Origin of the sequence: Sinosporangium album, assembly GCF_900100605.1 — a bacterium.
GTDB classification, from domain to species: Bacteria; Actinomycetota; Actinomycetes; order Streptosporangiales; family Streptosporangiaceae; genus Sinosporangium; species Sinosporangium album.
The window spans coordinates 171,306-227,511 of the sequence record NZ_FNCN01000011.1 but is presented as its reverse complement, the minus strand read 5'-3'; the positions used below and the strand labels follow the sequence as shown (position 1 = coordinate 227,511).

At 71.9% G+C, this 56,206-nt stretch carries 51 protein-coding genes and 1 riboswitch (2 of these 52 only partly in view); of the genes, 15 read left to right on the top strand and 36 right to left on the bottom strand.

Features of this window, described 5'->3' with window-relative positions:
- From BLQ73_RS14220 to BLQ73_RS14200, 5 genes are all read right to left on the bottom strand, one after another.
- On the bottom strand, positions 1-611 hold the 5' portion of the coding sequence (locus tag BLQ73_RS14220) for a hypothetical protein (protein WP_093170901.1). 289 nt of this gene lie to the left of the window's left edge; only the first 611 of its 900 coding nucleotides appear in the window; its start codon is at positions 609-611; its stop codon lies off the left edge, out of view.
- A 44-nt stretch (positions 612-655) separates the two neighbouring features.
- Entirely contained in the window at positions 656-1,753 is a 1,098-nt protein-coding gene (locus tag BLQ73_RS14215; RefSeq protein WP_093170900.1) for a cupin domain-containing protein, read from the bottom strand.
- Positions 1,754-1,910: 157 nt separating this feature from the next.
- On the bottom strand, positions 1,911-2,699 hold the full coding sequence (locus BLQ73_RS14210; protein WP_093170899.1) for an alpha/beta fold hydrolase: 789 nt from the start codon (positions 2,697-2,699) through the stop codon (positions 1,911-1,913).
- Positions 2,696-4,429, bottom strand: coding sequence for an acetate--CoA ligase (locus tag BLQ73_RS14205; protein WP_176955442.1), 1,734 nt, complete (start codon positions 4,427-4,429; stop codon positions 2,696-2,698). Before BLQ73_RS14205 ends, BLQ73_RS14210 begins: the two co-directional genes overlap by 4 nt.
- A gap of 71 nt (positions 4,430-4,500) precedes the next feature.
- Positions 4,501-6,084, bottom strand: coding sequence for a bifunctional 3-(3-hydroxy-phenyl)propionate/3-hydroxycinnamic acid hydroxylase (locus BLQ73_RS14200; protein ID WP_093170897.1), 1,584 nt, complete (start codon positions 6,082-6,084; stop codon positions 4,501-4,503).
- A gap of 1,633 nt (positions 6,085-7,717) precedes the next feature.
- Between BLQ73_RS14200 and BLQ73_RS34620 the strand changes: the two genes are divergently transcribed.
- Complete coding sequence (locus BLQ73_RS34620; RefSeq protein WP_275936288.1) at positions 7,718-9,874, top strand: SulP family inorganic anion transporter; 2,157 nt, start codon at positions 7,718-7,720, stop codon at positions 9,872-9,874.
- 28 nt (positions 9,875-9,902) lie between these two features.
- On the opposite strand, the gene BLQ73_RS14190 is transcribed toward BLQ73_RS34620, so the two are convergent.
- The 3 genes from BLQ73_RS14190 to BLQ73_RS14180 form a co-directional block, all read right to left on the bottom strand.
- Positions 9,903-10,241 (bottom strand): ArsR/SmtB family transcription factor, encoded by a 339-nt coding sequence (locus tag BLQ73_RS14190; protein ID WP_093170896.1) that lies wholly within the window; start codon positions 10,239-10,241, stop codon positions 9,903-9,905.
- On the bottom strand, positions 10,238-10,432 hold the full coding sequence (locus tag BLQ73_RS14185; protein ID WP_143020256.1) for a 50S ribosomal protein L29: 195 nt from the start codon (positions 10,430-10,432) through the stop codon (positions 10,238-10,240). The genes BLQ73_RS14190 and BLQ73_RS14185 overlap by 4 nt, the downstream gene beginning before the upstream one ends.
- A 236-nt stretch (positions 10,433-10,668) precedes the next feature.
- A complete protein-coding gene (locus BLQ73_RS14180; protein WP_245691074.1) occupies positions 10,669-11,559 on the bottom strand; it encodes a DMT family transporter in 891 nt (296 codons plus the stop codon).
- A 57-nt stretch (positions 11,560-11,616) separates the two neighbouring features.
- Between BLQ73_RS14180 and BLQ73_RS14175 the strand changes: the two genes are divergently transcribed.
- On the top strand, positions 11,617-12,465 hold the full coding sequence (locus BLQ73_RS14175; RefSeq protein ID WP_093170894.1) for a MurR/RpiR family transcriptional regulator: 849 nt from the start codon (positions 11,617-11,619) through the stop codon (positions 12,463-12,465).
- A 37-nt stretch (positions 12,466-12,502) separates the two neighbouring features.
- Here BLQ73_RS14175 and BLQ73_RS14170 read toward each other — a convergent pair whose 3' ends face one another.
- From BLQ73_RS14170 to BLQ73_RS14135, 8 genes are all read right to left on the bottom strand, one after another.
- Positions 12,503-13,948, bottom strand: coding sequence for an amidohydrolase family protein (locus BLQ73_RS14170; RefSeq protein WP_218125851.1), 1,446 nt, complete (start codon positions 13,946-13,948; stop codon positions 12,503-12,505).
- 255 nt (positions 13,949-14,203) lie between these two features.
- Positions 14,204-14,998: an ABC transporter ATP-binding protein gene (locus tag BLQ73_RS14165; protein ID WP_245691073.1), complete on the bottom strand. Its 795-nt coding sequence runs from the start codon at positions 14,996-14,998 to the stop codon at positions 14,204-14,206.
- Entirely contained in the window at positions 14,995-16,200 is a 1,206-nt protein-coding gene (locus BLQ73_RS14160) for a FecCD family ABC transporter permease (protein WP_093170893.1), read from the bottom strand. Before BLQ73_RS14160 ends, BLQ73_RS14165 begins: the two co-directional genes overlap by 4 nt.
- Positions 16,201-16,207: 7 nt before the next feature.
- Complete coding sequence (locus BLQ73_RS14155) at positions 16,208-17,185, bottom strand: ABC transporter substrate-binding protein (RefSeq protein WP_218125850.1); 978 nt, start codon at positions 17,183-17,185, stop codon at positions 16,208-16,210.
- Between the two features lie 114 nt (positions 17,186-17,299).
- Positions 17,300-18,691, bottom strand: coding sequence for a YcaO-like family protein (locus tag BLQ73_RS14150; RefSeq protein ID WP_093170892.1), 1,392 nt, complete (start codon positions 18,689-18,691; stop codon positions 17,300-17,302).
- An 8-nt stretch (positions 18,692-18,699) separates the two neighbouring features.
- Positions 18,700-20,103 carry a YcaO-like family protein gene (locus BLQ73_RS14145; RefSeq protein ID WP_218125849.1) on the bottom strand — a complete coding sequence of 468 codons (1,404 nt, stop codon included), beginning with the start codon at positions 20,101-20,103 and terminating at the stop codon, positions 18,700-18,702.
- Entirely contained in the window at positions 20,100-21,494 is a 1,395-nt protein-coding gene (locus tag BLQ73_RS14140) for a CocE/NonD family hydrolase (protein WP_218125848.1), read from the bottom strand. The genes BLQ73_RS14145 and BLQ73_RS14140 overlap by 4 nt, the downstream gene beginning before the upstream one ends.
- Complete coding sequence (locus BLQ73_RS14135; RefSeq protein WP_093170891.1) at positions 21,491-22,303, bottom strand: hypothetical protein; 813 nt, start codon at positions 22,301-22,303, stop codon at positions 21,491-21,493. The genes BLQ73_RS14140 and BLQ73_RS14135 overlap by 4 nt, the downstream gene beginning before the upstream one ends.
- A 488-nt stretch (positions 22,304-22,791) precedes the next feature.
- Here BLQ73_RS14135 and BLQ73_RS14130 point away from each other — a divergent pair, with 488 nt between their 5' ends.
- From BLQ73_RS14130 to BLQ73_RS14120, 3 genes are all read left to right on the top strand, one after another.
- Positions 22,792-24,054 (top strand): MFS transporter, encoded by a 1,263-nt coding sequence (locus BLQ73_RS14130; RefSeq protein ID WP_218125847.1) that lies wholly within the window; start codon positions 22,792-22,794, stop codon positions 24,052-24,054.
- Between the two features lie 93 nt (positions 24,055-24,147).
- Complete coding sequence (locus tag BLQ73_RS14125; protein ID WP_245691072.1) at positions 24,148-25,389, top strand: MFS transporter; 1,242 nt, start codon at positions 24,148-24,150, stop codon at positions 25,387-25,389.
- A gap of 109 nt (positions 25,390-25,498) precedes the next feature.
- The gene (locus BLQ73_RS14120) at positions 25,499-25,744 is read left to right on the top strand and encodes a hypothetical protein (protein WP_093170890.1); all 246 of its coding nucleotides are present in this window, start codon (positions 25,499-25,501) and stop codon (positions 25,742-25,744) included.
- A 109-nt stretch (positions 25,745-25,853) separates the two neighbouring features.
- On the opposite strand, the gene BLQ73_RS14115 is transcribed toward BLQ73_RS14120, so the two are convergent.
- From BLQ73_RS14115 to BLQ73_RS14110, 3 genes are all read right to left on the bottom strand, one after another.
- Positions 25,854-27,437: an ABC transporter substrate-binding protein gene (locus BLQ73_RS14115; RefSeq protein WP_176955441.1), complete on the bottom strand. Its 1,584-nt coding sequence runs from the start codon at positions 27,435-27,437 to the stop codon at positions 25,854-25,856.
- A gap of 203 nt (positions 27,438-27,640) precedes the next feature.
- On the bottom strand, positions 27,641-27,868 hold the full coding sequence (locus tag BLQ73_RS32395; RefSeq protein ID WP_176955440.1) for a hypothetical protein: 228 nt from the start codon (positions 27,866-27,868) through the stop codon (positions 27,641-27,643).
- A complete protein-coding gene (locus BLQ73_RS14110; RefSeq protein ID WP_093170888.1) occupies positions 27,865-28,053 on the bottom strand; it encodes a hypothetical protein in 189 nt (62 codons plus the stop codon). Before BLQ73_RS14110 ends, BLQ73_RS32395 begins: the two co-directional genes overlap by 4 nt.
- A 173-nt stretch (positions 28,054-28,226) precedes the next feature.
- Between BLQ73_RS14110 and BLQ73_RS14105 the strand changes: the two genes are divergently transcribed.
- Positions 28,227-28,817, top strand: a complete 591-nt coding sequence (locus tag BLQ73_RS14105; protein WP_093170887.1) for a pentapeptide repeat-containing protein — start codon at positions 28,227-28,229, stop codon at positions 28,815-28,817.
- Positions 28,818-28,918: 101 nt separating this feature from the next.
- Here BLQ73_RS14105 and BLQ73_RS14100 read toward each other — a convergent pair whose 3' ends face one another.
- Genes BLQ73_RS14100 through BLQ73_RS33425 form a run of 7 tightly spaced genes read right to left on the bottom strand, consistent with a single transcriptional unit; the run spans position 28,919 to position 35,655 of the window.
- A complete protein-coding gene (locus BLQ73_RS14100) occupies positions 28,919-30,760 on the bottom strand; it encodes a serine hydrolase domain-containing protein (RefSeq protein WP_143020255.1) in 1,842 nt (613 codons plus the stop codon).
- A 34-nt stretch (positions 30,761-30,794) separates the two neighbouring features.
- Positions 30,795-31,703 carry a carbon-nitrogen hydrolase family protein gene (locus BLQ73_RS14095; protein WP_093170885.1) on the bottom strand — a complete coding sequence of 303 codons (909 nt, stop codon included), beginning with the start codon at positions 31,701-31,703 and terminating at the stop codon, positions 30,795-30,797.
- On the bottom strand, positions 31,700-32,485 hold the full coding sequence (locus BLQ73_RS14090) for an ATP-binding cassette domain-containing protein (RefSeq protein ID WP_093170884.1): 786 nt from the start codon (positions 32,483-32,485) through the stop codon (positions 31,700-31,702). The genes BLQ73_RS14095 and BLQ73_RS14090 overlap by 4 nt, the downstream gene beginning before the upstream one ends.
- A complete protein-coding gene (locus BLQ73_RS14085) occupies positions 32,482-33,399 on the bottom strand; it encodes an ABC transporter ATP-binding protein (RefSeq protein ID WP_176955439.1) in 918 nt (305 codons plus the stop codon). The genes BLQ73_RS14090 and BLQ73_RS14085 overlap by 4 nt, the downstream gene beginning before the upstream one ends.
- Positions 33,396-34,304, bottom strand: a complete 909-nt coding sequence (locus tag BLQ73_RS14080) for an ABC transporter permease (RefSeq protein ID WP_093170882.1) — start codon at positions 34,302-34,304, stop codon at positions 33,396-33,398. The genes BLQ73_RS14085 and BLQ73_RS14080 overlap by 4 nt, the downstream gene beginning before the upstream one ends.
- Complete coding sequence (locus tag BLQ73_RS14075) at positions 34,301-35,317, bottom strand: ABC transporter permease (RefSeq protein WP_093170881.1); 1,017 nt, start codon at positions 35,315-35,317, stop codon at positions 34,301-34,303. The genes BLQ73_RS14080 and BLQ73_RS14075 overlap by 4 nt, the downstream gene beginning before the upstream one ends.
- Positions 35,314-35,655 carry a hypothetical protein gene (locus BLQ73_RS33425; RefSeq protein ID WP_218125846.1) on the bottom strand — a complete coding sequence of 114 codons (342 nt, stop codon included), beginning with the start codon at positions 35,653-35,655 and terminating at the stop codon, positions 35,314-35,316. Before BLQ73_RS33425 ends, BLQ73_RS14075 begins: the two co-directional genes overlap by 4 nt.
- Before the next feature lie 168 nt (positions 35,656-35,823).
- Between BLQ73_RS33425 and BLQ73_RS14065 the strand changes: the two genes are divergently transcribed.
- The 4 genes from BLQ73_RS14065 (at position 35,824) to BLQ73_RS14050 (ending at position 39,801) form a co-directional block, all read left to right on the top strand.
- Positions 35,824-36,729 carry a LysR family transcriptional regulator gene (locus tag BLQ73_RS14065; RefSeq protein ID WP_093170879.1) on the top strand — a complete coding sequence of 302 codons (906 nt, stop codon included), beginning with the start codon at positions 35,824-35,826 and terminating at the stop codon, positions 36,727-36,729.
- A 135-nt stretch (positions 36,730-36,864) separates the two neighbouring features.
- Positions 36,865-38,001 carry a FecCD family ABC transporter permease gene (locus BLQ73_RS14060; RefSeq protein WP_476712862.1) on the top strand — a complete coding sequence of 379 codons (1,137 nt, stop codon included), beginning with the start codon at positions 36,865-36,867 and terminating at the stop codon, positions 37,999-38,001.
- Between the two features lies 1 nt (position 38,002).
- Positions 38,003-38,797, top strand: a complete 795-nt coding sequence (locus BLQ73_RS14055) for an ABC transporter ATP-binding protein (protein WP_093170877.1) — start codon at positions 38,003-38,005, stop codon at positions 38,795-38,797.
- Positions 38,794-39,801 (top strand): ABC transporter substrate-binding protein, encoded by a 1,008-nt coding sequence (locus BLQ73_RS14050; protein ID WP_245691071.1) that lies wholly within the window; start codon positions 38,794-38,796, stop codon positions 39,799-39,801. Before BLQ73_RS14055 ends, BLQ73_RS14050 begins: the two co-directional genes overlap by 4 nt.
- A gap of 49 nt (positions 39,802-39,850) precedes the next feature.
- Here BLQ73_RS14050 and BLQ73_RS14045 read toward each other — a convergent pair whose 3' ends face one another.
- Positions 39,851-41,107 carry an MFS transporter gene (locus BLQ73_RS14045; RefSeq protein WP_093170939.1) on the bottom strand — a complete coding sequence of 419 codons (1,257 nt, stop codon included), beginning with the start codon at positions 41,105-41,107 and terminating at the stop codon, positions 39,851-39,853.
- Between the two features lie 319 nt (positions 41,108-41,426).
- Positions 41,427-41,615, top strand: a riboswitch (M-box (ykoK) riboswitch).
- Positions 41,616-41,843: 228 nt separating this feature from the next.
- Between BLQ73_RS14045 and BLQ73_RS14035 the strand changes: the two genes are divergently transcribed.
- The gene (locus BLQ73_RS14035) at positions 41,844-43,454 is read left to right on the top strand and encodes an NRAMP family divalent metal transporter (RefSeq protein ID WP_093170874.1); all 1,611 of its coding nucleotides are present in this window, start codon (positions 41,844-41,846) and stop codon (positions 43,452-43,454) included.
- Between the two features lie 67 nt (positions 43,455-43,521).
- On the top strand, positions 43,522-43,710 hold the full coding sequence (locus BLQ73_RS14030) for a hypothetical protein (RefSeq protein ID WP_093170873.1): 189 nt from the start codon (positions 43,522-43,524) through the stop codon (positions 43,708-43,710).
- Between the two features lie 26 nt (positions 43,711-43,736).
- Here the strand turns inward: BLQ73_RS14030 and BLQ73_RS14025 are convergent, their stop codons facing one another.
- On the bottom strand, positions 43,737-44,405 hold the full coding sequence (locus tag BLQ73_RS14025) for a YdcF family protein (protein WP_245691070.1): 669 nt from the start codon (positions 44,403-44,405) through the stop codon (positions 43,737-43,739).
- A gap of 425 nt (positions 44,406-44,830) precedes the next feature.
- On the opposite strand from BLQ73_RS14025, the gene BLQ73_RS14020 reads away from it, so the two are divergent.
- A complete protein-coding gene (locus tag BLQ73_RS14020; RefSeq protein ID WP_093170872.1) occupies positions 44,831-45,256 on the top strand; it encodes a hypothetical protein in 426 nt (141 codons plus the stop codon).
- Between the two features lie 99 nt (positions 45,257-45,355).
- Here BLQ73_RS14020 and BLQ73_RS14015 read toward each other — a convergent pair whose 3' ends face one another.
- Entirely contained in the window at positions 45,356-46,450 is a 1,095-nt protein-coding gene (locus tag BLQ73_RS14015; RefSeq protein ID WP_176955438.1) for an aminoglycoside phosphotransferase family protein, read from the bottom strand.
- A 47-nt stretch (positions 46,451-46,497) separates the two neighbouring features.
- On the opposite strand from BLQ73_RS14015, the gene BLQ73_RS14010 reads away from it, so the two are divergent.
- Together BLQ73_RS14010 and BLQ73_RS14005 are read left to right on the top strand one after the other, a co-directional pair.
- Positions 46,498-47,211: a carboxypeptidase-like regulatory domain-containing protein gene (locus BLQ73_RS14010; RefSeq protein ID WP_176955437.1), complete on the top strand. Its 714-nt coding sequence runs from the start codon at positions 46,498-46,500 to the stop codon at positions 47,209-47,211.
- Between the two features lie 135 nt (positions 47,212-47,346).
- Positions 47,347-48,252, top strand: a complete 906-nt coding sequence (locus tag BLQ73_RS14005) for a DUF2797 domain-containing protein (RefSeq protein WP_176955436.1) — start codon at positions 47,347-47,349, stop codon at positions 48,250-48,252.
- A gap of 3 nt (positions 48,253-48,255) precedes the next feature.
- Here the strand turns inward: BLQ73_RS14005 and BLQ73_RS14000 are convergent, their stop codons facing one another.
- The 7 genes from BLQ73_RS14000 to BLQ73_RS13970 all read right to left on the bottom strand — a co-directional run.
- Positions 48,256-49,017 (bottom strand): class I SAM-dependent methyltransferase, encoded by a 762-nt coding sequence (locus BLQ73_RS14000; protein WP_176955435.1) that lies wholly within the window; start codon positions 49,015-49,017, stop codon positions 48,256-48,258.
- A 41-nt stretch (positions 49,018-49,058) separates the two neighbouring features.
- Complete coding sequence (locus BLQ73_RS13995; RefSeq protein ID WP_093170868.1) at positions 49,059-49,928, bottom strand: siderophore-interacting protein; 870 nt, start codon at positions 49,926-49,928, stop codon at positions 49,059-49,061.
- 9 nt (positions 49,929-49,937) lie between these two features.
- Positions 49,938-51,851: an ABC transporter ATP-binding protein gene (locus tag BLQ73_RS13990; protein ID WP_093170867.1), complete on the bottom strand. Its 1,914-nt coding sequence runs from the start codon at positions 51,849-51,851 to the stop codon at positions 49,938-49,940.
- The gene (locus BLQ73_RS13985) at positions 51,844-53,571 is read right to left on the bottom strand and encodes an ABC transporter ATP-binding protein (protein WP_176955434.1); all 1,728 of its coding nucleotides are present in this window, start codon (positions 53,569-53,571) and stop codon (positions 51,844-51,846) included. The genes BLQ73_RS13990 and BLQ73_RS13985 overlap by 8 nt, the downstream gene beginning before the upstream one ends.
- 5 nt (positions 53,572-53,576) lie before the next feature.
- Entirely contained in the window at positions 53,577-53,786 is a 210-nt protein-coding gene (locus BLQ73_RS13980) for an MbtH family protein (protein WP_093170865.1), read from the bottom strand.
- A 155-nt stretch (positions 53,787-53,941) separates the two neighbouring features.
- The gene (gene entS / locus BLQ73_RS13975) at positions 53,942-55,177 is read right to left on the bottom strand and encodes an enterobactin transporter EntS (RefSeq protein ID WP_093170864.1); all 1,236 of its coding nucleotides are present in this window, start codon (positions 55,175-55,177) and stop codon (positions 53,942-53,944) included.
- Positions 55,174-56,206, bottom strand: partial view of a non-ribosomal peptide synthetase gene (locus tag BLQ73_RS13970; RefSeq protein ID WP_093170863.1) — the 3' end only. The gene runs 14,426 nt beyond the window's last position; 1,033 of the gene's 15,459 nt are visible here — the last part of the coding sequence; its start codon lies beyond the right edge, outside the window — the gene reads right to left on this strand; its stop codon occupies positions 55,174-55,176. Before BLQ73_RS13970 ends, entS begins: the two co-directional genes overlap by 4 nt.

Genomic DNA, 56,206 nt, shown 5'->3' with positions numbered 1-56,206 from the left:
CCCCACACCTGTCCGGCGTGGACACCTACCGCCACGATGTCCGAGGAGTAGTCCTGGTCCTCCGGCAGCGACGTCAAGGCCCGGATCGCCAGAATGCGGCCGGTCTCCGTGGTGCCCATCTCATAGAGCGTGTCGTCGATCTCGACCTCGGTGTCCTGGGGACGGCCCCGCGGCGCCTTGAGCATCAGGGTCGCCGCGTCGACGGCACGCTGGCCGGGGCGCACGCCCAGACTCTGGGCCAGTTCGTTGGCGTGGCTGATGAGCCCCGCGGCGAGTGAGAGGCCGTTGGACACCTCCCCGGTGCGCCCGTCGACGGCGGCGACCGGCATGCCGAAGCGGTCGCCGTACGGCAGAGCCGAGATGCCCGCCTGATCCTTGCCGACGCCGGCGTCATGCGCGATCACGGCTCGGACGCCGTGTCGGAACGCGCGGTCGACCGTGCCGACACCGCAGAAGGAAGACGCGATCACCACGTCGAACTCGCCGATCTCGGGCGTCGCGACGTAAAGCAGGGAGTCCATCGCGAAGACCCGGCCTGTGGAGCCTTCGAAGATCGGCTTGACGACATTGTATCCAAGGGGAACCGGGTCGTCCGGTGCCATGTCGGCCATGATGACTATCTCCTGTCAATCCGGGGGGAGCGTTCCAAGCTGGGTTAGACCGACTTGTTCCGGAGGGCCCACCTGGCCTCGAACTCGGGCGCCAGGGGGATGCCACGCTGAGCGAGCTCCTTGGCGAAGATCTCCAGGACCCGGGGGTCCTCATGCTCCTTCGAGATCTGCAGGCCACCCTCCTTGACGCTCATGTCCACCTCGCTGAAGTGGTCGGCGCGGGCCTGTGTCACCGGGTAGCGGATGCTGCCGAAGGCGAACGCGAGATAGCGCGAGGGGCCGGGGCTGACGTTGAAGTGCTGGTGGAACATCTGGTCGGCCGGCGCGTACAGGCTGCCGTGCGCCCAGTCCATCCGGTTGAAGTCCTTATCGCCCTCGTACCAGAACAGCGAGTAGCCCTCGCCCGACACTGGGAAGATGTGGAAGTCGGGGCCGTGCCGGTGGCCGTTCTTGTAGGAGCCGGGGGGCATCTCCGAGACGTGGGCGTGCACGGTGCCGTCCGCGAGCACGAGGTGGATGTTGGAGCTTCCCACACCGCGCTGCGCCCATTCCTTGAGCTGGAGGGTGCGCAGGGAGGGTGCGTAGTTGGTCGTCCACTGGTGGCGGCCCGGCCGGCGCTCGACGAGTTCGCCGTCGCCGTTGTAGGACTTCTCGCCCCGCACACGGTCGAAGTCGAAGTCGTTTTCAAAAATGAAACGCTCGTCGTGGATGAGGTTAATCATCACCGGAAGGTCGGTGACGGCCGCGAGACGGGCCGGCCGGCTTCCGTCGAGATTGAAGTGGCGGTATTTCGCGTTCATGGGAATGGCGAAAAGGCCGCTCTCTCCCCATTCGAACGAGTGCCGCACCCCGTCGGCGGTCTCGATCTCGGTGCTGCCGTGGCCGGAGAGAACGTAGATGATCTCTTCGTACATGTGGCGCTGCATGTCGGTGTTCCCACCGGCGGGGATTTCGATGACGAAGGCGTTCAGCCAGTCGCCCCGGCCCTCGAGGTGGATCAGCGCACCCGAGATCGTGTCGCCGAACCGCGCCCAGGGACCGAGATCCGTGGTGAGGAGATTGAACCCGAAGCCCTCGTGAACCGGAACCCCTTCGGCAGCGGACCATTCCAGATAACTGTTGACAAGAAAGCGATCGTCCATCGTGGTGTTGCCCCCTCAAGGCATGGTGAAGAAAAGGTTCATCCGGTGATCGGACTGATGATGTCCGCCACTGTCGCCGTGATGCAACACTTGCGGAACACATAATGCAAATTTGTTATGGCGCTCGTCAAGTGCCCGACCCGAACGCCAAGGCAAATCAGGGAAGATTTCGCGCGGCGAAGTCGAGCACGAGCTCGGCCAGGGCCGCCGGCTGGTCCATGGGCACAAGATGCCCCGAGTCGGGCACCATGGCCACGGTGGCGCCCTTCATGCGCCGTGCCGAGGCCTCAGACACCTCCACGGGCACGATCGCGTCGTCGGCGCCGTGGACCAGCAGCGCGGGCTGGTGGACCTCACCGCGCCGCTCCAGCGGGTCGAACCGCGCGAGTTCGGCGCAGGTCTCGATCGCCACCGGCAGCGGCGTGGCCGCGAACATGTCGGCCAGCCAGCGCCTGGCCGGCTCGCTGAGCGGCCGTCCGCAGATCGCCGCCGCGGACCGGTCCGCGAACAGCAGCCAGTCCCGGCGCATCGCCGCGGGCATCTTCGCATAGGCGGCGTGACCGGCGCTCGGCACGCCGATGAGCACGAGTCGTCCAACACCGCCCGGCCCGCGCTCGGCGAGTTCCATGGCGACGGCCGCGCCGAAGGCGAAGCCGACCACGGTGACATCGGTCAGGGACAGCTCGCGCAGGAGGTCGTCGAGGTCGTCGGCGAAGCGGGCCAGCGTGTACGGCCCGGCCAGGTGGTCCGAGCGCCCGAAACCCGCCAGGTCGACGTTGATCACGCGGTGCCGTACGGCGAGGGCCTCCTCAAGGTAGGTCCACATGCGCCCGCTCAGGCACCATCCGTGCACCAGCACGATCGGTGCCCCCGAGCCGCGGTCGCCGTAGACCATGCCCCGGGCGCTGGTCCGCCGGACCGTTCCAAGGCTGATCGACTCACTCATGAATCGCCCTTTCCGGCCCGGTCCCGCACCTGGTCCCGCGCCTGGTCCTGTGCCTGGTCCTGTGCCCGGCCGATCGTCTCGGCCATGTCCAGCAGTCGGCGCGACTGCACCTTTCCGACATGATCTCGTGGCAGCGCCTCGATGAAATGCACGACCCGTGGATACTTGTACGGCGAAAGCCGTTCACGCACGAACCGCTGGAGTTCCACGCGCGTCTCCTGAGCCGCCGGCACGTTCTCCCGCAGCGCGACGAACGCCCCGATCACCTGCTGGCGCACCGGGTCGGGCAGCCCCACCACCGCCACCTCGCGCACGTCTGGATGCGCGCTGAGCACCGTCTCCACCTCCCCGGGGGCGACCTTGTAGCCCGCCGTACTGATCAGGAAGTCGGTCCGGCCGAGATAGTCGGCGTTGCCGTCGGCGTCGAAGCAGATCAGGTCATCGACGAGATTCCAGCCGTCCCGGACGTCGCGCTCCTGGTAGTCGGGCCGGTTCCAGTAGGTCAGGCCGGTCGGGCCGCGCACCGCCATGCGCCCGATCTCGCCCGCGCCGAGCCATGACAGGCCGGACGCCGCCGGGTCGAGCGCCCGCACCTCGTAACCGGGCGCGGGCGCCCCCAGGGAGGCGGGCGAGACCTCCGCCCCCGGCTTCGGCACCAGCACCCAGGTCGCGAACGCCGTGCTGCCGAAGTTGTTGCGCAGCCGTACACCCCGTTCGAGCCACGCGTCCGGCGTGGCGGAGGACGAGGCGGACTGCCACATCGAGTATCCGGCCCTCAGGTGGGGCAGGGTGAGCCGCGGATCGGAGTTCAGGACGTCGTTGAGGCTGGACCACGTGGCCGCGATCGCGGTGAAGACGTCGACCCGGTGCTCGGCGAGGGCGTGAACGAGCCTGTCCGGCTTGGTGAAGTTCTCCACCATGACGACCGTCGCGCCGTGCAGCAGCGTGAAGATCGTGTGGTAGATGAATCCGAGGGCATGGCCGATGGGGGCCGCCGCGGCCCACCGCTGCCCCCGCCTGACCCCGGTCGCGGCGCCGATGGAGTGCCCGCCGAGCAGGAACCTGCGCTGGGTGTGGTAGCACGCCTTCGGGGTGCCGGTCGTGCCGCCGGTGTGCCAGACCAGCCCGGGGAGCTCCCGCGAGGAGGGCCTGGACGGCGGCAGGGCGGAACCCGACGCGAGCACGTCGCCCAGGACGACGGCCTTCGGCGGCACCACTCCGCCGAGTGCGAGCGTCGATCGCACCCCGGTCGCCGCGATCGCGGCCTGGACGTCGTCGGCGTACTCCGCGTCGGTCCAGGAGGCGACGAGCTTGGGCGTCGTGTCGGAGAACAGGAACTCCAGTTCCGCCCGCCTCGCCTGCATGGGGATCGGGACCACGGCGGCGCCGGCCTTCCAGGCGCCGATCGCCGCGATCACCCCCTCCGGCCGGTTGGGGCTGCGCACGGCCACCCGGTCGCCCGGCACCACGCCCAGCGCGATCATGGCGTTGGCGACCCGGTTGGTGAGGTTCGCCAGCTCCGCGTAGGTCAGGGATCGGCCGGTCTCGTGGTGGATGATCGCGACATCGCCGCCCTGGCCGGCCGCGACGTGGAGGTCGGTGAGCGCCGCGCCGAGCTCGGGGCCGGACTCGACCGGGTGCCCGGGCAGGTCGAAATAGTCGGGCTGCAGTTCCGGAGGCACCATCGCGCCGGCCGGGATCGCCGGACAGGTGGGGATCGGATCCCTCATCGTTGCGGCCCCCAATGGCAGGGAATCTATGGTTCTGACCGTTTTCATCGTGCTGTATTCAGGCCCCGTCGTCACGCGCTGGGAACGGCGACATCACCACGGGCCGGCGATATCACCGTGAGCGCACGCCGGGCGACCTCCGTGATCGGAGCCAACCGGTTGCCCGCACCGAGGAGGTAGCGGTCCGGGCGGACGACCATGACGTCGACGCCCAGCCTGTCCATGCTGCTCTCGACGCCTGCCCGGTGCTCACCTATCTCCGCCAGCGTCGTTACAAGAACGCTGCCGCGCGAACGCCACCAGTTAACACTGGAGTCGAAGGCGTTCTCGTCCCGGCCGACGACCAGGAAGCGCGGACCCACCACATCGTCGAGCCGCTCCCCGGACCGCCCCGGCGGCTGGATCGCGAGCGCGCCGCCGCCGCCCGTCACGAGCGGCCCCTCCTTCAGCCGGGGAAGGCCGAACGGCGCACCCGTCTCGCCCGCGAGCATCCTCCGGTCGCGCTCCTCGGCCTCCTCGGGGTCGAGCGTGCAGATGATCTTCCCGAAGTCCACGACGTCTTCGATGATCTTCCGGACGTGCGGCTCGCGCTCGGAGAAGTATGTGTCCAGGATCGCCGCGGGCGCGCGCCCGCGGATGACCTCGTCCAGCTTCCACGCGAGATTCGCCGCGTCCCGCAGGCCCGAACACATCCCCTGCCCGAGGAACGGCGGCATCTGGTGGGCGGCGTCGCCCGCGATGAAGAACCGGCCCCGCCTCCACTCGCGCGCGGAAAGCCCGTGGAACTCGTATACGGCGCTCCGCTCGATCTCCACGGACTCGGCGGAGACCCACGGCTTGATCAGTCGGCGGATCTGGTCGGTGTCCTGCATCTGCTCGGCAGTCTCGCCGGGCAGCAGCATGAGCTCGAAGCGGTATCGCGGCTCGGGCATCGGGATCACGGTGTGAGGTCGCCCCGGGTCGCACACGTGCACCGCGTTAGGCGGCAGCGACGTCTCCGGTGCGGTCAGGCGCACGTCCACGACCAGCCACTGCTCGTCGAAGTCGAGGTCGTCGAGCGAGATGCCCAGCCACTCCCGGACCGGGCTGCGCGCGCCGTCGCATCCCACCACCCAGGGCGCCTCGAAGCGGATGTCGCCGGCGGGGCCCCGGGCGTGGACGACGGCACGCGTGTCGTCCTGCTCGATCGCGACCGCCTCGGTGCCGAGGTGCACCTGCACGTCGGGCAGTTCGTCCGCGAGTCGGCGCAACCTCCGGTCGAAGTGCGGTTGATAGAAGTACATACTCGTCGGAAGACCGGAACGACTCGGGCGGTCCGCCGGCACCCGCATCAAGATGCGGCGGGCCGAGTTCACGAAATCGAGACCCGGGTTCCTCCGCATCCCGGGCAGCAGGTCGTCCAGAAGACCCAACTCCTGCAACGTGCGCAGGCCCTGATGGTCGATGTGGGCGGCGCGTGGCAGCGCGAAGACATCAGGATCCTTGTCGATGGCCGCGACCCTGATCCCGCGTCGCCCCAGCAGGCCGGCGAGGACCGAGCCGACCGGCCCGAGCCCCACCACCACCACATCGACTTGAACAGATGCGTCCGATCCGCCACCCGCTGCGCTACCTACGACGGAGCGCGGGAGCTCCGAACCCTCAACTGTGTCCACGCATTACATTCTCACATTAGGTGATGTGTATATGTCAATAGCCCAGGATGTAATGCCGGTCGCCCTCCGCCGCGGCACCCTGCGGAGCGCCCTGCCGCCGAGTTCTCGCCCACTGGCGAAAACCCGCTGGACGTCGACGAGGCAAGAAGCGCGCGGTCGCGAGAGCGACGCATACCGCGATCACGCGACCGATATGCGTAACACCTCTCGGCCGGGGACACGGAGGTGCATGAAGGCCCCGCGCGCATGCCGCCGACGGCGCGCCGGCCGACCACGGGCTCGGCCCGCGGGCCGCGAGCGCAGCCTCATGGCGCGGCGATCAGACGGACACCCGTCCTGGACGGGCACGGCCTGACGGCTGCTGGGCTCACGCAGGGCCGACCACAGAACGCGGAACAAGGCATCGGCTTCCCCGGCGACATCAAGGGACCGCGCTCACGTCTGCTTTGAGCGGCGGCGGCGCAGAGGTCGCGGACGCGTCCGGGCTGCGGGCATCGCGAGCCCGGAGGCGGCCCACAGGGCCTGCGCCCTGCCACACGGGCCGTCTGGCCGTACGGGCCCTGGCCACACGGGCCGTCTGGCCGTACGGGCCCTGGCCGTACGGGCCGCCTGCGGCAAGGGCACGGCGGCAAGGGCGCCCGAGGGAAGCTCGGGCGACATATCACTTCATGTCGATGACATGCACAGATCGGGGTGCGTAACACCCCGCAAACGAGACGGCGGGCCGTCCCAGGCAGAACGCCCTGCGGTTCGGCCCGCCGCCATCGAAGATCGGCACGGGATCGGTCGGCCGCGGTGCCCGCGTGCCACCGCCTCTGATACCTCGCCACGCTCAGCGGCGGCTCCTCTCTCATGTCCGCTCCGACCCCAGTCCACCCGCACATCATGATGTACTAAATTGCGTAAATTAGCAATTGGTGGCTTAAGCAGCATCTTTACAAGTTCATCGCTCTGTGTGATGGCCTGCCGCGCGGTCCTGCCGCCGGGCCGGGACGACAACGACGCCCCGGCCGCGGCCCTCACGCGGCCTTCACGCCGCCCGCCGCGGCGGCCCGGCGTGGCGACAGCTTCCCTCACCCTTGCGACACGCCGCTGACCAGTGGAAACGCCACCGACGTCCCAGGGGGGCATGAGCACCGCCACTCGCCTTCCGCTACCCTGCTCCTGGGACGACACTCGCCCACCCCTGGTCAGGGAAACACCGCACCCGCGGCCCGTGCGGCCCGTGCCGGAGGAAGCCGGTCCGCCAAGGCGGAGAGAACCGCAGGTCACACCCCCAAAAGCACTCCCCTCGCCCACCTCGGAGAAGGCGGCGGCATGCTCCCGCCGATTTCTAACCCTCCTTAAGCCGTCCGCTCACCCGCCCCTCAAGCGCCGGTCACTACGGTGAGTGAGGATCATCGGACACGGCCGCCCACCCCGGCCCCGCCCCGGCAGCCCGTGTCCACCCGCCGGCCGCCGACCCCGCGCGCCGGCGGAGCGATCCGACGGCGCCACGGCCACGACCCCGCCCGCGCACACCGCTTCCACGCGGTCACCGATCCGGTCCTGGGCTGTCCGGCGGCATGCGATCGGGCATGCGCCGCGACCGGCCGTTCGCCGGATTCCCAACGACTCACTGAGGGGCAGACACATGGTGCAGCCGCGCCGAGCACGTCATGCGAAACCGTCCTCAACGGCGTTACCCGCGCCGGAGCTCTCGTTCAGCGGGGCCCACGTCGGTACCGACGTCCTCGCCTCGCTCGTCGTCTTCCTCGTCGCGCTGCCGCTGTGCATCGGCATCGGTGTGGCCTCGGGGGTCCCCGTCGAACTCGGGATCATCTCCGGCATCATCGGAGGTCTGATCGTCGGCCTGCTGCCGGGCAGCAGCCTGCAGGTCAGCGGGCCCGCGGCGGGCCTCGCCACCCTGGTCATGGAGATGATCCATTCGCACGGCCTGGGGATGCTCGGCCCCGTCGTGCTCGCGACGGGGGCCATCCAGATCACGCTGGGCCTGTTCGGCCTGGGGCGCCTGTTCCAGGCCATCTCCCTGTCCGTCGTGCAGGGCATGCTCGCGGGCATCGGCCTGCCTCTCATCCTCAGCCAGCTCTACGCGGTCGCCGACTCCGAGCAGCACGGGTCGGCCATGAAGAACGCGGCGGGGCTGCCGGAGCTGGTGAGCGAGGTCATGGCGGACCGGCAGGCGTTGATCGCCGTGGGCCTGGGGGCCTTCACCGTGCTGCTGTGCTTCGTGTGGAAGAAGATGCCCGCCCCGCTCTCCAAGGTGCCGGCGGCGCTCGTCGCGGTGCTGGCGGGATCGCTGATCGCGGCCCTGCCCGGTGTGCACGTCGACCACGTCAAGGTCGGCGACCTGTTCGCGGCCGTGCACATCCCCGGCCTGAGCGACTTCGGCAGCCTCGCCGACCCGTCGGTGATCATGCTGGCCATCACCTTCGCCGTGATCGCCTCGGCGGAGAGCCTGTTCAGCGCCGCCGCGGTCGACCGCATGCACGACGGATCCAAGACGAAGTACAACCCCGAGCTGGTGGCCCAGGGCGTCGGGAACTCACTGTGCGGTCTGCTCGGAGCACTGCCCATCACCGCCGTGATCGCCCGCAGCGCCGCCAACGTGCAGGCGGGCGGCAAGACGAAGCTGTCCCGTGTCCTGCACGGCGTGTGGCTACTGGGATTCGGACTGCTGCTGCCTGACCTGCTGGCCTTCGTACCTATCTCGGTGCTGGCCGCTGTCCTCGTCCACGCCGGGTGGAAGCTCTTCGATCCCGGTCAGTTCGCGAAGATGTGGCGCAAGGACCGCAGCGAGGGCGTGGTGATGGTGGTCACTTTCGGCGCCATCATCTTCACCAACCTCCTGGAGGGCGTGCTGGCGGGCCTGGCGATCGCGACGGTGATGGCGGCCCTGCGCATGTCGCGGCTGCGGATCGACCAGAGCGAGGTCGACGGCACCACATACCTGACCATGTCCGGCAACGCGACGTTCCTGCTCCTGCCCAAGCTCACCGACACCTTGGAGGCGCTGAACGGCAGGCCCAGGCTGTACATCGACATGATCGGCGTCTCCCACCTCGACCTGGCGTGCCGCGCCCAGGTCGAGGAATGGGCCGAGCAGCAGCGGAAGTCCGGCGCCGAACGGGTCGTCCTGCTGCTTCCGGGCGACACGCGCCCCAAGACCATCGACGAGGAGGCGCAGGAATGGCTGGCCGACTACAGCAAGGCCGCTGCCGCGGGTCAGCCTCAACCGCCCTATCAGCCGCAGCCCCACTACCAGTCCCAGCCCCATTATCAGTCCCAGCCCAGCCACCAGTCTCAGCCCGGCTATCAGAATGAGGCGGCCATCGACGACTACCTGACGCGGCAGGGCTACGTCGTTCATCCCGGCTCCTCCCCCGGGTACGGCGTGCCGCACGGCCACGGCGTTCCGGGCGCGTACGGCCCGAGCATGCACCAATCGCCCCAACAGCCTCAGCCGTACGGTGACCCCCGGACCTACGGCCCCGCACCCAAGTACGGCCCACAGCAGCCCGGCCCCTACCCCGGAGCGCATCCGGCCCCCCACCGCGGCCATCCCGGCCATCCCGGCCACCCAGGCCACCCAGGCCAACAGGCGGCCCCGCATCCGGGACCGCACCACGGCTCCCCTCCGGGAGGACACCCCGGCCAGTACCCCGGCCAGTACCCCGCCCCGCAGCCCGGACCGCACCACGGACCGCACCACGGACCGCACCACGGGCAGGGCCCCGGGCAGGGCCCCGGATACGGACCCTCCTCCTCCGGCGGCGCACCGGTGAGGTGAGGGCCGAGGCGCCTGAGGGGCCGCGGTGTCAGCGGCCCTTCGCGCGCAGCTCGGCGAGCAGCTCACCCTGGCCGGTGAGCCGCCGGGTCAGCAGCCGCCGGGCGGCGGTCATCATCTCGGCGACCTCCGGGGTCGCCAGCGCGCAGACGACCCCGGAGAGCTCACGCGTGGAGGTCACGATCCCCGCCTTGCGCAGCATCGCGAGGTGCTGCGAGAGGTTGGACGCCTCGGCGCCCGTCTCGGCCAGCAGTTCACGGACGGGCCGGGGCCCCTCGCACAGGAGTTCCAATATGCGGATGCGTATGGGGTGGCCGAGCATGCGAAAGAGCTCCGCCTTGACCTGATAGAGGGGGACCTGGCTGGTCATGGCCGACCTCCCGCACTCGCATCGCCGCCTCCGCGCGCGTCGACTCCGTGCTGATCGGCGATGCGCAGCAGGTTCTCCAGCCGCCCCGACAGCACCTGGACCGCGTGCTCGTCACCCGCGTGCCGCATGCGCGCCAGCTCCTCCTCGGCCTCCTGGATACGTGCCTGCAGCTCCACCGCGAACTCGCTCATGACCTCACCCACCGTATGTCGAAGTCCATCCACGCCCAGAGCCAGGCGCAAGGTTGATAATGCAGCAATTTTCGCGATATCACGAAGTACGTAGCGTCAGAGGCATTCCCAGGCCGCTCCCAGACCACTCCCCGGACCACCCCACAGACCACTCGCCAGGCAGCTCGGCGAACCGCTTTCCCGGCCGCCCGCCGGCGCACCGCACGACCACTCGCCTGCCGGGCCGGGGCCGCCGGTCAGGGACCGGCGAACTCCAGGACGGCGATGCCCAGAAGGACGGTCGCGCTCGCCGTGACACGTCTGCGGCCGAGCCGCTCGCGGAACACGACGGCGCCGATCAGGGCGGCGATGACGATGCCGGTCTCCCGTAGCGCCGCGACGGCGGCGAGGTCGCCGCGGGACTGCGCCCACACCACCAGCCCGTAGGCCAGCAGGGACAGGCACCCGCCGGTCAGGCCCCGCCCCCACATGGGCCGGAGCCGGGCGCCGAAGGACCGCCCCCGCCGAACCCAGGCGATCAGCGGTAGAACCGGCCCGTGGATCAGGAAGAGCCAGGCGATGTAGCCGACGACCGTGTCCGCATGCCGTACGCCGGTGCCGTCGACCACCGTGTAGGCGGCGATCACCACCCCGGTCCCGACGGCCGCGGCCAGCGCGGGCAGGGCGGCCCGGCCCGGAACACCGTCCGCCAGCGCGAGGCCCGCCAGCCCCAGGCTGATGACCGCCACGCCCGCCATGTCGCCGACCGGGAGGGACTGGCCGAGCACCGTCGTCGAGACCACCGCCACCAGCAGGGGCGAGGTGCCGCGGGCGATCGGATACATCTGGCCGAAATCCCCGAGCTGGTAGGCCCGCAGCAGCAGAAGCTGGTACGCGACCTGCAGCACTGCCGACGCGGCGATGTACGGCCAGGCCCCGGCGTCCGGAACCGGGGTGAAGCAGACCAGCACGGCGGCGACCCCGGTGCAGGCGAGGTTGATCCAGGTGAACACGGCGAGTTTGTCCTTCACCCCGTGCGCGAGGCCGTTCCAGACGGCATGCAGTACGGCGGCGGTCAGCACGGCGGCGGACACGGCCCCCGTCACAGCGCCCGCCGGTATGGCCGCAGGTGTGACCGCCGTCGGCAAGGCCCGGCCACCATGGAGACCTCCTCAGGGAATGGAATTCCACAGTAATCTAGACCTATGGAAGAATATTCCGGAGACGGGGGCCGGTTGGCGGCCCGCGTGCGCGTGCGCCTGCCCGAGCTGCGCGACACCGAGGCCCGCGTCGCCCAGGTGATCCTCGACAAGGGCGCGGAGCTCGTCCACCTCAGCGTCAGCGATGTGGCCGCGCTCGCCCAGACCGCGCCGTCGTCCGTCGTCCGCGCGTGTCAGCGCCTGGGGTTCCGCGGCTTCCAGGAGGTCAAGATCGCCGCCGCCCGGGAGGCTCCCCCGCCCGCCCCCTCCCGCGATCCGGACCCCGCCGCCCGCGCGCTGGCCGACACCCTGCGCGCCGCGCGAGAGGCCCTGGACGGCCTGACCGCCACGCTCCCCGCCGACCGTCTGCGTGCCGCGGCCGAGACCCTCGACGCGGCCGGCCGCGTGCTGGTCGTCGGCGCGGGGCTGTCGGGCGCCGTGGCCCTCGACGCGGCCTACCGCCTACGGGCGCTCGGCTTCGCGGTCGACGCCCCGGGCGACCCGATCACCGCCCACCTGTCGGCGGCGGCGCTGCCCGCCTCCGCCGTCTGCCTGGCCGTCAGCCACACCGGCGCGACACGCAGCACCGTGGATGCCGCCCGCCGCGCCCGCGAGGCGGGCGCGGCCGTCGTCACCGTCACAAGCTATGCCCGCTCCCCGCTCAGCGAGCTCAGCACACACACCCTGGTGGCGGGCGGCCAGGACCTCGTCTTCGGCCTCGAAACCGTCGCCAGCCGCCTGGCCCACCTCGCGATGATCGACGCCTTGACGCTGACCGTGCTGGCCCTCCGCGGCGCGGCGGCCGAACGCACCCTGCGCCTGTCGGCGGACGTCACGGCCGACCACTCCTACTGACCGGCGCGCGCCGTACGGCCGCGCCGGACCGGCGGCCTCAGCCGCCGCCCGTGCGCTGGAGCACGGCGCGCATGGAGGCGCGGGCGCGGTCCCGCAGCCGCGGGAGGTCGACGTCGAGGAGGCGTCCGTCCTGTTTGACCAGCCGGCCGCCGACCATCACGGTCTTCACGTCGGACGGCTGGGCGGAGTAGACGACCAGGGCGTACGGCGGGCCGCCGGTGAAGCGGCCGAGGTTCACCTCCCGGGTGTCGATCATGATCAGATCGGCCCGCTTGCCCGGGGTGAGGGTGCCGATGGAGGAGTCCATGCCGATCGCGCGGGCGGCCTCGGCGGTCGCGAGCCGCAGCAGCCGGAGCGGCCTCACCGCGGTCTCGGACCGGCTCGCCCCGGTCTCCGTCAGGGCGAGCAGGCGCATGACGCCGAACATGTCGGCGCTGCCCGCCAGGGCGTTGCCGTCGATGCCGAGGCCCAGCCGACTGACGGGCTCGTACAGCGAGAGCCGCGTCAGCCCGTATCCCACCCGCTGCTCGGTCACCGGTGTGAGCGCGATGCTCGCCCGTGCCTTCTCGATGGCGGCGAGCTGCGCGCCGGTGGCGTCGGTGGCGTGGATGACCTGCACGTCGGAGCCGAGGAGACCACCGCCGACCAGGCCGTCGAGCTGGGTCCGCGAGCGCTGCCCGCTGGCGTGGACGGACAGCGGCAGCCCGAGTCGCCGGGCGGCGTTCGCCTCGTCGCGCGCGACCGACACCGCCGCCGGGCTCCCGCTTCCCGGCCCCCGCCAGCCCAGGCCGAGCGTGATCCGCCCGCCCTCCGACCAGTCGGGCCACGCCTTGGCGAGGGTTTCGAGGTAGTGCAGGTCGACGGTCTTGTTCTCCGGGAGGTCGTCGTGCGCGCCGTACAGGAAGCGGACGCGGATGCCGGATTCCCGGTGGGCGCGGAGCGGCTCTTCGGCGAAGGCGGGGCCGCGGACGTTGTCGTTGAAGTCGACGGTGGTCGTGATCCCGGACGCGAGCGCCTCGTAGTCGCCGAGGAGGGTGCCGATCGCCATGTCGGCGGCCTCGAAGGCGCGGCCGAACCGTTCGCTGGCCCCGAAGTAGGTGGTCTCGGGCGTGTTGGCGTAGTAGCCGCGCGTCTGGGTGAGCCACAGGTGGTTGTGGGTGTCCACGAAGCCGGGCATGGTGATCATGTCCCGCCCGTCGATCTCGGTGGCCGCCGGGGCCGGCACGTTCCGGCCGACACGGCTGATCTCGCCGTCGCGGATCAGGACGTCGCCGCGCTCAAGGTCTCCGAGGGCGGCGTCCATCGTCATCACGTAGGTCTCGCGGATCACCACGTCGCCGCCGCCCGGCCGGCCGTCGCCGAGCGGGCCGGCCGCCGAGGCGGGACCCGCGAACGACGCGAGCGACGCCGTGCCGGCCGCGCCCCCGAGCCCGGCCAGCACCGAGCGCCGCGAGAGCCCGTGACCTGTCCTTTCCTTTGGCATGTCCCCGTCCCCTCCTGCGAAACGCGCTCAATTTTCTTGCGTGCGCACACAACATAACCGCGAGAGGAAGATGCCCCGGCCAGCCCCTTCATGATCGTCGAGTGACCTGGCCCACACGGCCGGTGACACCCAGGCTACCCCGCACGCCCCGGGCGGCGCCCCTGAGCCGCACCGCCACGGGAACAGCGTGATCGGCTTCGACGCCGTGCCACGGGCGCAACGGCGGGGAACAGGGAGCCCGCTGTCATCCCGCTGTCATCCCGCCGCCGTCCTTCTGGCGGGGAGGCGGAGGCCGACCCGGGGCAGGCCGTCGGGACCGGGGCCGACGTCGGCGGCCACACCGTACACCTCGTCCAGCAGGCGCTGGGTGACGACCTCCCGGGGCGGGCCCTCCGCCACCAGGCGTCCATCGTGGAGGACGACCAGGCGGTCGCACGCGGCGGCGGCCAGTTGCAGGTCGTGGAGCGCGGCGATCACCGTGACCCCGAGGTCGCCGATCACCCGGAGGAGTTGCACCTGGTGGCGCAGGTCGAGGTGGTTGGTGGGCTCGTCCAGGACGAGCAGCCCGGGCTCCTGCACGAAGGCCCGGGCGAGCTGGACCCGGCGGCGTTCGCCGCCGGACAGGCTCGCGTAGGCGCGGCGCGCCAGGTGGGCGATGTCGCAGCGCGCCATGGCCGAGCCGATCAGCTCGCGCTCCCGGGCCGTCAGGCGGCCGAGGGCCCCCAGGTAGGGGGTGCGGCCGAGGGCCACGATCTGCTCGACGTGGTTCTCCAGGTCGGCCGGGGACTCCTGGGTGACGGCGGCGACGCGTCGGGCCACCCGCAGGGCGGGCACCGCCCAGACGTCGGCCCCGTCGACACGCACCGTGCCGCGGTCGGGCCGCTGCCGGCGGTAGACGCAGCGCAGCAGGCTGGACTTGCCGCTGCCGTTGGGGCCGAGCAGGCCGACGATCTCGCCCGGCTCGACGGTGAGGCCGACGCCGCGCAGGACGGGCCGGCCCCCCGGCGCCCAGTGCACGTCCTCGATCCGCAGGGCCGCCGGGTCGGTCACAGGGTTCTCCGATCGGAGCGGGAGAGGAGGGCCAGGAAGAACGGCGCACCGAGCACCGCGGTGATGACGCCGATGGGGATCTCGTCGGGCTGGTTGAGCATGCGTGCGCCCACGTCCACCCACACCATGAGCAGCGCCCCGCCGAGGGCGCTCACGGGAAGCACCCAGCGGTTGTCGCCGCCCACGAGCATCCGTACGGCGTGCGGCACCATGAGCGCGACGAAACCGATGCCGCCGCTCACCGACACCACCGCGCCGACGGTGACCGCGCAGACGGCGATGAGCCGCCAACGGACGCGGTTGACCTCGACGCCGAGGCTGGTGGCCCCCTCCTCGCCGAGGACGAGCGCGTTGAGCAGGCCGGCGCGCGTCCAGAACCACGCCGCGGCGCCGAGGACGACCGCGGTGGGCGCCCACAGGTCGCTCCACTGGGTTCCCGACAGCCCGCCGAGGGTCCAGAACAGGGCCGAACGGAGTTGGGCCTCGGGCGAGCTGAGCACGATGAAGCTCGTGACGGCCTCGGCGAGGGCCGCCACCGCCACCCCGGAGAGGATGAGGCGGGTGGTGGCGAGCTGCCCGCCTCGGCGGGCCAGGAGCACGACCAGGGCAAACGTCGCCATCGCCCCGGCGAAGGCGGACAGCGGCAGGGAGAGCGCCCCGAACCAGGAGCCCGCCCAGGAGCCCGCCCCGGCCGCGCCCGACAGCAGGGCGAGGACGGCTCCGAGCGAGGCTCCCGAGCTGGCGCCGATCAGATAGGGGTCGGCGAGGGGGTTGCGTAGCACTCCCTGCATGACCGCGCCGGTGACCGCCAGCCCGGCGCCGACGACGGCGCCCAGCAGCACGCGGGGCAGGCGGATGTCCAGCACGATGGTGGCGAGCGGGCCGGTCGGCGGGCCGGTGGCCGCGCCCGGCCACCACGCGTCGGCGATCATGGACCAGACCTCGGCGAACGGGATGGCCACGGGCCCGAGACCCACCGCCGCGACCAGGGACACGCCGAGGGCCAGGGCGAGCAGGCCGACCGCTCCCGACAGGGAGAGCCGCCACGCCCCGGGGCGCGGCGCCCCCGCCCGCGGCGCTCCCCCGCGCGGTGTCGGCGCCTCCCGCGCCGCGGCGGTCCCGGCGGTCCCTGCGGCGGCGTCTGAGGCACCGGCGGCGGCGTCTTCCGCGGTGACGTCGTTCTTGACGCGGGCGTCCTTCACGCGGGAGTCACCTGGCGAAGCCCTCGGCCAGGGCCTTGAGGGCCCGGCCGCTGCGCAGCCCGGGCTGCAGGTCGTTCACCGGCACCACGACGAACCGGTTCTCCTTGACCGCCGTCACGTTCTTGATCGGCGCGTAGGAGCGCATCCAGGCGATCGACTTCGCGGCGGGCTCGAACACCTGGTCCTCCACGACGATGACCTCGGGGTCGCGGTTGACGACCTCCTCCCAACCGACCTGGCCGAACTCGGTGACCTCGGGGAAGATGTCCACGCCGCCGGCCCGCCTGACCAGGTCGCCGTACATCGCGGTCGACCCGGTCGTCATCGGCTTCTCCTTGCCTCCCGCGTAGTCGAACACCCGCACGGCGGGGCTGCGCGGGACGACCGCGTCGACCTCGGCCTTGAGCGCGGCGGCGAGCTGTTCGGCCCTGGCCTCGACGCCGAAGACCTTGCCAAGCCGGCGCAGGTCGCCGTAGGTGTCCTCGACGGTGGCGGTGTGGCCGGGGCAGCTCGCCGACAGCAGGTAGGTGTTGACGCCGTCCTTCTGGAGCCGCGCCCGGTCCCCCATGGCCTTGGGGCCGTAGTCGTCGGGGTAGCCGCTCACCACCAGGTCGGGGTTCGCCGCGTAGACGACCTCCCGCGACGGGGGCGGGAACGCGGATTCGGCGACGACCCTGACCCCCGCCAGGTCGGGGGCGTACTGCGGGAGGATGTCCTTGGCGGCGACGGTGCCCGCCATCCGGTCCTTCAGCCCCAGCGCGAGCACGACCTCGGTGGCGACCGTGCTGGAGGTGACGATCCGCTCGGGCGGCGCACCGTAGGTATAGGTCGTTCCGCAGTTGTCCACCTGGACCGGCCCGCCGGCGGAGGCCGAGGCGGCCGGTGGCGTCCCGGGCTCGGCGGCGCTCGTGTCCTGTCCCCCTCCGCATCCGGCGAGCAGGACCATGGCGAGCGCCCCTGCGGCGACTGGCATCCGTGCGGTCATCGGGCGTGGTTCTCCTTCGTGCTTCCCGCGCTGCCCGCGGGGGTGTCGATGTGCTCCGCCGCCGCGGCGGCGGCAGGCCTTGGGGCCGGGGCGGTCCAGGTCCCAGGGGGCGGTTCAGGCATGGGGCACCGGCAGTCCGTCGAAGGGGTCGGGCGGGAGGGAGGGCAGGGGGTCTGCGCCGTCGCCGAGGAAGGGGAAGGCGGCGGGCCCGGTGGAGCGCAGCCCGGGCACCACCACCCGGGCGACCGCGAGCCCGACGGCCGCCAGGTCGGGGGTGGTGAGGTCGACGGAGACCGGCCGCAGGCCGCGCCGTGCGAGGGCGCGGCCCGGCTCCCGGTCCCGGAGCCACGCGCTGTCCGGCGCGTGCCACGGAGCCAGGTCCGCGGCGGAGCCGGTGCCGCCTTCCGGGCGGAGGATCCGGGCGCGCACGGCGTCGGCGACACGCGGGTCGGCCAAGAGCTGCAGGGTGCACACCAGGTCGGTCGCGTCGCTGAGGTCGGCGGCGTAGAAGTCGGCGTAGCGGCGGTCCGCGCGGTGCGGCGCGAGAGCGCCGTGCGGCCGCTCCCACTCGGGGATTCCGCCGACGATCTCGTCCACGGCGTCCAGCGACTGCAGTGCCTCGGCCGCCGCTTTGCGGGCCGAGGCCGCGGCGCCCGCGGCCAGCGAGCAGCCGACCCCGAGGAGCCCGTCGGCGCGTTGCGCGAGGCACAGCACCACGGGAGCGCGCAGCATGTTCGGGACCGCGTGCAGGCTCAGCTCCACGTCGCGGGGGCGGGGCAGCGGAGGGTCGGGCAGCCGCGGGAACACGCCGCCGCCGTACCACGCGGTCGCCAGCGCGTGCCGTTCCACCACCTCCGCGAGCGCCGCCTCACGCGCGGCCCGCAGCGACGGGCCCGCCGCGATCCCCGCGGCGACGGGCAGGTGTGCGGGACGGCCGCGCACGGCGGCGTGCTCCCCTGGTGCGAGCCATACCAGCGACGCGGGCACCCAGACGGCCCGCCCGTCCCCGTCGCGCCCGGCGACCCAGTCCACGACGTCCGTACGGCGCAGCCCGGCGAACGGGAACCCCGGACGCTTGTGCTGGGCGGAGCCGTACAGGGCGAGCGCCGCCGGGTCCACGGCGTCGGCTCCGCCGCCGACGAGCCGCTCCCAGCTCGTACGGCGCAGCCGCCCGCCGGCGACGAGGTGCCCGGCGTATCTCTCCGCGGCCTCGCCCAGCGCGCGGGCCCGGGCCCGCGCCGGGTCGCTGAACGAGGCTCCGCCCACGGTGGGGTTGCCCTGCGGGTGCGCGAAGGCTCCCGTGTCGGCGAGTACGGCTGTCGCGGTGTGCAGGACGCCGTGGCTCCGCCGTTCCAGCAGCCGGGTCACGAGCCCGGTGCGTTCGTCGGGGGCGGTGGCGGGCGGCGGCACGGCGGGTGCCGGGAGGACGGACGGCGGCAGGGCCGGAGGCGGCACGGCGGACGGCGGGACGGAGGGCGAGGGGGAGGGCGGGACGGGCGGCGGCATGGCGGCTCTCACGTGTGCGGCAGGGGGACGAAGTTGACGTCGGCTTCGGCGAGGGGCTCGGCGCGCAGGCCGAGCCGTACCGGGTCGTCGTACAGGCGGGTGCCGCCGAGGAGCGGGAAGGCGGCGGGCGCGTTGGAGTAGGCCCCGGGGACGACGACCCGGCTGACGCGCAGGCCGGCGGCGGCGACGTCAGGGGTGGTGAGGTCCACGGCGTGGGCCGCCAACCCTGCGGCGGCCAGGCGGTCGAGGTAGGCGTGGTAGACGTCGCCCGTGACGGCGGGCAGGCGGTCCAGCGCGACGGGCGGCCCCTCGGCGGTGATCGGGGCCAGGTGTCCGCCCATCGCCGGGTCCAGCCAGATCTGGCTGTGGCACGCCAGGTCGACCACGTCGCGGAAGTCGGCGCGGTAGGAGGAGGCGTAGGCGCGGTCGGCGCGGTGGGGGTGGAACAGGCCGGGGTCGAGGTCGCCGTCGGCCACCGCCCGCCAGATGGCGCCGCCGGGTTCGAGCAGCCCGAGGGCGTACACGCGCAGGGTGACCGCCTCGGCGAGGGCCTTGGCGACGGCGGCGGCCGGGTCGGGGCGGGCGGCCACCCCGAACACCGACAGGTCGAGCACGGGGTCGCGCAGCAGGACGCCGATCACCGCCACGTCGAAGACCGTGGGGAGGGCGACGACCCGGTAGCTCAGGTCGTCCCCGCCGCCGACGGCGTGCCCCCACCCCTCCCCGAGGTCGGGCGCGGGGCGCAGCAGGTGGGCCAGCCGCGGGTCGTCGAGTCCGACCGGCGCGGCGGGCAGGCGGTTGGCCCACCAGATCACCGTCGCGTCGCGTTCGATGACCTCCTCCAGCGCGGCGGCCCGGGAGGCCCGCAGGTCGGGCCCTGCGGCGATGCCGGCGAGCATGACGAAGTTGGTGAGCGGTTCGGCCTCGCGCGGCGGCTGGGCGTAGTTGATGTAGGCGAGGGAGGACGGCACCCAGATCTCGGACTCGTCGCGGCCGAGCGTCACGCCGCGGCTCCACAGCACCGGCAGGTCCGGTGTGAACCGGGTGAAGGGGCATCCCGGTTCGGCGTACTGCGCCGCCGAGTAGAGCGCGAGGGAGGCGGGGTCGACGGCCCGTTCCCCCGCCCGGACGAGGTCCGCGTAGGACGAGCGGCGCAGCCCGGCGGGGATGAAGTTGCCGCAGTACCGTTCGACGGCCTCGCCGATCGCCCCGATCCTGGCGCGCTCCGGGTCATTGAACGCGGTTCCGGTGGAGACCCGGTCGGCGGGCCACGGCAGGTGGCGGGAGACCGCCCCCACCGAGGTGGAGTAGACGGCGAGCCCGTCGGGCCACCAGGGCGGCGGCTCGGCCCGGTCGACGCGGGTGATCAGCCCGGTGCGCTCGTCCACCAGCGGACTCACGGCGACGCTCACGGTGACTCCTTCCGCGGTCGCGGCACCAGCAGGGCCGTGCCGGGGTCGAGCTCGACGGTGAGGGTGAGCGCCCGGCCGGGCGCGCGGTGGCGGGGGTGGCGGCCCGCGGTCAGCTCCACGTGCAGCACGTGCCCCTCGGGCAGGTCCACGGCGACGGGCGCCAGGCGCACGGTGGCGTCCTGGGTGCCCGCGGAGATCGGCGCGGTCCCGTCGCAGAGCCGTACGCGCGCGCCGCCGGGCCGCTCGTGGACCACCGTGGCCACCAGCTCCACCGGCGCGTCGGCGGTGACGCGGCAGCGCAGCCGCGCCGCGCCGTACCAGCGGACCGGCGGGTGCGCCGCCAGCCGTACGACGTCGTCGCGTCCGCCGATCACCGACAGGTCGGCCGAGTGCGGCAGCGACGGGTAGGGGTCGGCGGGGTCGTGGCGCAGCGTGCTGCGGGCGGTGGCCGGCCGGAGCGGCGCCGGGTCGAGGGCCGGAGCGGGCGGCGGCAGCGGGCTGGTGTCGTCCCACCGTCCCGCCCCGAGGGTCAGCAGGCGGTCCCCGACGGCCTTTCGCGGGTCCTGCTTGGCGGCGAGGGCGGCCAGGAAGGACAGCGCCAGGTCGCGGGGGTCGTCGCCGTCGGGCACCTCGATGGCGCACTCGGGGCTCAGCCGGTGGGTCAGCGGCGAGGCCCACCCGCCCATGACGACCGTGGCGTCGCGGGCGAGCGCGGCCTGCCGCAGGGTGGTGGTCGCCGAACCGCAGTACCAGCTCCCCAGGTGGAGGCTCGGCACGTGCGCCCCGCGCACCCGGGTCAGGGCACGGCGGGCCTGCGCCTTCCACGTGCTGGGGGTGGGAGGCCAGGGGCCCGGCGCGACCGGCCAGCTCGCGGGATCGGCCAGGACGCCGCGCAGGTCGGGGTCGCGGGCGAGGGCGAGGTCGTAGAGGCCGGGCCGCAGGTGGCGGCCCGTGCCGAGCTCGGTGCGCCACCACAGCTCGTCGTCCATGGCGGGCGGGCCGCCGGGCCACGGCTGCCTGCTCACGACGCCGCGCACGGACGGGTGGTCGGCGGCGCACCATGCGGCGTACGCCTCGTAGGCCGTGCCGTACAGCAGGGCGGTGCCGTCGGACCAGTCCCGGGCCGCGATCCAGTCGAGGGCGGCGCGGCCGTCGCGGCTCTCGTCCGCGCCGGGGACGAACTCGCCCGGGGAGCGGTAGCGGCCGCGCAGGTCCTGCAGGACGACCGCCGCGCCCGCCTCCGCGAGCACCGCGGCCTCCGGCCAGAGGGGCGGCGTGCCGTACGGCGTGCGCACGACGACGACCGGCGCCGGCAGGCGCGCGGGGAGGAACACGTCGGCCGGCAGGGGGCCGCCGTCTGCGGCGGGGATCGGCACGTCGACGCTGATCACGGCGCCGACGCCATCAGCAGGTCGGTCGGGACGGGCAGGACCGGGTGGCGCCGGATCTCCCCGGTCACGGGGTCGGCCCCGATCTGCAGGCCGACGCCGTACGGAGTCTCCCCGTGGAGGTGGGCGCGCAGGTCGGCGGCGATGAACGCGGCGGCCAGGTGGGCGCCGATCGGCGCGGCGGGGTCCGGGTGCGGGACGCCGCCCCGGTCCAGCCAAGCCCAGTGGGCGGCGAGCTCGCGGGGCCACGGCGAGGCGGCGAGCCGCCGCAGCCGCAGGTCCCGGTAGGAGGCGGTGCCGGGCGAGGTGTGGAACGGGCCGGTGTACCAGCGGCGGCCCTCCGCGTATCCCAGGTGCCACGGCAGGCCGCGCGTACGGCAGAGCCCGTCGATCTCCAGCAGGCGCGTGTCGCGCAGGCACGCGGTGACCACCACCAGAGCGGCGACGCCGCTCGGCTCCGCGAGGTCGCCCGCGGAGAGGTCGCGGGCGGAGAGGTCGGTGGAGCGGGCCGGGGCGCGCACCGGCAGGCCGAGGCCGGCGAGCAGGGGCGGGAGCACGTCGAGCAGCGGGCCGTCGCCGTACACGAGCAGGTCGCCCTCGGGAACGGCGGGAGCCGGGGCCGCCAGCACGCCCTCCTCGGTGAGCGCCGCGACCAGCTCGGCGCCGGCCTCCCCCTCGGCGGACAGCAGCGCGTCCAGTGGGCCGGAATGCTCGCGGTCCAGTTCGACGGTGAGGAAGTCTCCCTGCGGGGTGTGCACGAGCCAGCCGTCCGCCGTCGGCACGAACGAGGTCCCGCCGACCAGGGCATCCATCGTGTTTCCATCCTTTCTGCGTTACCGTGCCAGTCCCGGGCGGGGGCGCGATTGGAGCGCGCCCCCACCCGGGCGGTGACCTCAGGTCACCAGCGGTTCAACCCGGCAGGTCGTCCGGCGCTCAGCGCCAGGCGACGGCGGTGCGGGCGACGGTCGCGTGGTTGTGCGAGTGGAGACTCGCGCGGACCTGCGAAACCTTGAGCTTCTTCACCTTCATCGAGATTCACCTCCTTCGGCTGGATGGGCGGTGTCCGTCCGAACCGGACCGGCCGCGAGAAGCGAGAGCGCCGCGGTCAGAGCCACCGGGCCCGGGACCTGGCGCACCGGGCCCAGCGGTCGCCGATGGACGAGCATGCGTCACCCTCCGATCCCGGCCCCGCCGGGGATGGCGGGGCGATCAGTCCCAGAACCTATGAAGAAACGATAATCATTGTCAATAAGAATTTGGGGATGGTTTTCACTTTCGTTTGTGGTTAACGTAAAGCGCCGTGGACGACCTCAAGAGCCGCCCGCCCACCCCCGTGGCCGACGGCCTGCTCGACCTGATGGCCCGCAACCGGGACTTCCGGCTGCTGTGGTGGGGCAACCTCATCAGCGCCTGTGGCGGCTGGTTCACCTCGGTCTCGGTGTTCGCCATGCTCTACGAGCACACCGGCACCGCGCTCGCCGCCGGCGCCTCACTGGCCGTGCGCTACCTGCCCGGCATCGTCTTCGGCACCTGGGGCGGCGTCCTGGCCGACCGGGTCGACCGCCGCGCCGTCATGCTGATCGGCGACGCCGTCATGGCCGTGCTCGCCCTGGCCTTCCTACTCGCCGACAGCCCCGCCGCCATCTGGCTGGTCTACCCCCTGACCTTCGCCTCGGCCGCGGCGGGATTCGTGTTCCAGGCCGCCCGGGGCGCGTGGATGCCCTCGCTGGTCCAACCGCAGGAATACGTGCTCTACTCCGCCGCCGTACAGGTCAACGGACTGCTGTTCCAGGCCGTCGGCGGCCTGGCCGGCGCCGCCGCCGTGGCCCTGATCGGCTGGCGCTGGGCCTTCGCCGTCAACGCGCTGTCGTTCCTGCTCTCGCTGTACTTCACCGCCAAGGTGCGCCGCGGCGCCCGCCGGGGGGACACCTCCCCCGACGCCGCGCGCGGATGGGCGGCCTTCCGCGAGGGCCTCGCCGCCGCGCGCGGCAACCGCGTCGTGAGCGCCCTGCTCCTGCTGGAGGCCGTCTTCTGCCTCGGCCTCGGCGGCTCCATCACCGCCATGACCTACCTCGCCACCCAGGTCCACGGCCTGGGCGAGGGCGGAGTCGGCTGGTTCTACGCCGCCCAGGGCATCACCGGCGCCGCCGTACTCCTCCTGGCCGCGCGCCGCCTCAAACGGCTCTCGTCCCACGCCAAACTGGTCGTCCTCGGCTGGTCGTGCGTCGGGGAAGGCGTCTTCACCGCCGCGCTCGGCCTGCCCTCCGGCGTGGGCGCGGCCCTGGCCCTGTGGGCGTGCGCCGCCGCCGCCGACGTCGTGTACGGCCCGACCTCGATGTCCGCCCTCCTCGACGGCGCCCCCAACGCGGTCCGCGGCCGAGTGGTGTCCCTGTGGAGCGCCGTCGCCACCGCGAGCATGGGCGTGTCCGCCCTCGTCTCCGGCGCCCTCCTCGACACTCTCGGCCCGGCCCTCCTGCTGCCCGCCCTCGGCACCCTCATGGCCCTCCCCGGCGCCCTCTGGCTCCTCGCCCTCCGCCGAGGAACCCTCACTCCCCCGCCCTGAGCGTCACCGGGGTGAGGTCGGGTGAACGCACGAAGTGCTCAGGGTAGGGTCGCACGGCATACTCGTGCGATCACTCCAGACAGGAGAGCAGGCGTGGCGGGACTCGGCAGGAACTTCACCAAACTCTGGGCCGCGTCCACCGTCTCCAACATCGGCGACGGCATCGCCACCGCCGCCGCGCCCCTCCTGATCGCCTCCATCACCACCGACCCGGTGCTGGTGGGTATGGCGATGTTCGTCCAGCAGCTCCCCTGGCTCCTGTTCTCCCTCATCAGCGGCGTCTACGTGGACCGGCTCGACCGCCGCACACTGATCGTCGTCGTGAACACCCTCCGCGCCCTGATCATCGGCGGTGTGGCCGTCGCCGTCTGGCAGGACGCCGCCACCATCCCGGTCATCTACGCCGCCAACTTCCTCCTCGGCACCTGCGAAACCCTCGGCGACAACGCCTCCGCCACCCTCATCCCCGCCGTCGTGAAGGACCAGGACCTGCCCCGCGCCAACGCGCGCATGCAGACCGCCCTCGTCACCGTTCAGCGGTTCGCCGCCCCGCCCTCGGGCGCCGCCTTGTTCGTGCTCGCCGCGGCGCTGCCGTTCGCCGTCAACGCCGCCACCTTCGTGCTCGCCGCCGGCCTCGTGCTCCTCATGCGCGGCGTACGGCAGGCGCCCCCGCCCCCCGCCGAACGCCGCTCCGTCCGCGCCGACATGGCCGAGGGGATCCGCTGGCTGTGGGGCCACCGTACGATCCGCCTGATCGCGGTCTCGCTGCTCCTCATGAACATCACGCTCATGTCCGGCCTGTCCATCCTCGTGCTCTACAGCCGGGAACGGCTCGGCCTCAACGAGTACGGCTACGGCGCCTTCCTCACCGTCACCGCCGCCGGCGGGCTGATCGGCGCGTTGCTCGCCCCCCGGCTCCAAGCGCGCTTCTCCGACTCCCTGCTCCTGCGCATCGGGCTCGTCATCGAGACGCTCACCCACGTCGGCCTGGCCCTCGCCACCACCGTCTGGGTCGCCGGCCCCGTCATGTTCGCCTTCGGCGTCCACGGCGCCGTCCTCGGCGCCGTCACCACCACCATGCGCCAGCGCGCCGTCCCCGAGAGGCTGCGCGGCCGAGTCCAGAGCGTCTACCTCACGTTCGTCTTCGGCGGCAACGCCCTCGGCGCCCTCATCGGCGGCCCCATCGCCGGCTGGACCGGCCTCACCGGCCCGTTCTGGATGTCCGCCGCCGCCATGGCCGTCTTCACCGTCTTCGCCTGGCGCCCTTTCGGCCGCCACCTCGCCCGCCCCGCGTCCCCCCGGCCCGCGCCCGACGAGGTGCCCGCCCAACGCTGACCGCGTCCGCCGCTCCGCTCACTGGGATGCCGAGCGGCGCACCCTTCGCTATCACTTTAGGTAGTTATCTAGTTTCATGTAGCTATCGTGCCTGGTGGGAGTAACTTCGATGAAGGGCGGACTGTCCATGCGCATCGCCAAACGTCTCACCACCGTCGTGTTCCTCGCCGCCGCGATCAGCGGCACGGTCGCCCCGGCCGCCATGGCCGCCCCCAACCCCGTGCCGCTCCCGCCCATCCTGGGCGGGACGACCGGGGCCTCCGGCTTCAGCCTTCCCAGTGCCCCGCTCGTGCCGCCCCCCAACATGCTCGTGCCGTACCCCAACCTCACCCTCCCGTCGCTCGACGTCCTATGAACATCCCCTGCTAGGGGAGCGCGCTTCGTCAGCGGTGGCGTGCGCAGAGGGGGCCGCGATCCGCGGCCCCCTCGCCATGTTCACAGCGCCGGCTCTTACCGGAGACCCGTCAGCGGGCTGCCAACTGGTCGAAGAAGAGGTTGAACGCGTAATCGGGGTGGCACGTCAACCCCTTGATGCTCTTCACCCCGACCAGCGGAGCGCGCACATCGTAAAGGAAGGCGCCCGGAGCCTGGTCGACAAGGAGTTCCATCGCCTCGGTGTAGATCGCCTTGGCCTTGTCCGGGTCGGTGGCGGTGAAGGTGCCCGCCTTCGCCAGGAGAGCGTCGAACTCCTTGTTCTTCCAGTAGCTCAGGTTGAAGAACGGCTCATCGCTGGAGTGGAACAGCGAGAACAGGTTGTCCGCACCCGCGTCGCTGTAGGTCGGCCAGTAGAGGACCAGGAAGATGTCCTGCGCCTTGGCCGGGTCGCCCTTGCCGAGCTCCCACTGCTGGTTCCAGAGCAGCGGGCTGATCTCGACCTCGACGCCGACCTTGGAGAAGGAGTCCTTGATAAGAGGCGCGAACCGCTTCTGCGCCTGGTTCTCCGCCGCGTACGTCAACTTGAGCTTGAGCCCGCTCACCCCGGCCTCGTCCAGCAGCGCCCTGGCCTTCGCCAGATCGTAGGGGTAGGTCGGCACGTCGGTGCTGCCGGGGAAGACGCCCTGCGGCACCGGGCCGTACGCCTTGGATCCGAAGCCCTCGCCCCCGACCTTGATGATGTCGTCGTACGGCACGGCATGCGAGAGCGCCTGACGCACCTTCGGATTGTCGAGCGGTTTACGCGCGGTGTTGAAGAAGGCCAGGTGATTGCTCGCCGTGGCGCAGTCCTGCACGTCCAGGTTGGGATCGGCCTTGAGCTGGCCGATGTTCTCCAGCGGCACCGCCGTCGCGATGTCGACCTGGCCGCCCTGCAGCATCTGCTGCTGGGTGACCGCCTCGGGAGTGATGTGCGCGACGACCGTGGGGAAGGCGCCCTTCTGCCCCCAGTAACCGTCGAAACCGCGCAGCACCACCTGCTTGCCCGACTGGTACTCCGCCACCTTGTAGGGGCCGGAGCCGCCGTCGCCGGTGCCGTTCTCGAAGTGCTTGTCGTCGCTCTCGACCGCGGCCAGCGCCTTCGGGCTGACCATGTACGCGCCGTGCATCGACGAGGCGATGAGGTCCATCGGGGCGGCGTACTTCAACGTGAAGACGAGGGTGTGCTCGTCCGGCGTCTCCATGGACTTCACAGGGGCCCAGATGAACGACGCCCCGGCGCGCTCCTGCGATGCCTCCACCGACGCCTTCGCGGCGGCGGCGTTGAACTTCTCGCCGTCGTGGAACGTTACATCCCGCCGCAGCTTGAACGTCCAGGTCTTCTTGTCCGCGCTGGACTCCCAGCTCTCGGCCAACGCCGGCCGGAACGGCTCGGCCGACCCCGGCGGATTCTTCCAGAGCAGCGGTTCGTACACGTTGGCCATATAGAAAATCTCACTGGAAAACGACTTCACCGGATCCCAGGTCGTCACACTCGCAGTCGTCGCCACGTTGAGCACGCGGGCGGCCGTCGGCTTCGCGCCGGCGCCACCGCCGCCGCCGCACGCGGCCACCGCCGTGAGGGCCGCGGCGAGCAGCGCGACAGCGGACCCGCGGCGCTTGAGGGGGGTTGGCATAAGGGGGCTCCTGGTGTTCCGGAGACCTAAACGATTCCCTGCATTCTTCCCGACCTGCAAAAATGCTGTCCAATACCAACAAGCTCGTTGTCTCATGCCTTTGAGGCATAGTCCAGCCCGATCAGCCCGCCGATCGGGGCACACCTTGCCCGACCTGTGGCTGGTCGGGCAAGGCGCCCCGTCCTCCCCCGGTGCGGTACGGATCAGCCGCAGAAGGCGGAGTCGACCACCTTGTCGATGAGTTTGACGTCCTTGAAGTCCACCTCGTTCAAGGAGGCGGCCAGTTTGACCTTGCCGTCCGCGGTGGCACACGACACGGTCACCCAGCCGGGGATGCCGCCGCCGTGGCCGAGCACCGTCTTGCCGCAGGAGGTCTTGAAAACCTGCAGGCCGAGGCCGTATTCGGGGCTGACCGGCGTGGTCTTCTTCATCTCGGCGAACTGCTGGGCTTGAGAAGCCTGCCATTGAGCAGGGCGGACATGTAGGTCGTCAGATCGGACGTGCTGGAGATCATGGCGCCGCCCGCGCTGGCGATGCTCGGGTTGAGGCGGGTGACGTCCACCGCGCCGTTCTTGGTCTTGACATAGCCGTGGGCGTTCGGTCCGGGGATGCCCATCGAGTGTTGCGGTGCGGAGGTGTCGTGCAGACCGAGCGGTGTGACTGGGCCGCCCCGTACAACAAACCCTCCTGGGACAACTGGAGCAAGAAGTAACAAGTGATTTCGCGGTAGGCGCGTCGGGTCGACGAGCGCCCCACCGGCGGTACCTGACACTGGAAGGCTGAGGACCTGTGGAGAACACCCGCACTGTGCGCCGGACGCACGTCACGCTGCCCGACCTGGATGATGCGGACCTGGACGAGGTACGGCTGCACTCGGTGGAGTTCTCCGGCTGCGACCTGTCCGGCCTGCGCTGGACCGGCGGCAAGCTGTCGCGCACCGTCTTCACCGGCTGCAAGCTGCTCGGCGCGGTATGGGAGGAGGTGGTGCTGGAGGACGTGCTCTTCGAGCGGTGCAGGCTCGACATGACGGTCTTCACTCGCCTTCGCGCCACCGGGCCCGTCGTCTTCACCTCCTGCTCCCTGCGCGAGGCCACCTTCACTGCGGCGGACCTGAGCAGCAGCGTGGCCGGGACGTCACGGAGATCTGCGCTGCCCTGGGCTGTGCCCAGGAACAGCACCACCCGCACACAGACGTGTCCGCCGCTACGTCGCCGAGGGACATCCACTGGGTTGCCTGCGCATCCGCTTGGAGCCCGGCCAGGGGTACATCGCACCCACGGAGATCCTTCCGCACGACGGCTCCACCAGCGGTGCCCGGGAATGGCCACTCGCCGCCTTCTGGCTGGGCTGAAGTCAGCGCAAAGTCAGCACCGGTGCTGATAACGACCGCAACCAACCACGAACAACGAGAAGCCCCAGACCGGCCATCGAGGCCGAGAGCTGGGGCTTCTTGTTGAATCTGACCAGGTCAGCAGGCTATTTCAGCAGTTCGGTGCGAACTTCTCGGTTTCGCGCACGGCGCTGCCCCAGGAGAACTCGTTGTTGTCGCTGAAGTAGTAGTACGAGGCGCCGTTGGGCATCATGGCGACGGTGATGCCGCCGTAGCCTGACATGAAGGGCACGTGGTAGGAGCAGCCGCCGGAGGTGGCGGGGCTGAACTCAAGGGCCCAGACGCTGTTGTTGTAGCGGAGCGTGGCGCCTCCGGCGTTCAGGCCGCGGTCGGCGGGGTCGCGCTGCATGGCGTCGGCCAGGACGTCGGGGTGGAGGAGCTGGGTGTTGCCGGCTTTGCCCTGGTCGTTGTTGAGGAGTTTGGCCATTTTGGCGATGTCGTCGGTGTTCCAGAACAGCCCGTAGCCCCCGTAGGGGGCGCCGTGGGGGCTGTTGTCGGTGCGGAGGGTGGTCATGGCGCCGGCGCTGAGCTTGAGCGGGGCGAAGACTTCGTCGCGCAGCAGGGAGAAGGCGTCGCGGTGGTGGCTGCGGCGCTTGTTGAGGTAGGCGGTCATGGCGCGGGTGGCGAGGAAGGTGTCGGAGGTGTGGTAGATCCACCGCTTGCCGGGGGCCTCTTTGGTGGCGTAGCCGAGGGCGGCGCGCATCTTGTCCTTGTGGGACTCGGCGCCGAGGAAGGCCGAGGCGGTGGTGTCCTCGTCGACCATGTAGTCGGGCGAGCCGTACTTGCCGGTCGCCATGTCGAGGGCGTTCTCCAGGGTGATGCCGTTCCAGTCGGCCGCCGCGCGGCGGGCCTCGGGGAGCAGTCTGCCGATGCTCTGGTCGCTCACGCCTGTGCCGTACTTCTGCGCGAGGCGCATGTGGGCGACGGAGGCGAAGGCGGATTTGGCGGTGGAGTAGGACGGGAGGCGCATGTTCTCGCAGAAGGCGTAGGTGCCGTGGCGTGTCTGGCAGCCGGACACGTAGTTGACGCCTTTGTAGAGCAGGCCTTGCACGGTGATGTGCTCGCGGGTCACGCCGGCGCCGAAGGCGTCGAGGTCGAGGCCGGGGTGGTCGGCGGCGAGCTGCGACAGCGGGCGGGTGGGGAGGCGGGCGGCGACCTCGGCGGCGTGGGCGGCGCGCAGGGCGTGGGCGCCCTGGACGCGGTACGGACGGTAGTCCGCCCGGAGCTGTCCCCACATGTCGAACTGGATGCTGAGACAGGTCTCCTGGGTGACCTGGTACCGCACCTGGCTCACCGACGATCCGTTGAACAGGAACGTCATCGAGCCGTTCTGGGTGCAGTTGTGGTTGCGCAGCACCAGCGCGAAGGGGAACGCGGCGCGTGTCCAGCGGCCGTCGCCGTTCTCCTTCCAGACGCGCCCCGGGCCGGTGATGAGGTTCCAGACGGGATTCCCGGTGATGGCCAGGCCTTGGACCTTGGGCACGAGGTGGCTGCCGGTCTGGGTGAATTCGAGGGAGATCTCGGGCAGGTGCTTGGCGGGGTGGTCGCCGTCGGGGATGTCGCCGTCGGTGTCGCGGATCTCCTTGAACCCGCCTCCGCGGGCTTCGCCGTACAGCGTGAGCCTGCCTTCGAAGGTGTGCGCGGGCTTGGCCGCGTCGGCGGGTACGGCGAACGCCTCGTCGGGCACGGGCGCGTCGGCGGTGCCGGTGAACAGGTCGGCGGCGGCCAGGTGTGTACGGCTGACCGCCCCGGAGCCGGTGAGCGGGTCGCCGGGCACGGACGAGGCGGACCCGGCGGAGGCGGCGGAGGCGGCGGAGGCGGCAGAGGCGGACTCGGGCGACGTGGGCGGGGTCGCGGCCTGGGCCGGTACGGCCAGGCCCGTCATGACGAGAACCGACGCGAATGCGGTGCGTAATAAGAGAGGGGTGCGCATGATCGCTCCAAGGGACGGAAGGGGATGGGCAGGGTCAGGCGCTCGGCGCGCCTGTTCCCTCCGGCCAGCGCATGGGGCCGAGGTCGCGCATCACCTCCCCCGCGCTGTAGCCGTACACCGCGGGCGGGAACGGCGGGGGCGCGTCGCGGAGCTGCTTCCACAGCGGGTTCAGCCCGGCGGTGCCGTGTTCGCGGACGGTGGTGACGAGGTCCAGGTCGAGGTAGACGGTGAGGTATTCCTCGCCGTCGCGGCCCTCGGCCAGCACGCGGCCCTCGGGGTCGACGATGATGCTGCGCCCGGTGCCGAACAGCCGCCCGACGTTGGGGTTGACGACGTACACCTGGTTGGCGATGGCGTTGGCGCGGGCGAGCACGAGCTCCTGGGGCCGGTCGCTCGTGCGGGTGTAGGTGGGCTGCAGGATGACCTCGGCGCCCATCCAGCCCAGGGTGCGGGCGATCTCGGGCACCCAGCCGTCGTAGCAGATGGCCAGCCCGAAGCGGCCCACGCCGGGGATGTCGAAGGTGACGTGCTCCTGGCCCGGCGCGCACGACTCGTGCGGCATCCACGGGAACAACTTGCGGTAGCGCGCCACGACCTCCCCGGCGGGCGACACCGCGACGGCGGTGTTGTACAGCTTGTCGCCGTCGCGTTCGATGATGGTGCCGGGCACGATCCATTTCCCGACCTCGGCGGCGATGCGGCACACCTCGTCGGTGATCGGCCCGGGGATCGGCTCGGCCACCTGGTCGAAGTAGTCGGCCGGGGCGAGGCTTTCGAAGCTGCCGAGCCCGGTGAGGTAGAGCTCGGGGAAGACCAGGAGGTCGACGGCGGGGAAGGCCGCCGCCATGGTGCGCACCTCGCCGGCGAACTTCGCCCGCGTCGCGGCGGGATCGTTCGCGACGGGCGCGACCTGGGCGGCGGTGACCCCGATGATTCTGCTCAAGGTTCTACTCCATGTGCGGTTTCCATTGACTCGCGTCCCCTTCCGGGCACCGAGTCGAGCAGGCGGCGTGTGTAGTCGTGGGCCGGTTCGGCGAACAGCCGGTCGGCGGGCGCCTCCTCGACGAGCCGCCCGCGGTACATCACGCCGACCCGGTCGGCGAGGTGCCGCACGACGGCGAGGTCGTGGGAGATCAGCAGGTAGGCGGGGCCGTCGTGGGTGCGCAGGTCGGCGAGCAGGTTCAGGATCTGCGCCTGCACCGACACGTCGAGCGCCGAGGTCGGCTCGTCCAGCACGAGCAGTCGCGGCCGGAGCGCGAGGGCGCGGGCCAGCGCGACGCGCTGCAGCTGGCCGCCGGACAGTTCGTGGGGGTAGCGGCTGAGGTGGGCGGGGCCGAGGCCGAGCCGGTCGAGGTCGGCGACGACCTCGTCGCGCAGGGCGGCGCCTTTCGACCCGGTGCGGAGCCTCATGGGTTCGGCGACCAGCCGCTCCACCGTCATGCGCGGGTTGAGGGAGGCGTGCGGGTTCTGGAACACGATCTGCACCCGGCGGCGCAGCAGCCGCAGGTCGCCCGGGCGCATCGTGGCCGTGTCGTCCCCCTCGACCAGCACCGACCCGCTTGTGGGCCGGATGAGGCCGAGGACGCACCGCGCGAGCGTCGTCTTGCCCGAGCCCGACTCGCCGACCACCGCGTAGGTCTCCCCGGCGGCCACCGACAGGTCCACCCCGTCCACGGCGCGCACGGAGCCGAACGTCTTCACCAGGCCGGTGACCGACAGGATCACGGGGCACCTCCGGGGAAGTGGCAGGCCACGCCGTCGTGGGCGGGCGGCGTCTCGGCGCGGCAGACGTCCTTGGCGTCGGGGCAGCGCTCGGCGAACGAGCACCCCACCTCGGCATGCGACACGCTTCCGGGGATCGACGCGAGCCGTCCGCGGGGGGCGTCGAGCCTCGGCAGCGCCGCGAGCAGCGCCCGCGTGTAGGGGTGGCGGGGCCGGTCGAGTACGGCGTGCGCCATACCTTCCTCCGCCACGCGCCCGGCGTAGAGCACGTAGACCCGGTCGCAGATGTCGCGGGCCTCGGCCAGGTTGTGCGTCACGAACATGACGCCGAACCCGTGTTCGCGCTGGAGCCGCAGCAGCAGCCGGAGGATCTGCCGCGCCACCGTGACGTCGAGCGCCGTCGTGGCCTCGTCGGCGATCACGAGCGACGGCTCGCACGAGAGCGCCAGCGCGATCATGCATCGTTGGAGCATGCCGCCGGAGAGCTGGTGCGGGTAGTTGTCGAGCACTCGCTCCGGCAGTTCGACCGCGGTGAGCAGTTCGGCGGCGCGCGCTCTGGCCGCGCGCCGCGAGCAGCCGGTGTGCGCCCGCAGGACGCGCGCGAACTGGCCTCCGATGGTGGTCACCGGGTCGAAGGCGGTGCCGGGGTTCTGGAAGACCATGGTGACCTTGCGTCCGCGTACGGCGCGCGGGTCGCCGCCGAGCACGTCGTCGCCGCCGAGCACCACCCGTCCGGAGGCCCGGGCCCCCGGCGGCAGCAGGCCGAGTACGGCAAGGCCCGTCAGCGTCTTGCCGCAGCCCGTCTCGCCGACCACGCCGACGATCTCGCCTGGCGCGACGCGCAGGCTGACGCCGCGTACCGGCCGGACGGCCCCGATCGAGACCTCCAGGTCCTCCACGCTGAGCAGGTCGCTCACCGGCCCACCTCCCTCGGGTCGAGCGCGTCGCGAAGCCCGTCGCCGAGCAGGTTGAAGCCGAGCACCGCGAGGAAGATGGCGGCGCCGGGGAAGGCCGACATCCACCACTGCGAGAACACGTAGGTGCGGCCTTCGGCCACCATGAGCCCCCAGTCGGGGGTCGGCGGCTGGGCTCCCAGGCCGATGAAGGCCAGCGAGCCGGCGGCCAGCAGCACCGTGCCGATGTCGGTGGTGGCCTGGACGAGGATCGGCGAGGAGCAGTTCGGCAGGATGTGGCGGCGCATGATCGTCACGTCGCGCAGGCCGAGGGTTCTGGCGCCCTCCACGAACGGCCGTTCCCGCAGCGACACCGCCAGGCCCCGCACGAGGCGGGCGTACCACGGCCACCACGACACCACCAGGGCGATCGCCGCGTTCCACAGCGACGGGCCGAGCAGGCTCACGATGACCATGGCGAGAAGCAGCGGCGGGAACGCCAGGAACATGTCCGACACCCGCATGATCGCCTCGTCCAGGCGTCCGCCGCGGAAGCCGGCGACCAGCCCGAGCGGCACGCCGACGAGTACGGCGAGGCCGACGACGCCGACCGAGACCAGCAGGGCGGGGCGTGCGCCGTACAGGATGCGCGACAGGATGTCGCGGCCCATCGCGTCGGTGCCGAGCAGGTGGGTGAGGCTCGGGGCGAGGTTGCGGTCGGCCACGTTGGCCGCGCCCGCGCCCTGGTCGGGGAAGGGCGCGATCAGCGGCCCGAGCGCGGCCATCAGCACCAGCAGCCCGACGAGCACCAGGCCCAGTACGGCGGGCCCGTCGCGCAGGAGCGCGCGCAGCGCGCCGCGCCCGGGGGGCGCGGCGGCGGTCGGCGCAAGGGCGACGGCCTTGGGCTTGAACAGGGAGGTGAGGCTCATGCCAGCCCCACTCTCGGGTCGAGCCTGGCCTGGACGACGTCCACCACCAGGTTGACCAGCACGTATCCGACCGCGCCCAGCACGGTGACGCCCATGATCGCCGGGTAGTCCACGTTGAGCAGCGCCTGCGCGGCGAACTGCCCGAGGCCGGGCCAGTTGAACACGACTTCCACGAAGAACGTTCCCGTGAGCGAGTACGCGAGGGTGAGCCCGAACACGGTGGTCACGGGAGGCAGCGCGCCCCGCAGGGCGACACGCCAGGTGACGGTGCGTTCGGACAGGCCGTAGGCCCGTGCCGTACGGACGTGGTCCTGCGCGAGCATCTCAATCATCGTCGCCCTCGTCATGCGCGCCACCACCCCGGCCGGGTAGGCCGCCAGCGTCGCGGCGGGCAGGATCAGGTGCAGCACGGCGTCCCCCAGGGCCGCCGTGTTGCCGGTGAGCAGCGCGTCTACGGTGTAGAGGCCGGTGAGTTCGGTGATCGGGTACGTGAACGGGGTGTCGGGTCCGAGGCGTCCTGTCGGCGGCAGCAGGCCGAGGGCCCGCACGAACACCACCTGGAGCAGCAGTCCCAGCCAGAACGCCGGCATGGAGACGCCGCCGATGCTCAGCAGCCTGATCAGGTGGTCGAGCTTGGTGTGCTTGCGGCGCGCCGCCACCACACCGAGCACCACCCCGACGAGTACGGCTGCCGCCATCGCCACGGCCAGCAGTTCGAACGTCGCCGGCAGCCGCTCCCCGATCTCGCCGAGCACCGGCTGCTTCGTGCCGATCGAGTCGCCCCAGTCGCCCGTGAGCATGTCGGTGAGGTAGTTCCAGAACTGGATGTGCAGCGGCTGGTCGAGGCCGAGTTCCCGCTCGACCCTGGCGATGTCCTCCGGCTGGGCTTTGGGCCCGATGTAGGCCACGGCCGGGCTCGCCGGCACCACCCTGGCCAGCAGGAAGGTGGCGAGCATCACCCCGAGTAGGACCAGGGCCGACGTCGCGGCCCGGCGCATGAGGAATCTGATCATCGGGGCGTCGGCTGGTGGAAGAACATGGTGAAGGCGTAGTCGGGCCGACAGGTCAGGCCCTTGATCGTCTTCGGGCTCGCCATCGGGTCGCGCGCGTCGTCGAGGCAGAAGCCCGGGGCCTGCTCGACCAGGAGCTTCATGGCCGGGGGGTAGGTGGAGAACGATTTCACGGGGTCCCAGGTCGTAATGTTCGCTGATGTCGCCACGTTGAGCGCGCGGGACTGCGCCGGCTTGCCGCCGGCCCCACCACCGGCGCCGCCGCCGCACGCGGCCACCGCCGTGAGCACCGCAGCGGTTGCGGTAGCCGCGTTTGCGCGGCGTTTGGGGGGTGTTGGCATAGGGGACTCCTGAGGATCCGGAGGCCAGAACAATTTCCAGCATTCTGGCTAACCTGCAGAAATACTGTCCAATACCAACAAGCTCAGCGAGTCATGCTTTCAAGGCATAGGCTGGCGTGTGTCATCACGGTCCCCGCGCATCCCGCGCACTGCCGCAGGAGCACCCCCATGGAGCTGCGCCACATCCGCTACTTCCTCGCCGTCGTGGAGACCGGCTCCACCGTGAAGGCCGCGGAACGCGAACTCGTCGCCCAGCCGTCGCTCTCCCGCCAGCTCCGCCGCCTCGAAAGCGAACTCGGCATCGACCTGTTCGTCCGCGACAGCGGACGGCTCCACCTCAGCGCGGCAGGCGAACGCTTCCTGCCCATCGCCCGCGACCTCATCACCCGCGCCCACCACGCCCAGACCACCCTGCGCGCCCTCGCCGCCGGCCGGCCGCCCCGCCTCACCGTCGCCGCCCCGCCCACCACCATCGCCGACGTCATCGCCCCCTTCATCGCCACGACCACCGCGGCCGACCCCTTCATCACCGTCCGCGAGGAACTTCCCGCCACCTCCTACGCCGCCCTCCAGCGCGGAGCCGACCTCGCCATCTCCCCCGCGCCGCCGCCCCTCTACCTGGCCTGGCACGCCCTCGCCCGCCTGCCCATCTGGGCCTACGTCCCGCCGCACCACCCCTTCCACGGCCGCACCCACATCACCGTGCCCGAACTCGTCACCCAACCCCTCCTGCTCCTCACCCCCGACCACGGCACCCGCCGCCGCTTCGACCACGCCGTCCTGGACGCGGGCCAAGGCTGCGACATCGCCTTCGAGACCCGCGTGCCCCAGATCGCCCAGGCCCTCGCCGCCGCCGGCCACGGCATCGCCGTCGTGTCCGACGACCCCCGCTACGGCCTCCAGGCCCTCGCCGTACACACTCCTCACGGCGACCTCGCCATCGACCTGTTCGCCGCCTGGGACCCCACGCACTACGCGGCCGACACCCTCGACTCCCTCGCCCGCGACCTGTCGGCGTACTGCATCGCCACCTACGGCCCCGCCGTCACCCCCACCGTCACCCCCGCCGTCTGACCCGGCGGCTGACCCGCGCCCGGGCGGCACTCTCTCCGGACGGCACTCCAGGCGGCACTCCAAGCGGCTGACGGATTTCGGCGTGCAATGATACGGTGAAAACGATTTCCGTTATCTTTATGGAGCGCGTTCGTGGTGCGTTCATTCCCCCACCCCCCTCACCAAGGACTCCGACGGCCGCCCCCGCCCGCCGAGCCCGCGCGGCCGGCCGGCGAAGGCGAGCCTCACCGCCGCATGTCGCCGGCGGCGACGGTCGCGGTCGCGGCCGGTCTGGTGATCGCCCTGGCCGTCTCCGTCGTCGCGGCCATCGGGATCGGTTCGGCGCTGATCCCGCCTGCCGAGACGGCGAGGTACCTCTGGGCCGCCCTCACCGGAGGCACGATCACCGCCGACGAGGTCACGACCTACCAGATCATCTGGCAGGTGCGCGCACCACGCGTCCTGCTCGCGGCGATCGTCGGCGCGGGCCTGAGCGTCGTCGGCGTGGCCGTTCAGGCAATGGTCCGCAATGCGTTGGCCGACCCGTTCGTGCTGGGCGTGTCCTCCGGGGCCTCCGTCGGCGCGGTCACGGTCAGCGTGTTCGGCGTGTTCACCGCCTTCGGCGTCTACGCCATGTCGGTGGGCGCATTCGCCGGCGCGCTCCTCGCGTCGGTGCTGGTGTTCGCGGCGGCGCAGGGCCGTACGGGGCTGACTCCGCTGCGGTTGGTGCTCACGGGCGTGGCGGTGTCGTTCGCCCTCCAGGCCGTCATGAGCGTGATCATCTACCTGGCGCCGGACGGCGAGGCGACAGGCATGGTCCTCTACTGGACGATGGGGAGCTTCGGGGCCGCCACCTGGGGGTCGCTGCCCGTGGTGGCCGCCGCCGTACTGCTCGGCACCGTGGTCCTGCGCCGCCACGGGCGCGCCCTGGACGTGATGGCGCTCGGGGACGAGGTCTCGACGAGCCTCGGAGTGGACGGCGCGCGGATCCGCACGAGGCTGTTCGTCCTCACCTCGCTTCTGACCGGGGCCATGGTGGCGGTCAGCGGCGCGATCGGTTTCGTGGGCCTGGTGATGCCGCACCTGGTGCGCCTTGTGGTCGGCGCCGGCCACACGCGGGTGCTGACGATCGCCCCGCCGGTCGGCGCGATCTTCATGGTCTGGGTCGACCTGCTCTCGCGGACGCTGGTCGCGCCCCGGGAGCTACCGGTGGGAGTGATCACGGCGCTGGTCGGGGTGCCGGTGTTCGTCATCCTGATACGCCGCAAAGGCTACCTGTTCGGAGGGCGCTGACGTGGAAGTCCGCATGGACGGGATCTCGGTGTCCCGCAGCGGCAGGGAACTCGTCCGGGACCTGTCGCTGGAGGTCGGAAGCGGCCAGGTCGTCGGGCTGATCGGCCCCAACGGCAGCGGCAAGACCACCGCCCTGCGGTGCGTCTACCGGGCGCTCAAGCCGACGGTCGGCACGGTGTGGCTCGGCGGGGAGGATCTCGCCACGCTCCCCCTCCGGCGCAGCGCGCGGTCCGTCGCCGCCCTCACGCAGGAGGACGGCACCGACCTCGACTTCACCGTCGAGGAGATCGTGGCCCTCGGCCGTACGCCGCACCTTCGGGGAAACCAGGCGCTCAGCGCGCGCGAGCGGGAGCTGTGCCGCGGCGCGATGGCGCGACTGGGCGTCCTGCACCTGGCCGGCCGCAGCGTGCTCACCCTGTCGGGCGGCGAACGCAGGAGGGTGCTCGCGGCGCGCATGCTCGTGCAGGAGCCGCAGGTGCTGGTCCTGGACGAACCGACCAACCACCTCGACATGCGCCACCAGCTCGACCTGCTGTCGCTGCTGCGCGAGAGCGGGCTGACGGTCCTCGTCACCCTGCACGACCTGAACCTGGCCTCCGCCGTATGCGACCGGCTGGGTGTGCTCTCCCGCGGTGAGCTCGTCGCCTCCGGCACCCCCGCAGAGGTCCTCACCCCCCGCCTGATCCGGGATGTCTTCGGCGTGACCGCGAGCGTCGTGCCCCACCCCCTGACCGGCGACCCGCAGCTCCTCTACAGCCTGTCCTCCTCCGCGGATGAAAAGGAACCATGCCCATGACCACCCGTCTCTTCCGTCCCAGGACCGCCGCGGCCACGGCCGCGGCCACCGCCGCCGCCGTACTGAGCCTGACCTCGTGCGGCGCGCACGTGGAGGCCACCGGCGCCGAGAGCCGCAAGACCACCGTGAACAGATGCGGCGAGAAGGTGGAGTACCGCGTGCCGCAGCGCGCGGTGGTCTACGAGGGCGGCAGCGCGGACAAGATGTTCTCGCTCGGGCTCACCAAGCACGTGTACGGCTATGTCCTGCCTCCGGCGAATCCGCCGGTCCGGGAGTCTCCGTGGGCGGCGGAATACGCCAAGGTGAAGTTCCTCAGCGACGACCTGCTCAACCGCGAACTCGTGGTCGAGGCCAAGGCCGACTTCGTCGTCGCCGGTTGGAACTCCGGCTTCAGCGACCAGCGCGGCATCACCCCCGCGATCCTGGACGGCCTCGGCATCCAGAGCTTCATGCACAGCGAGTCCTGCTTCAACTACCCGAAATACCCGGAGGAGCACGCGCCCTTCGAGGGCCTGTACACCGACCTGGAGCGACTCGGGCAGATCTTCGGAGTCGAGGAGCGGGCCACGCAGGTGGTCACCGAACTCAAGGAACGTGTGGCCGCGGTCCAGGAGAAGGCACCCAAGGGCGACCCCGTCCCGGTGTTCCTCTACGACTCGGGCACCGACCAGCCCTTCACGGCCGGCAACCATGTGCCGCCCCACGACATCATCAGCCTCGCGGGCGGCCGGAACATCTTCCACGACCTCGACGCCCGCTGGACCAAGGTCACGTGGGAGGCGGTCGTCAAGGCCAAGCCCGAGGTGATCGTGATCCTCGACTACGGCGACAAGCCCGCCAAGGAGAAGATCGAGTTCCTGAAGACCTTCCCCACCACGAGCAGACTGCCCGCCGTGGTCAAGGGCAACTTCCACATCCTCAACTACAACGAAGGCATCAGCGGGCCGCGCACCATCGACGGCCTTGAGGGCTTCGCCGAATACCTCCGCGACCTGGACCGCTGACGCCCGCCCACCTGCTCACCCGAGCTCACCCGCTCACCCGCCCACCGGCTCACCCGCCGCCGTCCGCGCCCGGGCGGCGGGCGAAGTGCCGGGCACTGGGCGACAGCGCGGCCAAGGCCGGCGCGGCGAAGCAGACCACCGCGCAGGCCAGAAGTACGGCCTGAGCCCCGAACGCGTCGATCGCCGGGGCCATGAGCGCCAGACCGACCGGTGCCAGGCCGTACGACAGCAGGAAGTCGAGGGAGGAGACCCGGGCCAGCAGGCTCGGCTCCACCTCGCGCTGGGTGGCCGTCAGCCAGGGCACGTTGAACAGCTCGATGCCCACCCCGGCGAGGACATAGGCGGCCACGACCAGCGCCGGGTGCACGTGGAGGACCATGCTGAGCGGGGCGAAACCGTACAGCGCCAGGCCCGCCAGCGCGGCCCAGCCCTGCGACCTCGGCCGCCACCGCGCGATGATCACCGCGCCGGCGAGAGCGCCGACCGTGTAGGCCGTCATGGCCGCGGCCAGCACGGCCTCCGTGCCGTACCGGTCCCGGCTGAGCAGAGGCAGCGCGACCCCCGTGGCCGAGTATCCGGTCGCGATGACGGCGGTCAAGGCGGCCAGCCCGGCGAGGAACCAGGGGTGCCGCCGCGCCTCCCGCACCCCGTCGAGGAACTGGGTGTGGAAAGGGACCCGGGCCGCGGCGGACGATTGGGGGGCGTCGGTGGCATCGGGGGCATCGGGGGCGTCACGACCTCCGGCCTCGCCGACCGAGGCACGACCGGTCGGCGGAGCCAGCGCCGCGACGAGCCAGAGCACGCCCGTGACCAGGATGAGCACCCCGACATCGACCAGTACGGCCAGCAGCGCGGTCAGGCCGGGCGCCGTGAGCGTGGTGACCCGTACGGCGAGAGTCATCGCCGCGTTGGCCTGCTGGCGCCGGTCGGCGTCGACGACCTCGGCGATGAGAGCCTGAAACGCGGGCCGGCAGGCGCCCTGCCCCGCTCCGACCGCCACCGCCGCCACCGACATCAGCAACGTGGACCACCCCATCCCCGCGGCGAGGGCGGGAGTGGCGACCGCGGCGAGCAGGCCGGCGTAAAGGACGACGCTCCGCCGGGAATACCGATCCGCGAGCACTCCCCCGACGGGGACGGCGAGGAGAAAACCCGCCGTGCGCGCGGCCAGCACCACGCCGAGGGCCACCGGGGTCATCGTGCGCTCCAGCACCGCCAGGCCGAGGATGAACGGTAGTCCCCAGGTCGCCAGCCCGGAGGCGGTCGTGCCCGCCCAGAGGCGGAGGAACGCCGGTTCGCGCAGAATCGAGCGCGCGGGCGCGGGAGACCCGGGCGCGGGAGACCCGGGCGTGGGAGACCCAGACGCGGGGGGCACGGGAGGCACGGGGGGCACGGGGGGCACGGGGGAGGTCGTCACTGAGGTCCTTGTTCTCGGGCTCTTCGGGTTGTCCTCGGGCTCGACTCGTGCTCAACCCGTCGGCTCCGCGCATACGTCGAAGCAGATGCTGCAGCAGATGTTGCCATGGACATTGAAGCAGACAGCACTATAGTGAAAACCATTATCGACACCATATTCGGCCATCAGACCCCAGCGGCGGATCTGTCGGCACCGGCCTAGACTGGGGGGTGGACCTCGTTAGGTGAGGCGTCTGTTCGGATACAGGCCGCTGACCCCACGACGTCGAGAGACGCCCAGGATCAGGACACCTCTCCCCGGCTTAAGGGGTGAGGCCAAGCGGCTTCCCGTCCCGCGGTTCAGGCGGTGGCGGGCATACGCCGGGCAGTGTCGAAGCTCTTACGAGATGGGGTGCATCGCCCGTCGGGCGGCCCCCCGTCGTGATCCAGCGCCACCGCGTCGTGGTGCCTGGCCGGACGGAGGTGAGGACATGTCTGCCGGCAGTTCGAGCCGAAAACAGCTGATATCTCCGGTGTCCCCGTCCACCTTCGGCGCGCGGTAACCGCTCTCCCGCCTCCCCCTCCCTCTTGCGGTGGCGAATGCGCGTGCGCCCGCGGCACCCCGCTCCAGCAGAAGGGGGTTCGGCATGACCTCCGCCCGTCTCGGTACGCGACCCCACCACCCGAGCACCCAGGACATCCAGGGCGCCCTGGGCACGATCCGGCATGGGCAGGTCTCACGGGGCGGAATGCCGGCCAAGCTCAAGATCCTGCTGGCGATCATCGGCCCCGGTCTGATCGTGATGGTCGGCGACAACGACGCCGGCGCCTTCGCGGTGTACGGCCAGGCCGGCCAGAACTACGGCACGACCCTGCTGTGGATCCTCCTGCTGCTGGTTCCTGTGCTGTACGTGAACCAGGAGATGGCGCTGCGCCTGGGGGCGGTCACCGGCGTCGGCCACGCCCGCCTCATCCTGGAGCGCTTCGGCAGGTTCTGGGGGGCCTTCAGCGTGATCGACCTGCTGGTCCTCAACGCGCTGACCTTGGTCACCGAGTTCATCGGCATCACCCTGGCCGCCGCGTACCTGGGACTCCCGAAGATCGTGTCCGTGGTCCTCGCCGGACTGGTCGTGATGGCGGCGGCCTCCACTGGTTCGTTCCGCCGCTTCGAGCGGGTCGCCGTCGCCCTGTGCGGCGCGTCGCTGCTGCTCGTGCCGGTGTACATCCTGGCGCATCCACCGGCCTCCCAGATGGCCCACGGCCTCGTCGCCCCCTCGCTCCCCGCCGGTCCCGGCGGCATGGGCGCGCTCCTGCTGCTCGTCATCGGCATCGTCGGCACCACCGTCGCCCCCTGGCAGCTCTTCTTCCAGCAGTCCTATCTCGTGGACAAGCGCATCACCTCCCGCTACATCACCTACGAAAAGGCCGACCTGTGGATCGGCATCGCCATAGTGGCCGTCGGCGCCGCTGCCGTCATCGGGTTCAGCGCCGCCGCCTTCGGCGGCACCCCGGCGGCCGGCCACTTCACCGACTCCGCGGGCATCGCCCACGGCCTGGCGGCCTACGCGGGACCCGCTGCCGGCGAGCTGTTCGCGGTGGTACTGCTGGACGCCTGCGTGATCGGCACCTTTGCCGTCAGCCTGTCCACCGCCTACGCCGTCGGCGACCTCCTCAGCCTCGACCACTCCCTCCACCGGGGGATCAGGCAGGCCAAAGGCTTCTACGCCATATACGCCGGACTCGTCGGCGCCTCCGCGGCGGTCGTGCTCGTGCCGGACTCACCCCTGGGCCTGGTGACCGAAGGCGTGCAGGCGCTGGCCGGGGTGCTCCTCCCCAGCGCGTCGATGTTCCTCCTGCTGCTCTGCAACGACAGGGAGATCCTGGGGCCCTGGGTCAACGGGCGGGCGACCAACCTGTTCACCTCGCTCGTGGTCGGCACCCTGGTCACCCTGTCGCTCGTCCTCACCGTTTCCGTACTGTTCCCCGGCGTCACGCAGAGCGAGATCCTCATGATCATGGCGGGGTGCGGTGGCGCCGGGGCGATCGCCGCCGCCTACGCGCTCACACGCCGCCGGTCCCATGGCACTCCCCCAGACCGCGACGGCAGAGAGCACTGGCGCATGCCACCCCTGGACGAACTCGGCAAACCCACCCTGTCCACCGCGCACCGCGTGGGCATGACCGTCCTGCGCCTCTACCTGGCCGCCGCCACGGTCCTGGTCATCGTCAAGATCGCCCAGATGGCGGCCGGCCGCTGAACCATGCCCGCACCGGTCTTACGCTGATGCTGTGGGTCCTCCTCGGAAGGACAGGAGGTTCGCGACGATGAACGATCTCACGACGCGCAGGGGGTCGCCCCCGCCGCTCCTCCCCGCCCCGATCGCCGCCACGGGATTGGGCGCCGTCGCCGTACACCTCCCGCACTACGGCCACGCCGCCGCCCTGATCGGACCGCTCGTGCTCCTGACGGTCGTCATCATCCTCGCGATCGCCATCGCACGATCCGGCAAGTGAAGGATCCATTCGAGATCGTTGACGGGTCAGGGTGCAAGGAGCCTGCTGTCGAATCCGGCGCGGAGAAGAGCCTGGTAGGCGTCATGGACCCTTCCGGGGACGGGCTGCTCGACGGCGTAGCCGAGCCTCGGGTACTCGATCACTCGTTGGAGGTCGCCGACGAGCATGTCGACGACCAGCTTCGGATCGCCGATCGACCCGGCATAGGCATCCAGCTCAAGCGGCTCGGAGGCGCACACCACCTCCACCTCCGGCCACACCTTGCGCGCCGTGGCGTAGGCCCGGCGCTCCATGTACGGCTTGGAGATCAGGAGCACCGAACCGGGCTGGACGCCCGAGCCGACCAGCACCTCGCGGGACAGCGCGATGTTCTGTCCGGTGTTGGCAGCGTCCGGTTCCAGCATGATCGCCTCGTCGGGCACGCCCAGCTCAAGCGCGTGCTCGCGGTAGTGGACGGCCTCGCCCCGGGGGAAGCGAGCCGCGGTGGTGGGGCTGGTGGCACCGGAGAAGACGACCCGTGGGAACCACCCGGCGTGGTACAACTCGGCCGCCGTACGCGCGACCCCCAGATCGTGGCTGCCCATGCCGATGGCCGCATCACACCGGCGCAGGTCGTGGTGCATCTGGTGGTAGTCCCAGATCGTACGGGCATGACGCCACTGCTCGTCGGTGATGACCTGCTGCTCGACACTCACTCGGCTACTCCCTGGTCGCCGCGGCAAGGGGAGGCATATCTCCCCCTGGCTGGTCCGTTGTATGCCCTCGATGCTGCGCAGTTGGTGCGCCAGCCCGTACTGCGCGGCCTGGCCTGCGACACGATCGAAAATGCCAGGGTCGGGATCAAGAGAATCTTCCCTGCCCCGGCGTTCACCCTTCACAGCCACCCTTTAGTGCATTGATTAATTAATGGTCTGTTTATTACTTCCTGCGGCATTGCTCGTGGACAAGACAGCATCTCACGAGCGCCGACAGGAATCGGCACTCCAGCATGTTTGATATTTCCACCAGAAGTCTCCTCTTAGCGTTTCACCTGCGGATACCGCATGTCTCGAAGGGCCCCCGAGACATGCCCGATAGGTCAAAAACACACATCTGCCGCCAAGAAGAGAAAGGGAAGCAAATGACAGCACTGCTGCGCCGATCGGCCTTGGTTCTGGGAACCGCCGCCCTCATCACGTCACTGACCGGAGGCCACGCCCACGCGGCGGCCTTCTCCACCGCGGTCCCGGGAATCGCGTCCGCCTCGGCGCAGGTGACGTACACCAGCAAGTACGAGATCCGCGTCGACAGGGTGTCCGTCAGCGACCTGAAGCGCGACGGCCACAGCGTCTACGCCTACTTCGTCGTCTACCACCCGCTGGGCTCGACCAAGAAGACCGCCTACCGGTACAACCGGCAGGACTCCGGGTCGACGCTCACGTGGAAGAACCTGCGCATCACCGACGCCGACGGCCACCTCAAGAAGCTGCAGCTGGTCGTGTGCGTCGACGACTGGGGCAACGACACATGCCGGGGCAGCGCCGTACAGGTCAACCCGCGCGCCTGAGCCGGGAGCGCTCCGGGTGGACGGGTGGAGGACCCGGACGGAATGCGCCGTCCTGGTCCTCTTCGCTTCTGCCGTACGGCGTCGCCCGCGTCACGCGCGTCACGGCAGGCGAGGGAGCAGCAGGCGGGCGACGTCGAAGGCCCTGCTGATCGGGGACCAGTCCGCGCCGGGCGACCAGTCCTCGGCCGACCACACGTCAGACATGACCGCTTTGACGAACCCCCACGCCACGACACGGTCGATGGGCATCGCCAGCTCGTCCGCGAGCTGCTCGACCCGCGACGGGACCAGAGCCGTCAACGCCTCGTCCCGGTCCTCCGGGTCGGGGTCGAACATCCAGGAGCCGACCTCGTAGCAGGGGTCGCCGACCAGCCCGTGGGGGTCGATGGCCAGCCACGGCTCGCGCGTCGCGCGCAGGATGTTGTCGTGGTGGAGATCACCGTGCAGGACGACACGTTCCGTGGCCGAGGCGCACAGCTCCCGCATCAACCCGCCAGCGCGCACGACGAGGTCGAGCGGGAGCGGCCCGGCGTCCCCGTGGACGGCCGCATAGTCGTCGAACGCCCGCACCTGGGTCAGGGCGTCGGGAAGGGCGCAGCCGGGCGGCGGAGGCACGTGCAGACGCCGCATCACGGCGACCGCGGCCGACGTGGCCTCGCCGTCCCGGTCGGGCACCAGCTCACGGACACGCCAGCCGGGCGTGACACGTTCCAGCAGCAGCGCTCCGCGGTCGAGGTCCGCCCGCAGCAGCCGCACCGCGCCCCGGCCCGCGAACGCCGCCAGACCGGGAGCCTCCTCCGCGAGGGACGAGCCGCTCGGCACACCCAGTTTGAGCACGGCCGGCGTCCCGTCGCCGCAGGTCACCGAGGTGACATAGTGGTACGACAGCTCGAACGGCGCGCCGACCGTGAGGTCCCAGTCGCGGGCCAGCTCTCCCAGGATCGACGGAAGCTCCGCCAGCCACCTGGCACCCGCGTCCTTCCAGACGCCCACGACGTTGCGCGCCAGTCCGTCAGTAATCATGTCGTGCGAGGGTAGTCGAGGGCTGCCACGGGCTCGACCGGTTTTCCCGCCCACGGCCCCCACCGCCCGGACACCGATGTTCTCGACCGCCTGGTCCTCGATCACGATGCCCAGCGCCGCCGCCAGGGCGAAGGCGAGAGCGCGGGGTCGCCCGGTACGAAGCCATCGCATTCGGCAATTCTCCCGAGAAAGCAGAAAGGGACGCCTTTCTAAATAGGTTGCACATCCTTGCCCAAGCCCTTCAAGATCTCCACGAATACGGCACGAGCGCCACGATCGGCATCGAGGACTCTCGTCCCTGCGCTCTCGAATACTCCTACAACGCCCCATGGCTTCGCGATGGGCGCAGCCTGTCGTTCCGGCCCACCATGCACGGGGTGCTGACCGGTGTCGTCACGGACGCCAACGACGGCAAGCCGATCGCGGGCGCCAAGATCAGGCTGGCAGGCGGCTGGAGGGCCCTTCTCACCGGTGAAGACGGCAGCTTCCACATTCAGGTCCCTGACGATCTCTACAGCGTCCAGGCGGTCAAGGACCACTACGGCACGTTCCACCGGAGCTGGGTCTCGGTCGGCTGGAACCATGTGACCCGGCTCGACATCGCCCTCACGACCGGCCGTGTGGCGGCCGATGCGGATGAGATGACCCTGGTGATGCCCCCCGAGTCCCAGCGCTCAGGCCGGTTCACGCTGACCAACGACGGCGGCGACACGCCTTTCACGGTCGTCGGCGATCCCACTCAGACATGGCTCTCGGCCGCCCCCGCCACCGGCACCCTGACGACCGGCACGTCCACCGCCGTCACGGTCAACGCCTCCTCGACGGGCATGCGGCCGGGCACCGTACGGACCGGCAGGCTGGTGGTCCGATCCGACAGCGGACGTGAACCCGAACCCGAGATCGAGGTCAAAGTCGTCGTGCCCGAGGAGTGACATCTCCGCCACTGCGATCCTGCGAGCCGCGGCTGCCCCCGGAAGGTGCCGCCGCGGCTCGCAGGACCAAGTCCCCCTGCCGCGTAGGGTTGCCGGGAGAGCACTGTGAGTGCCGGCCGCGAGGGGGGATGAGGGTTGAACGGCGTCTCGCCGCCCACGTGGCGGGCCACCCGGCTCGTCTGGAGCGGAGAGCAGGCGCTGCTGGAGTGGTCGGCGCCCGACGGGAGCGCCACGAGGGCGAGTCCGCTCCCGGTCGGGGGCGGTCTGTCCTTTGCCACGGGGTCTGAGAGGCGGTGCGTCGGGATCCGGCGCGCCGGGAGACGCATGGCCTGTCCGCACGGTGCCCCGGTCGAGCCTTCTTCACGCACGGCGCAGTGTCCCACCTGCCGGGCATGGGACCGCTCCGACTCGATCGCCGCCGACACCCGCATGGACGATCCACGCCCCTTCGCCGTCTACCTCGCCCACCACGGCACAGCCGGGGTGAAGGTCGGCATCACCGCCGCCGAACGCGGCGCCGCGCGCCTGCTGGAGCAGGGGGCGCTCGCCTCGACTGTGCTGTCCACCGGCACCCTGGCGTCCGCCCGACGCGTCGAGCACCTGCTCGGCTCCGCCCTGGGACTCCCCGACCGCGTCACCACCGTACGCAAGCGTGCCGCGCGGGCCCGTCCCGGCACCGCGGCCGAGCGCGCCCGCGACCTTCTGGCCGTCGCCGAGCGGGCGCGGCACCTGGCGTGGCCCGAAGCCCAGAGCCGCTGCGACGCGCTCGTCGCCGACCACGCCGACGTCTACGGCCTCCCCGCGGACGGCCTCCGCCCCGCCGCGGAGGTGCTCCCGCTCGCCCCGGGATGCGTGGTCACCGGGACGACGGTGTGCCGGATCGGCTCCGACCTGTATCTCGACTCGGCGGCCGGGCTGGTGGTGCTGGACACGCGCCTGTCGGCGGGCTGGACGCTGGGCCTCCCCCGGAGTGGAGCGACTTTCACCGCGCCCCTGCGGGCGCTCACCCGCCCGGAGGGAGAGCAGGACGCCCTCTTCTGAGCGTCACCGCCGAGGAGGGGAGGCGCGGAGTTCGGCGGTGATCATGACTCGGGGGGTGGTGGGGAGGACTCCGGGGGTCTGGGCGGCTTCGGTGAGGAGTACGGCGGAGCCGGGGCCGAGTTCGGCGGCGAGGGCGGCGCGGGCGGCGGTGATGCGCTGGTAGACGGCCAACTGCCGGGCGAGCCAGTTGTCGGTTTCGCGCCGTTCGAGGATGGCGAAGCCCGCGTTGGCGAGCATGCGGGTGTGGTCGAGGTAGGCCGGCTCCCAGGTGGTGAAGACGAACCGTCCGCCGGGCCGGAGGATGCGGGAGGTCTCCAGGAAGGCGGCGGGTTTGTTCCACACCATCCACAGCGCGTCGACGCTCATGACGGCGTCGCAGGAGCGGTCGGGGAGGCCGGTGGCCGTGAAGCTGCCGCGCAGGAACCTGGCCTGCGGCAGGCCGAGGGCGGCGCTGAGTACGGCGGCGCCGTCGAGGGCGGCTTGGACGACGTCGATGCCGACCAGGTCGGCGAGGGCCTGCCTGGCCAGGGCGATGCCGGGGCCGCCGCGCCCGCAGCCGAGGTCGGCGAGGAGCCGGCCGGGGCGCAGGGCGAGGCGTTCTCCGAGCAGGGCGAGGTCGGTGCGGGTGACGAAGCCGAAGGTCTGGAGTTCGGCCGGGTGGTCGTCGCCGTACACCTCCTGGTAGATGCGGCGCAGGGTGGGGCTGGCGAGCTGCCTGGCGTAGAAGTCGCTGTAGCGCTCCTCCGCGGTCTGCTCGTCGCTCATCGTCGCGGCTCCTCGGGGTGGGGGGTGGCGGCGGCGGCCGGTCAGAGGCCGGCGGCGGTGAGGGCGTCGTCGAACTCGTCCTGGCATTCCTCGGCGTCCTTGCCCTGCCGGCGGGCGAGGGCGACCCGGGCTCTGACCTGGTCGGCGACGAGCTGGAACCGCCGCTGCCATTCCTCGGCGGACTCGCGCCAGTAGCCGAACGTGCAGTAGCGCTCGGTCGGCAGGCCGAGGGTGTGCCGCAGGTGGCGGCGGATCTCCCGCATGACGCCGGCTTCGCCGGCGGCCCATATGTAGCCCTTGTCGTCGGGGCGGGGGAAGGACTCGGCGATGTCGAGCAGCTTCTCGCATCCGTCGTACAGCCAGGTGATGTCGGCGTGGCCTTCGGTGGTGAAGGTCTGCCGCTCCTCGGGGCCCTCGACCGTGATGTAGACGTGGGCGCGGGCGTCCTCGGGGAGTTCTTCGACGGCGCGGCCGATGGCGGGCAGCGCGGTGGCGTCGCCGAGGATGAGCCGCCAGGTGGTGTCGGCGGGCGGGCGGTAGAGGCCGTGCGGCAGGGAGAGGCCGACCCGCAGGCCGGGGCGTGCGGCGAGCGCCCAGGGGGCGGCGACGCCGCCTTCGTGGACGACGAAGTCGACGTCGAGTTCGTTCGCCGCCGGGTCGAACCGGCGGACCGTGTAGTTGCGGATCTCGGGCTCGGCCGCGCCCTCGGGGTAGACCCATCTGCCGTCGACGGTGGCGGGCAGCGCGGGGGTCTCCTCGCCGGGGGCGGGAAAGAACATTTTGAAGTACTCGTCGGGCGGCCCCGAGCTCCGGTAGCCCCGGAGCCCGTCACCTCCCAGGGTCACTCTGATCATTTTCGGCGTCACGTGCGCCGTGCGCAGCACCTCGGCCAGGAAAAGGTCGTCGGACATCGAAGCTCCTCAGTCGGTCGCGATCCGGTCGGCTGTGTCGTGTTCACCGTGTACGGCGTCACCGTGTACGGCGTCACCGTGTACGGCGTCACCGCGTACGGCGTCACCGCGTACGGCGTCACCGCGTACGGCGTCACCGCGTACGGCTCCGCCGGCGAGCCGTACCCGCCGGGGGAACCGGTCGATGGTCGTCTGCCGGTGCGCGACGACGATCAGGGTGCGGTCCTGCCCCCACCGGTCCACCGCGCTCTCCAGGAGCGCCGCCGTGGCCGGGTCGACATCGGCGGTGGCCTCGTCCAGGATCAGTACGGCCGGGTCGGCGAGGACGGCGCGCACGAGGCCGACGAGTTGCCGCTCCCCCGCCGACAGGAGCGACCCTCTGGCTCCCACCTGCGTGTCGGCCCCGTCGGGCAGCCCGCGCAGCCATGTGGTGAGGCCGAGCAGGTCGGCGGCCTCGTCGACCGCGGCGCGGGAGGCGTCCGTGGCGAAGGCCAGGTTGTGGAGCACGGTGCCCCGGGCGATGTGCATGTCCTGCGGGATGAGGACGACGCGCCGGCGCAGTTCCGCGCGGGGGATGTCGCGCAGGTCGAGGCCGGCGTAGCGGACGCCGCCCTGTCCGGGGTCGTACAGCCCGGCGAGCACTTTGGCGAGGGTGGTCTTGCCCGCGCCGGTCGCGCCGACGAGGGCCGTGCGGGAGCCGGCGGGGAACGACAGGGTGACGCCGCGCAGGGCGGCGGCGCCGGGGGCGTAGCCGTACCAGACGCCTTCGGCCGCCAGATCGCCTCGCGGCGGCACCGCCCCCGACTTCGTCCCCGCCGCCGCCCCCGACTTCGCCCCCGCCGGCGCACCGGTCGCGGGCGGGCGGGCGGCGGGCCGCCCCGCGGACGACCCCGCGGACGACCCCGCGGACGGCACTGCGGACGGCACTGCGGACGGCACTGCGGCGGCCAGCAGGTCGAGGATGCGCGCGAGGCCGGTGCGGGTGCGCTGCACGGCCCCGAGGAGGCGTGTGAGCTGCATGAACGAGTCGAACATGCCGCGTGAGGCCACGACGAACACGATGACCGTGCCGGTGCTCGCCGGGCTCCCGTCGGTCAGCAGGCCGCCGATCAGGATGACGGCGCCGACGGCGAGGCATTCGAAGAACTGGATGGAGGTCATCGTGTTGAGGGCGCGGGTGGTGCGCCGGATGGTCTGGTGGAGGCGGCTCTGGTCGCGGTCGTAGCGTGCGGCCCACGCGTCCGCCGCCCCGGCCAGTTGGAGGGTCTCCCGCGCCTCGAGCCCTTCGGCGTATGTCGCCGACACGGCCGCCTGGCAGGTGGCCTCGGCGTCCCAGGCGGCGGACGACCGGCGGCGGAACGCCCGCACGACCGTGATCGCGGGGGGTGCGAAGACGGCGAACAGCGCCGCGGTGAGCAGCGCGGAGTGGTGGACGAGTACGGCGGTGCCGACCAGAAGGTAGCCTCCGGAGGCGATGAGGTCGGGGAGCTGCTGCCGTACGAAGGAGCCGAGCTCGGTGACCTCGGCGGTGACCCGGGTGGTCAGCGCGCCCGCGGGGTGGCTTTCGAGGAAGCGCAGCGGGGCGGCGGCGAGGCTTTCGGCGGCGTGTTCGCGGAGCCGCCGCACGACGCGTTCGCCGGCGTCGTTCAGGAGGACGTCGCCGCCTCGGCGGGCGAGGAGGTGGAGGAGCGCGAGGGCCGCGACGGCGGCGACGGCGGTGGTGAGGGCGGCGCCGTCGCGGCTCAGGGCGGCGGTGGCCGCCACGCCGACGGCCGCGGGGACGAGGGCGACGCAGGTGGTGGCGGTGAGGCTCAGCAGCGTGCCGAGCGCGATGCGCCGCCGGTGCGGGGCGAGATACGGGAGTGTTCTGCGGATCAGGCGCCGCTTGTCGGGGGTCTCGGAGAGGAGCGCGACCTCAGCCATGGGCGTCCCCGGTGGCGGCGAGCAGACCGGCCGAGGCGGGGCCGGCCGAGGCGGGGCCGATCTCGACGACGCGGTCGGCGAAGCGGCGTACGGCGGGGCGGTCACCGACGACGATCACGGTCGCGCCGGGCGACCACGCGCGTATCCCGGCGAGCATGCGCTCTTCGGTGGGCGTGTCCACGGCCGAGGTCACGTCGTCGAGGAGCAGCACGTCGGGTCTGCGGAGCAGCGCGCGGGCCAGGGCCAGCCTGCGGCGCTGCCCGCCCGAGAAGGTCGCGCCGCCCTCGCCGACCGGCGTGTCGAAGCCGGAGGGCAGAGCGTCGATCTCCTCCTCGACGGCCGCCGCCCGGCACGCGGCGCGCATCTCGTCGGCGGTCGCACCGCCGGGCAGGCCGAGGGTGAGGTTCTCGGCGACGGTGCCGGAGACCAGGAGCGGGCGCTGCGGCACGAGGGCGATGCGGCGGCGCAGGTCGTCGAGCCGGAGTGTGGTCAGGTCGGCCCCGCCGTACGTGACGGTGCCGGAGGCCGGGTCGTCGAGGCGGACCAGGAGCCGCAGGAGTGTGGACTTGCCGGCGGCGACGGGGCCGGTGAGCAGCACCGTCTCGCCCGGCGGCACGGTGAGGCCGAGGGGGCCGAGCACGCGCCGGGCGCCGTGTTCGACGACGACGTCGCGGCAGTGGAGCGGGCCGTGGGCGACGGGCGCGGGGCGGGGGTGTTCGGTGACGGCCGCGGGGGTGCTCAGCACCTCCGCGATGCGTGTGGCGGCCTCCGCGGCCTGCGCCCGCTGCGAGAGCCGTACGGACAGGGTGGTGGAGGTGGCCGTCAGCATCAGCATCCAGGTCACGAACGCGGTGAGGCCGCCGATGCTCATCGTGCCGTCCAGTACGGCGGGAGCCCCCAGGGCGAGGCCGGCGGCGATGGCGGCGAGCGGCGTGAACGACGAGAGCGCCGACCAGTTGGCCCCGACTCCGCCGACCGCGAGGGCCTTGGCCGCGACGGCCGCGCTGCGGGCGTGGTGCGCTTCGACGAGGGCGCTTTCGCCGCCGAGGCCGCGGACGGTCGCACCGCCGGTGACGAGCTCGTCCACGGTGTCGGCGCGCGCGCTGTGGGCGGCGGCGAGTTCGGCGCTCCGTGCGCCGAGCAGGCGGCCGAATACGGCGTTCAGGGCCGTTATGGCGGCGACGGCGGCCAGGCAGAGCACCGAGAGCAGCGGGTCGAGTACGGCGACCGCCACGACGACGCCGGCGATGCCGATGAGGAGCTGCGGCAGGTCGACGGTGCCGCTCACCCACATCCAGACGAGGTCGATGTCGTGCGTGTTGCGCGCGTGCAGGTCGCCCCGGCCGTAGGCGCCGATCGCCCTGGTGTCGAGGCTGAGCAGGTGGGCCGAGAGGCGGGCGCGGAGGCGGGCGACGACTCTGGCGCCCGCCAGGTAGTTGAGGTGCTGGCCGAGGCGCTGCGCGAGCCACGCGAACAGGCCGGTGGCCGCGACGACGGCGCTCCAGGTGAGCAGGGCGCCCCGGTCGGCGGCGGCGACGCCGTCGTCGAGCGCCCGCTGCACCGACCACGGGATGGAGACGAGCGCCAGCTGCCACAGGGCGGCGAGGCCGATGGCGGCCAGCGTGTCGCGCCGTTCGGCGCGCAGGCACCAGCGCAGGAGTGCATGGGCCGCGCGGCGCGGGCCGGGCCCGCGCCGCGCGGTGTCGGCGGCCTTCGGCACGCCGGTCAGTGCCCCATGGCTTTCCGCAGGCTGAGCGGACGCAGGTCGGTCCAGTTCCGCTCGACGTAGTCCAGGGCGTCGGGGCGCGAGCCGGGGCCGAAGGCGGTCCGCCACCCTTGCGGGACTTCGGCGAACGCGGGCCAGAGCGAATGCTGTTCCTCGTCGTTGACGAGCACGAGGAAGCTGCCGTCCTCGTCGTCGAACGGGTTGGTCATCCGGATCCTCCTCAAGATCATCGGATTAAGGTTAGGCTAACCTAATCAGTCCATCTCGGCAATGCCGGTGGGCACTCCCGAATCGGAGCCCGGCCCCCGACAAGGAACGATCACTGAGAGTAGTCGCCCCTCTCCGCTGCGGCCGAGCATGGTGATCAACGGCGTGCCGCCCGCAGAGCCGGGAGGGCCGCGGTCAGGACGGCGGTGAGGGTGAGGGCGGCGGCGCCGTACGCGACGAGCGCGGCGCTCGGGGTGAACGCCTCGGCGAGCAGCCCCGCCACCAGGGAGCCGGTCGCCGCTGAGGCGACCACCTGGGCCTGCCAGAGGCTCGACACGCGGCCCCGGAACTCGTCGGGAGTGTGGCTCTGCATCACGGTGAACCGCAGGATGTCGCCGAGCACCCGGCCCAGGCCGTACGCGGCGAGGGCCAGGAAGGCGAGCGGTACGACGGCGCTCAGCCCGACGGCGAGCACGGCGGCGGCCATCCCCGCCATCGCGGCTGAGAGCGCCAGGCCGACCCTGTGGACCCGGCCGATCCAGCCGCTCGTCAGCGACCCCGCGACGGCTCCGAGGGCCGGGGCGCTGTACAGCAGCCCGAGGACGACCTCGCCCCCGCCGAAACGGGTCTCGACCAAGGCGGGCAGTAGCACGACGGGCCCGCTGAGCAGCATCATCGCGACCCCGGCCAGAAGCACACTCCTGACCACCGGCTGCCGCGACGCGAAGGAGAGCCCCGCGGCCACGGCCTTCACCACCGGTTCGCGTCCCGCTCCGGGGGCCGGCTTGGGCGGCAGCCGGCTGATGCTGAACGCCGTGAACACCGTCGCCAGCGCGGCGGCGGCGTAGTTCGCCGCCACCCCGAAGGCCGCGATCAGCACCCCGCCGACCGCAGGCGAGGCGACGGCCGACAGGTCCGCCGTCAGGCTGAGCAGCGCCCCCGTGGCGGGCAGGTCCTCCCGCCTCACCAGCGCCGGGATCAGCGCGGTCAGGGCGCTGGCGCTGATCCCGGCGGCGAGCCCGTCCCACGCGGCCAGCAGATAGATCGGCAGCAGAGGCGGATCCGGCAGCAGCGCGTTGACCGCCAGCAGGGCGAAGCCCACCCCGGCCGCCGAACGCGCCAGGACGATCACCCGCCTCCGGTCGTACCGGTCGGCCAGCACGCCCCCCGACAGCGTCCCCGCGAACGTGAACGCGCCCTGCGTCGCCGCCACGGCGCCGAGATGTACGGCGGAGCCGGTCAGCGCGTACACCTGGACGGGCACGGCCACCATGAGCAGGCCGATGCCGAAGAGGGACGCCGTCCTGGCGGTGAACACCAGCCGCAGGTCCCGGCTGTGCCGCAGCGGCGAGAGGTCCAGGGCGAACCTCCGCAGGCCCGGCGCCCCCGTCATGCCGCCCCTCCCCCGTCGCCGCGCCCGTCCGCGCGCCCACCGGAGTGCCCGTCGGCGGCGTCGATGTGGGCGGCGATGACCGGGCCGGTCGCGGCCCAGCCCCGGGCGCGGCCCAGGGTGTCGTGGTCGACCTCGACCCGGTGGTCGAGGAGCCGTCCGGTGATGTGCCGGCGCCACGCCGCGCGGTTGGCGTCGCCTCCCGCCGGGTGCTCGCCGACGGCCGCGCTGAACAGCAGGACGTCGCCGCGGAACACGCCGAGGGACGCCTCCGCCATCTGTCCACTGTGGCGCAGGTAGGACTCGACGATCCGGTCCAGCACCGGCGTGTCGAACGACGACAGCACACCGTCGGCGCCCCGGACCGCCGCGTACACGGCCTCCCCGTCGGACAGGTCCAGGGCGAGCGGATCCAGCCCGGCCGAACCCGCGATGTACTGCATGGCCTCTCGGTGCAGATCGCCGGCGGCGGCCGGAGCGGCGTCGGTCTCGGAGGTGGCCTCGGTCTCGGTGGCGGTGGCGGTGGCGGTGGCGGTCTCGGTGATGTAGGCGTCGAGGAGGGTGAGCGAGGCCACCGACCGGCCGCTCTCCTGGAGGAGCACCGCGATGCGGTACGCGAGGATCCCGCCGTAGGACCAGCCGACGAGGTGGCAGGGGCCCTCGGGGTGGATGTCCCGGATGCGCCGCAGGTGGTCGGCCGCCGCCGCCTCGAAGGTGACGCGGGCCGCCCCGGGGTCGGCGAGCAGCGGCTCCTGCAAGGCGTGGAGGGGGCGGTCGGGGAGGTGGGCCACAAGGCCGGTGTAGGACCAGCCGAGACCTCCGGCCGGGTGGATGCAGAAGACGGGAGCGCGTGTCCCGGCGGCGCGGAGCTGGAGGAGGGGGTGGAGGCCGCCGGAGCCCGCCGTACGGCGTGAGCCGCCGAAGGCGGCGGCGAGCCCGGCCGGTGTGGGCGTGTCGTAGACGTCGCGGACGGACACGTCGCCGAGGGTGTCGCGGAGGCGGCCGACGAGGCGCACCACGAGGAGGGAGTGC

Bases quoted from the DNA above. Each gene is read 5' to 3' on its own strand.
- BLQ73_RS13990 (WP_093170867.1), bottom strand. From the start codon at position 51,851: ATGGCTGAGGTCGCGCTCCTCTCCGAGACCCCCGACAAGCGGCGCCTG.
- BLQ73_RS14135 (WP_093170891.1), bottom strand. From the start codon at position 22,303: ATGGATGCCCTGGTCGGCGGGACCTCGTTCGTGCCGACGGCGGACGGC.
- BLQ73_RS14115 (WP_176955441.1), bottom strand. From the start codon at position 27,437: ATGCCAACCCCCCTCAAGCGCCGCGGGTCCGCTGTCGCGCTGCTCGCC.
- BLQ73_RS33425 (WP_218125846.1), bottom strand. From the start codon at position 35,655: ATGCCAACACCCCCCAAACGCCGCGCAAACGCGGCTACCGCAACCGCT.
- BLQ73_RS14080 (WP_093170882.1), bottom strand. From the start codon at position 34,304: ATGAGCCTCACCTCCCTGTTCAAGCCCAAGGCCGTCGCCCTTGCGCCG.
- BLQ73_RS32395 (WP_176955440.1), bottom strand. From the start codon at position 27,868: ATGAAGAAGACCACGCCGGTCAGCCCCGAATACGGCCTCGGCCTGCAG.
- BLQ73_RS14120 (WP_093170890.1), top strand. From the start codon at position 25,499: ATGAAGGGCGGACTGTCCATGCGCATCGCCAAACGTCTCACCACCGTC.
- BLQ73_RS14150 (WP_093170892.1), bottom strand. From the start codon at position 18,691: ATGCCGCCGCCCGTCCCGCCCTCCCCCTCGCCCTCCGTCCCGCCGTCC.
- BLQ73_RS14155 (WP_218125850.1), bottom strand. From the start codon at position 17,185: ATGACCGCACGGATGCCAGTCGCCGCAGGGGCGCTCGCCATGGTCCTG.
- BLQ73_RS14015 (WP_176955438.1), bottom strand. From the start codon at position 46,450: ATGCGATGGCTTCGTACCGGGCGACCCCGCGCTCTCGCCTTCGCCCTG.
- BLQ73_RS14030 (WP_093170873.1), top strand. From the start codon at position 43,522: ATGAACGATCTCACGACGCGCAGGGGGTCGCCCCCGCCGCTCCTCCCC.
- BLQ73_RS14050 (WP_245691071.1), top strand. From the start codon at position 38,794: ATGACCACCCGTCTCTTCCGTCCCAGGACCGCCGCGGCCACGGCCGCG.
- BLQ73_RS14065 (WP_093170879.1), top strand. From the start codon at position 35,824: ATGGAGCTGCGCCACATCCGCTACTTCCTCGCCGTCGTGGAGACCGGC.
- BLQ73_RS14205 (WP_176955442.1), bottom strand. From the start codon at position 4,429: ATGAGGGATCCGATCCCCACCTGTCCGGCGATCCCGGCCGGCGCGATG.
- BLQ73_RS14185 (WP_143020256.1), bottom strand. From the start codon at position 10,432: ATGAGCGAGTTCGCGGTGGAGCTGCAGGCACGTATCCAGGAGGCCGAG.
- BLQ73_RS14190 (WP_093170896.1), bottom strand. From the start codon at position 10,241: ATGACCAGCCAGGTCCCCCTCTATCAGGTCAAGGCGGAGCTCTTTCGC.
- BLQ73_RS14100 (WP_143020255.1), bottom strand. From the start codon at position 30,760: ATGCGCACCCCTCTCTTATTACGCACCGCATTCGCGTCGGTTCTCGTC.
- BLQ73_RS34620 (WP_275936288.1), top strand. From the start codon at position 7,718: ATGGTGCAGCCGCGCCGAGCACGTCATGCGAAACCGTCCTCAACGGCG.
- BLQ73_RS13980 (WP_093170865.1), bottom strand. From the start codon at position 53,786: ATGACCAACCCGTTCGACGACGAGGACGGCAGCTTCCTCGTGCTCGTC.
- BLQ73_RS14035 (WP_093170874.1), top strand. From the start codon at position 41,844: ATGACCTCCGCCCGTCTCGGTACGCGACCCCACCACCCGAGCACCCAG.
- BLQ73_RS14215 (WP_093170900.1), bottom strand. From the start codon at position 1,753: ATGGACGATCGCTTTCTTGTCAACAGTTATCTGGAATGGTCCGCTGCC.
- entS (WP_093170864.1), bottom strand. From the start codon at position 55,177: ATGACGGGGGCGCCGGGCCTGCGGAGGTTCGCCCTGGACCTCTCGCCG.
- BLQ73_RS14020 (WP_093170872.1), top strand. From the start codon at position 44,831: ATGACAGCACTGCTGCGCCGATCGGCCTTGGTTCTGGGAACCGCCGCC.
- BLQ73_RS14075 (WP_093170881.1), bottom strand. From the start codon at position 35,317: ATGATCAGATTCCTCATGCGCCGGGCCGCGACGTCGGCCCTGGTCCTA.
- BLQ73_RS14210 (WP_093170899.1), bottom strand. From the start codon at position 2,699: ATGAGTGAGTCGATCAGCCTTGGAACGGTCCGGCGGACCAGCGCCCGG.
- BLQ73_RS14110 (WP_093170888.1), bottom strand. From the start codon at position 28,053: ATGGGCATCCCCGGACCGAACGCCCACGGCTATGTCAAGACCAAGAAC.
- BLQ73_RS13995 (WP_093170868.1), bottom strand. From the start codon at position 49,928: ATGTCCGACGACCTTTTCCTGGCCGAGGTGCTGCGCACGGCGCACGTG.
- BLQ73_RS14170 (WP_218125851.1), bottom strand. From the start codon at position 13,948: ATGCCAAAGGAAAGGACAGGTCACGGGCTCTCGCGGCGCTCGGTGCTG.
- BLQ73_RS14000 (WP_176955435.1), bottom strand. From the start codon at position 49,017: ATGAGCGACGAGCAGACCGCGGAGGAGCGCTACAGCGACTTCTACGCC.
- BLQ73_RS14175 (WP_093170894.1), top strand. From the start codon at position 11,617: ATGGAAGAATATTCCGGAGACGGGGGCCGGTTGGCGGCCCGCGTGCGC.